The following is a 57671-nucleotide window of genomic DNA, read 5'->3' as shown; positions in this document are numbered from 1 at the left end:
TTTTGCGTATGATGAGAATGACCGGTTATGCGGATTGTATATTCATTTTATAGATATTGAATTAGAATTGTCAGAATATGATGAAGATGAGGAGGATGAAGATGATGAAATGCCAGGTTAACCGGATCGTTTCGTTTTTCTAAAATAAATTTACCTATGAATAAAACTTTTGCAGATCAGGTTATTGATTTTAACAAAAACTTATCCTATTCAGGAAGCCTTCAAGATGGCTTTGAAGTTTTGAATCCGTATCTGGATAATCCGGAGACGATGCAGGTAATGCAAAGGTTTTATCATAAATATTATAACGATTCCAACAAAAGAAAATTCCTGGTAGGGATCAATCCCAGCCGCCATGGAGCAGGGGTAACAGGTGTACCGTTTACCGATACAAAAAGATTAGAAAGCGTCTGCGGAATAAAAATGAAATCTGCCCATACCCACGAAGTTTCCTCAGTATTTATGTATGATATGATTGAAGACTATGGAGGCGCAGATTTGTTTTATAAAGATATTTACATCAACTCACCATTTCCTTTGGCCATCGTGAGAAAAACAAAAAATGGCTGGCTCAATGCCAATTATTATGATGATAAAGAACTTTTCCAAGATGTAAAGGATTTCATGATTGAGTCATTGAAAAAGCATATCAGCCTGAACCTGGATACCTCAGAAGTTTTTGTCCTAGGTAAAAAGAATGCAGAATTCATTTCAAAGCTTAATAAAGAAGCTCAACTTTTCAATACTATAACTGTTCTGGAACATCCACGGTATATTCAGCAATACAAATCAAAAGAGAAGCAGTTGTATATAGATAAATATATTGTAGCCCTCAAAGATAAATAACAAAAACCCTTAATAAAAATCAAGGGATTTTGTCTTCATGAATTAGAATCTTTATGGGAACAAGATCGGATGTGAAACTTATAAATATTAGTTTTTAACAACTTTAGCAGACTCTGTTGCTGTTTTGATAAAGTAAATTCCTTTCGGAAGTTCTGAAATATTAATATCATTAGAACCCTTTTGAGCCTGGACTGTTTTCAGTATTCTTCCGTCAGTACTGTAAATTTTTACCTCTGAGTTTTTTTCTAAATCGATAGAAAGAGGGCCATTAGTCGGATTAGGATAGATGCTTACTTCTTTTTTTGAAATCTTGTTTTCTGAAGTACCTAAGACAATATTGCTGTCTTTTACCCATGTGAAGGCATCAAATCCAACATATCTGAAGCCTCCGTTTGCAGTAATACGAAGCTCATCAATAACAATATTAGAGTAATTCTGACCATTCAGGTTAGTCATATCGATCAACGTATATCCGTTGGTAGCCCCTAAACTTGTTGCAAAACCGGTTGTTTTTGTTTGGGTAAATTTCGTTACTCCGCTCAGTTTTCCGGTTATAGTAATAGACCCTTGTACGTTGAGGTCAAGATTCAGCGAAGAAAGAAACATCCAGAATCTGTTTACTTTAAATAAATTAGAAGTTGTTCTGATACTGAAGGATGGTGGAGACTCAGTATTATTAGAGTTATCAATATAACGGTTGTCATTGGCTGTTCCGTTCCAGCCTGTTCCAGGAAAGTTTCCTTGAATATCAAAAACACTTACATGAGAGATGATGTTGAAAACAACCCCATTATCAGTGAAGCTTGTACTTCCATTTGATTCTGTCTCAAATTGCTCTGTACTGGTCTGCCCGAATGAAAAAATTGAAATGAGCAGACTACAAATTGTAAAAATAGTAGTGCTTTTCATGATTTTTATTTTTAAATGTTAGGTTATTGTATGTTTTTAATCCCTTGGAGGATAAATCCCTTCAATACAGATGATATAATTGAGCCCCAAATAAGGAGGCATATTATTCAGAGGTAAGTTTTGTCCTACAAAAGAGATACTCTGGCTATTGATAGCGGTATCAGGATTTACGTTATTAACAAAACTTGGAACCACATTGAAATCTCTTCCTACCTGTGTTCCGGTAATAGCGATAGATGTAGTGGCAGAAGGGGCAGATGTATCGGCATTTTTATTCGCTACTTTAAGCTGAAACCCTGCTCCAACACTTGGAAGGTTAGATGCCAGTAATGTATTTTGTGTAGTTCCGGAAACTACGCCCAGCGGATAGTTTTCACTTGTGTTTACGCTTCCCGCACCCAAAGCCATTTTTCCTTTTAAATTAGGAAGTGCAAATGTTGTTATTCCATCACCACCATAAGTTGTTCCTAAAATAGAAAATACTGCTGAATAGTTTGAGATACTAAGTAGCCTGCCGTCACAGAACATCCATCCTCTAGGTGCAAAATTTCCTGCAAATAACTTAATGATTCCAATGTATTCGTCCATAATAAATATTTTTTAGCCTTTAATTTTCTTACTCTGTTGATGGCTTTTCAGATTCCGCCGGTTATTGTCTTTATTTCCTAGTCAAAGGAACAACTAATAAACAGGCAGTACTAGCGTAGAAAATACCAAATTGAAAAATCCGTATTTCTACGTACAAGGAGTTTTATTGTGCACATTAATAGTAAAAACTTATACTGTATGCTGTGCCATCATTAATTAATTGTTCAATAGTAACTTTCAGCCTTTCCCTTCCTGATTTCAGTCTAAAAAATGTCTGTATTAAGTTTCTTCAAAAGCCTTGTATTTAGTATTTTTGTAAGAATCCAATAAAAATTAAAATGAACGAATTTGTAGCATCAGAAATTAAAAATAATATTGCCGAAATTACTTTCGGAACCCCAAAAAGCAATTCCCTTCCAGGAGCTATTTTAGAAAAACTGGCCCAGACTATTTTAGATGAAGGAGCTAAAGATGAGGTAAAGGCCATTTTAGTAAAAAGCGAAGGAGAAAAAGCCTTCTGTGCAGGAGCAAGCTTTGATGAACTTCTGGCTATTGAAGAACTTGAAGCCTCCACAAAATTCTTTGGAGGTTTTGCTAAAGTTTTGAATGCGATGAGAAACTGCGGAAAGATTGTTGTAGTAAGAGTTCAGGGAAAAACAACCGGTGGTGGAGTAGGTATTGCTTGCGGTGCTGATTACTGTTTTGCAACAAAAGACTCTGCATTAGCGCTTACAGAGATCAATTTAGGAATCGGACCTTTCGTAATTGGCCCTTACGTAGAAAGAAAGATCGGAAAATCACAATTTTCAGCAATGGCTATAGATGCCGATTTCAGATCTGCTGAATGGGCAGAACAGCATAATGTATATCATTCAGTTTCCGATAGCATCCAGGAAATGGATGAAAAACTGGAGAAGTTCTTACAGACTTTAGCATCAAGAAGCAGTGATGCTTTAGCATTAATTAAAAAAGTTTCATGGGAAGGAACCGATCATTTTAATGAACTGATGCCGGCAAGAATTCATATGAGCGCCAGCCTTATCTTAGAAGATTCTGCAAAGAAGAATATTGAAGCTATTAAAGAGCGATTGAGAGTAAAATAGCTTTTATTCCATACAAAATACCAAACCGTTGATTATTTCAGCGGTTTTTTTGTTTATTGGAATTGATAAAGTCTACTATTAAGAGAGAAATAGTAATAGATTTATAACATTTAATAAAAATATTTTTGCAAATTCAAAATAAATTATAACTTTGTAATTCAAAGTTCTTTTTATGGATAAGAAAAATTATCACGAAGATTTGTCTCATATCCGTTCCATGATGGAGCGGTCTTCCAGATTTATTTCTTTGAGCGGCCTCTCAGGAGTTGTGGCAGGTATAGTAGCACTTTTAGGTGCCGGTTATGCCTATTTTGCCATGGAAAGTAAAAAAATGGAATACATTAATGGAGGAAGGCTTAGCTTTACGCCGGAATTGGTTCAGGAGTTAATTATTACTGGATTAATCGTTCTGGTGATTGCTGTTTCCAGCGGATATATCTTTACGGCCAATAAAAGTAAAAAGAAAGGATTAAAGATCTGGGATGCCACTACAAAGCGACTTTTAACTACCTTTGCAGTCCCTTTAGCCGCTGGTGGAATCTTTTGTGCTGCCCTTATTGAACATCATTTGGTAGTTTGGGTTGCCCCTACCACTTTAGTCTTCTATGGGTTAGGTTTAATAAGTGCCGAAAGATACACTTTGCCAGACGTTAAATATCTTGGATACTGTGAAGTTATCCTCGGATTATTTTCTCTGTTCTTTCTGGGCTGGGGATTGTTTTTCTGGGCTGTTGGCTTTGGCGTTTTGCATATAGTTTATGGACTTATCATGCATAAAAAGTATAAATAAAAACTTAAATTTGCAGTTCCTTAGGTGCTATTCTTTACAGGCAGCGACCTGATAGCTGCAGCCTATTACCTATTATGATCAAAATTAGTCAACTCAATAAAGAATTTGAAAGTCGTGTAAGACTGGGTATTATGTCCGTTCTTATGGTAAACGACTGGGTTGATTTCTCTGAAATGAAGGGATTGTTGGAAATTACGGACGGAAATCTTGCCAGCCACAGCAATGCCCTTGAAAAAGTAGGATACATTGAGGTGAAAAAAGAGTTTGTAGGGAAGAAGCCTAAAACTTCTTACCGCGTTACCCAAAGTGGAAGACAGGCTTTTACAGATCATTTGGATGCTCTTGAAAAACTATTGGGACGCTAGTCTTATATTTTTTTGAATTTTAACTTTGTAATTCAAAGTTCTTTGTTTTAAAACAAATGAAAATGGATAGAAAAACATTTTTAAAAAAGATTTTACAAATTTCAGTTTTAGCTGCTTTTCCAGGATTATATTCCTGGCAGGTAGAACCATTTTGGGTTGAATTTGTCCAAAGAAAACTTCCTGTGAAAAACTTACCTAAAGCTCTGGATGGGAAAATACTGATGCAGATTTCCGATTTACATGTAGGAGCTAGGTTCGACTGGAATTTTTTAATTGATTCTTTTCAAAAAGCCAAACAATATAAACCGGATTTTGTAGTCTACACAGGAGATTTCGTTAATCATGGAATTCCCCAGGAGCAAGAAGATTTAAAAAAAGTAATGCAAAACTGTGTTCTGGGTGCTTCTGCAACCTTTGGGATTTTAGGAAACCATGACTACGGAGAAAACTGGAATGATACTGAATGTTCGGAAAGAGTATGCAATACACTCAGCAGTTTAGGAATTAAAATGCTCAGGAATAGCCAGGAGGAAAGTCATGGTTTAAATTTTATTGGATTTGAAGATTTATGGTCCACTCACTTTCGGCCTTCAAAAGTGATGGAAGAATATGATCCCTCAAAGGCCAATATTGTGCTTTGTCACAACCCCGATGCTTGTGATCTTGATATATGGAACGGATATCAAGGCTGGATTCTGAGTGGGCACACTCATGGAGGGCAATGCAGAATTCCGGGAGTGATAACACCCATACTTCCTGTAAAAAATAAACAATATATATCCGGAGAGATTGATCTGAAAGATGGAAGAATGTTATATGTCAATCGTGCCCTCGGGCATTCTTTTCAAATAAGATTTATGGTACGTCCGGAAATCACTGTCTTTACTTTAACTCAAGCTTAAAAAAATTAATTAAATGAAAAACAATGAAATCATCAACCTTGGAAAATCCATATTTGGAGTATTTTTTATACTGGGAACAATCTTCCTTTTAGGAGGAGTAATAACCAGAGATGAAGTATTTGCTGGGGCAGGCTATATGCTGATTTATTTCGGAGTGCCGGCAAATCTGTTGTGTGTATTATCTTTTTTGATTTACGGTATAGTATATCGTCCGAAATTTTTAAACTGTTTAAAGGCTATTGGTATACTCTCAATCAATATTCCCATTGCAATTCTATATACTGTAATAGGTAGCAAATTATTTAATTAAACTATTCAAACAATGTCAGAAAGAAATATTTTAAACTTAGGAAAAGCTGTATTTGGAGTGTTTTTCCTTACAGGAAACATCTGCCTTTTTGGGTATGTTTTAACTAAAGATTTCAACTTTGCAGACGTAGGTTTTTTGCTGGTTACTTACGGTGCAGTTTTTAACCTCCTTCTTTTAGCAGGTCTCATGCTGTATGGATTGACCAATAAGAAGAAACGTAAACCTTGTTTTCAGTCAGCAGGATATCTTATCATTAATATACCCTTTGCTATTCTTTATGCCATCATAGGATGGGATCTTGTTTTTTAAAATACATAGCACTATGAAAAAAATACGCGTTCAGTTTCTGCTTTTTGTGTACAATAAAACTCAAAAGCTCTACAGGAAATACTTTAAAAAGAAAAAAAGACAGTGGCAGTTCAATGAAAGACAGCTGTTGGAGTTCAGGGAAGATTCGCTGGGAAGAAAACTGGGGGAATTCTACCATAAGCACGGGTTTTCAATGATTCCCAAAATGGAAAACCACGATGTCCATCACCTGATTACCGATTTTGGAACCAATTTCGAAGATGAAATTGCGATGCAATATCTTCTGCTGGGAAACGGGAAACTTAATGCCCATCTTTTGGCAGCAATCGTATTAGGTACTCTCATCCTTCCGGAATATATGAAAACCTACCTTAACGCATACCGCAAAGGGCAGAATATGAGAGCTTTTTATGAGTGGGACTTTGAAGGATTATTATGGCAAAACTTTGAACACCTGAAAGACTTTATCCAGCAGAAAGAACCGGTTGTTTTACATTAAAAATTACGAATATGGAAAATATAAAATTCAGTACTGCCGGGAAATATACTTTTCTTATTTCATTGGGTGTGGGAACATTTCTGTTCTTATTATTTCTTATTACCGGAAATGATCTTTTACTGATTTATGGATTTATGTATGTCATCTTTGCAATACTTGTGAATGTAACAGTGCTTGTATGTGAATTGCTCGTTTTCTTGACGGATATTTCCGAAAGAAAAGACTCAGGAAACTCAGTTCTCCTTTTATTGGCCAATATTCCTATTGCTATACTCTATCTTCTGGTCATTTTCAATTTTTATTAACTCAACTTTTAAACTTAATGCTTTATGAAAACACATCACTATATATTTCTCACAACCGCTCTGTTTGTAGGCCTTTTTTATGATCAGGATATGGGGCTGAATCTTGGAATCCTTGGAATCATTTACACCATTCTGAATTTCTTCAAAACTCCTGAAAGAAATAAAACCAGAACATTTTATATCCTTACAGTGACAAGCATCCTCTCTGGGATTGCATTTGCATGGTATGGAGATTTCCCATCATTTCTGGCAGTAGCAACTTCACTTCTTTTGCTGGCCTATAAATCAAGGAACAGGAAAATGAAGATACTCTTTCTGATTCCTGTTTTTATAACAAATGTTCTTACCTCAATTTGCAGGATTTTTATGTTTGATAAATGGCTGCCTCAGAGAAATGTTCCGGGAATGTGGCAGAAGATTATGGCTTTTGTACTCATTCCATTCATTCTTATCTCCGCTTTCTTTGGAATTTATGCAGTTGGGAGCGACCATTTTGCCGCTCTTTTCACAGAGTATGAATTGGATCTCAATCTCTGGCAGATTTTCTGTCTCTCTATTTTAGGATTTTTTATCGCATTCAATTTTTGGAATTATGCCATTGAAAAACTGATTTACAAAAATCATTACTATTTGGATAACGACTTCCAGAAAAATGCTCAGGAACCTAAAGCAACTTATTCATTCCTTGATCTGGATGCTGAAAGAATGAGTGGAATAGTATCTTTCTTTTGCCTGAATATTTTGCTGGTCTTTTTCATAATTACTTACAATTATGAACAGTTTTATGAAGTCTCAAAAACACCTGTTCAGCTTTCGGAAGAAACCCATGAGCGTGTCAATGCTGTTATAATGTCTATTATTATGGCAATTCTGGTAATTATGTTTTACTTTAAATCAGGATTTAATTTTGATCCAAAAGCAAAGTTGCTGAAAATTTTAGCTAAAGTGTGGATTGTTTTGAATGCTGTTCTTATCCTGTCTGCAGCCGCCAAAAACTATGAATATATTGTCAGCTATGCCTTTACATACAAAAGATTGGGTGTTTTTGCTTTCCTTATTTTATCTCTCGTGGGCCTTGGTTTAACTTTTATTAAAATTCAAAGACAGAAAAGAAATGCCTTCCTGTTCAATAGCATGGTGTGGTACTTTTATGGAACAATTCTGATATGCAGCTATATCAACTGGGGAGGTTTTATTACTTCACAGAATATGAAACGTAAAGATTTTGCTGTTAATTATCATTTTGGCTCAATTAATTTTAGTGAGAAAAGTTTGATGAAATATGCAGATGAAAAGAACGATCAAAAGCTTAAAAGAGATCTTCAGAATAAAATTAAAGCAGAAAAGTCAAAAACTTTCCTTTCAAAGATTATCTATTACCAAACTATCAAATAATAATAAGGAAACACCATGAAAAAGTTGATGGAATCTCCAAGATTTAAAATGAATATATTATTGGTATTCATGACCTTATTTTGTATCAGTCTTTCTCTTTTCAGATATTATATCACTGAAACAAAAGTGTTTTTTTTCTTGAACTGGAATCTGTTTCTGGCCTGGGTTCCTTTATGGCTGAGCAGTATTATTATGGCATTCCATATTAAAAGTAAATTATCCATAGCCATGATTATGATTGTCTGGATTTTATTTTTTCCCAATTCACCTTACATCCTGACTGATCTTTTCCATTTAAAAGTAAGAAATACAATTCCTATCTGGTATGATCTGATTGTAATCCTTTCCTATGCATGGACTGGGCTGATCTGTGGCTTTTTAAGTCTTATTGATATTGAAAAACTTCTGTCTGGTTATAGTAATGAAAGAACTATTAATGGAATTGTGGTCCTCTTTCTTTTTATGAGCAGTTTCGGAGTGTATCTGGGGAGATTCCTGAGATGGAATAGCTGGGATATTCTGAACAATCCTTTTGGGTTATTCAATGATATTGTAGTACGGTTCATCTATCCTCTGGAATATACAAAAACCTGGGGCGTTACCCTTTTAATGGGAATTATGCTCAATTTTATGTATTTCACTTTTAAACTGATTAGAAATAACAATGAAAAGCATGTGCGGTCTGAAAATATAGATTATTAAAAAGAGTTGGAACAATTTTAGCATTTAAAAAGGACTGATTAACCAGGATGATGTTGAAAATGGAAGTTTAGCATTGATAACTTTTGATGAAACAAGGCTTTTATAAATATGGAAAACTACAAGAACTTCCATCTCCCAGCCTCCGGCTTCCATCTTTTTCACTTCCTCAAAATTAATTATTATGAAAAAAAGCTTATTGTTAATTCCTTTGATTATTATTTCATGTAAAAAAGATCCTGCTGTAACAGATGTATCTCAAAAGGATTCGGCTATTGTAACAGAAATGCCGGATTCTGTCTATAAAACAGATTCTGTTGCACTGAAAAAGAAAGATTCAATTATTAACAATGCCTCTGCTACTAAAGAAGTTTTGCGTAAAGGCGTAATGAGAAATGAAAAGGAAGGGCAGATTGTAAGAACAGCAGATGCTTCCCAGCTTCCTTTTACGATAGGAGAAGAATTCAAAAATGATGGTCAGGAACTGGTTTTAAAGCTTACCAATTTTGAGAAGTCTGATATCAAAGCAAAGATTTCAACTAAAGAGACAGATTTTAATATCAGATTCAATCAGATAAAACTTCCTAATGGAGACTATGATGGGCCTTTTGGCAGAGAACTTTCCTATAAGATTCCTGAAAATGGAGAAGTATGGCTGATTATCGGGAAAAGCAATATGGCATCAGGAAATACGAAAGGGCACTTTACAGTAAGTATTGAGTAATAGTAAATCAATTTGGTACAGTTTCTGCAAATTAAAATCTGAAAATTTAAATTTATAAATTATGAAAAATATCGTTCTAACAGCAATGGCCGCTTCAGCTGTACTTGTAAGTTGCGGAACCGTACAATCGCTGGTTCAGAATACATTTCCCTATACAACGAATGTTTTAGTTTCCACCGGAGTACCGGCTGATAAAGAAGTTTCTTCCACAGCAACGGCTACCAATGTACAAACCTGGTTTGGAGGTAATAATAATGCCCTGATTAAAGACGTAAGAATCTCTGATGCAAAAATTTCTGTTGCATCTCCTTCAGGAGGCAATTTGAGTGCGTTTAAAACTATTAAGATCTATGTTTCATCAAGCGGAACAGGGGAGAGGTTAATAGCATCCCGCTCCAATATCTCTACCAATTCATCAAGTATGAGTTTGGATCTGAATGATACAGGATTCCTTGACAATATTGTAAAAAGCTCCGGGCTTACTGTAAGAACAGTTTATGAATTGAAAAATCAGACTTCTTCAGATATGAATATTAAAGTAGCTCTTAATTTCAGCAGCGTTCCTGCAAAATAAATTTATAAAACTTAAAATAAAAACTCCTTTCATTTGCTGAAAGGAGTTTTTGTTTATTCTATAGCTTGGTGAATTTCTCCACAACCCTTCTTGATCCTTCATTGATATTGATGATATACTGACCAACCGGAAGGTCCGAAATATTAATTTTTTCGTCTGAAGAAACACCGGCTTTTATTACAGATCTTCCATTCATATTGATAACTTCAATATCCATTTTTTTATTTTCAGTATTTTGAATAGCAATATAATTATTGGACGGATTTGGGTAAACTTTCACCTCAAGTGCCGGTAACGCTTTAGCAGAAATTGTAGATTTACCTTCAAGCTGTAAAATAGCATTTCTCACATTCGGAAGCGGACCGATTTTTTTATTCACATCAGTACCTCCCTGTGGAATTCCTGTAGAGACCAAAAGATTTCTCATTGCAGCCGGAGTTAAATTCTGCCCTGTAGTCTGGCGGTAAAAAGACTGGATCAGTACTGCTGCAGAAGCTACAGTTGGGGTGGCCGAACTTGTTCCGCTGAAATAATTATAGGTCCTGTTATTATCATTATCATACTTTGCATATGATCCATATCCTGCAGCTAGAACACTGCTTCCCCATCCCTGTACATCCACTCTGCTTCCATACGTACTGAAGCTTTGTTTTGAATGAGTAGTATTGGGTGTTCCCGCACCTACGATAATTGCACCACTGTTTCCTCTGGCTCTGTAAGTTGCATAAAAAGGATCATCAAGATCCTGGTTGCCGTTTCCTGCCGCAGCGATGATGATAATTCCTGAATCTGTAGCAGCTTTTGTAAGGTCCCAGATCACACTGTCGTATTCAGCAGGGCAATATTGACCGTCTTTTCCACCGGTTTGCATTTCATATAAAATAATATCTCCGGCCTGTGAGGCATTGATGGATCTGCTTACTGCTGCTGCTCTGTTATATCCAACAGTCGTCCATTCCATGTATCCTTTGATCTCTGAAGCGCTATAAACAGCACCGGTAAGCCCGATATTATCTTTTACAGACCCTAAAATACTTACCACGGCTGTACCGTGATCTCTGTAATTATTATTGGCTAATCCTGAATTGGGAGAATAGCCTGGTTCCAATTGAATAGAATTCTGATTGGCTAACATTTCGTGTGTTTTATAGAAACCATATTCAACATCACGGATACGGATGTTTTGTCCGGTAATCCCTCTTGACCAGGCATATTTTGCATTAATTCCAGGGTTGTCATTAAGATAAGTCTGCACACTTTCCAGATCGGGAGTTGCTACAAACATATTAACCAAAGGTGGCTCAACCGGTGTACTGCTCATTACGGAAACATACTCTATTTCAGGAAATTTTTCAAGAGTTTGGGTAACTCTTTGAAAAGAATCACCGTCCTGTACAGGAACACTGGCTCTAAATATTCTTTTCAGCTTTAGAACAGATTCGCCGGAGTTTCCGTTTCGTTTGCTGCTGGCAATCATTTCATTAATTTTTTCATTGTTGAAACCCAGATCATAAGTGAATGAAATTCCATTTTCTCTGGTAAATCTTTCCAGTTCCGGATTTTTGCTGAGTGCATCTTTTTCTGAAGAAATTCCTTTTGAAAAACATACATAGATCAGGTCATTTTTGGGAGCACTGCGGTCCGATAGAGATTGTCCGAATGAAAGGAAGAAACAGAACACCAATAGAGGAAGGAGTTTGATTTTTGTTTTCATATTATTTTTGTTAAGTGGTTGTGAATTAGTTTGAATAATATCAAAAATAATAATAAAATGAAAACAAATCACGTTTTTGTGAGTTTATTTTTTAATTGCACTTTTTTTGTCTTGATATAAAGGGTTTGTAATCATTTTTATAAAAAAATCCCTCTCAGTTTGCTGAAAAGAATTTTTTGTTTTTAGATAGCCTGAATAGGTTCTTTTTGTTCATCACTTTGGATATCAATTGAAGGGCGTTTAAAACCATTAAAATATATGTTTCATTCTGCGGAACAGGAGAGAGGCTGATCGCATCCCGCTTTAACATTTCTACCAATTCATCCAGTATAAGTTTGGATTTGAATGATACAGGGTTCTTGGATAGCATTGTAAAAAGCTCAGGACTTACCGTAAGAACAGTGTATGAGTTGAAGAATCAGACTTCTTCAGATATGAATATTAAAGTAGCCCTTAATTTCAGCAGCGTTCCTGCAAAATAATTGTTCTAAAAAGATATTGAAAAAACGTCTTTCAGCTGAGGAGAAAGACGTTTTTAATTTTAATCAATATATTTCAATTGAAGCAGTATTCTTCTAATGTGTCCGGTAATGAATTGATTATTATTGGTAAGCCAGATAATGGATATGTTTTTATCAGGAATCATCAGCAAATGAGATTTAAAACCGCCTTGATCCCCTGCATGTTCTATTACTTTGACATGTTCCTCTGTTTTTATACCTGAATAAAAACCATTGTGAACAAACCATGTCCCGGTATGATCTGCTGGTTTCTCACTACTCCAGTTTATGGGATTATAAACTGTTTCAGATTCTTTAATAATGGTACAGCTTGTAAATTTACACTCCTGAATTGCTGAAATGTATTTTTTTAAATCCTCAACAGAGCTCCATACTCCTCCGTTACCAGCAGCTGCAAATGTCGGATATTCACCATAATCATATTCCTGATATACTTTATCTCTAAGGATATAACCATGAGCTACATTTTTATCAGGGAAATTACCATCTGTTATTATGCTGTTATTCATTCCGGAAGGCTTGAATATATTTTCTGCAATAAAATGCTGCCATTTCATATAGCTTGCTTTTTCAATAACCAATGCTAATCCGTTATAAGCAGGATTGGAATAATTAAATTTACTTCCTGGTTCAAACTCTAAGGAGTCAGTCTGTTTTAAAGGACTGAAATTTTCTTCATCTTTTGCCGTAAGATAATAAATACTATCTTTTTCAACATGTCTAAGATCTGGAAGACCTGAAGTATGTGTAAGAAGATGATGAAGCTTAACGGCATTCGCTATTTTTTTAACTTTAAAATCCGGAAAAAATTTCAACAGATTGTCATTGACGGAAAGTTTATTTATTTTTTGGAGTATTAAAATGCCGTAAGAAACAAAGGTCTTGGAAATAGAACCTAGGTTTGAAACCGTTTTGGTTGTAAACTTTTCCTTTGTTTTAAGATCTGCAAGACCAAATGAGTTTTCATATAGCGTTTTACTACCTTGCTGTATTAATATACTGCCTCCAGGCCCGTTTGCATTAAAAATATTTGAAAAAGCAGAGTCTAGTTTTGTCTTTAAAAGTTCATCACGGCTTTGGCCCAGACAAAATCCTGTACTAAAGAAGAATAAAAATAAAAATTTTAACGCACGGCTTGAGGAAAAAAATATTGTTCTGGGGATAATTTTTGTTTTCATTTCTTAGGTATTAGTACGGCTTACGATCAGGTAGATTCCCAATCCTATAAATATAATTCTTTAGTGTGTTAATAATCAGATTTTTGTAATGGAGTCCATAACGATGGTGACAGGCCCATCATTAATTAATGACACTTTCATATCTGCTCCGAAAATACCGCTTTCAGTTTTCAACCCGGATTTTGATATTTCTTCTTTAAAATAATCAAATAACGGAACGGCTTTATCGGGTTTGGCTGCTTTAATGAAAGAAGGACGGTTTCCTTTTTTATAATCTGCAATCAATGTAAATTGACTGATGCATAGGATTTCTCCGGAAATGTCCTTTACAGAAAGATTGAGCTTATCATCCTCATCTCCAAAGATTCTTAGGTTAAGTATTTTCTGAACCAACCAATCTGCATCTGTCTTTTCATCATTCTCATCAATGCCTACCAGCAGCATTAATCCTTTTCCTATTTCACCTACTGTTTTCCCATCTACTTTTACACTGGCTTCAGAGACTCTTTGTATAACGATCTTCATCTTTTTATTTTAATAGTAAATATTTAAAATTTTGCTTCCCGGATCATAATTATAAGAGGTATAAGTCTTAGGCGGAAGGGATGTTTTTGCTCCATCCAATGGCTGGCCGGTTCTTAACATCCATTTTGTGCCATCCTTCGGACATACAATGGCAATATTGTCTTTTACTTCAAGGGTTGTTTCATTATCCGGGCATAAATGAGGAGCATTCCGGTCATAAACCTTAAATGCATTTCCAACACGAACAATGATTAAGCCTCTGGTTCCGGACTGTTGTTCATTAACATATATCCAGCCGTCATCATAGTTTAAGGCATTATATGCAGGAAGGTTTAAATTTAAAGAAACATTGATAGGGACGTTAGGAAAGCAGTTCACCGTATCTTCTCTGCTTCCGCATGAGTTTATAGATAAATTGCTGAAAATCAATAAAATGAAAATAGATAATATCGAAAAAGTTTTTTTCATTTCAAATTAAATTTTTATATATTTGTAAAAATTAAACGATTATAACACGTAAAACATTGTCCGGCAAATGTCGGATTATTTTTTTATACTAAAACTAAATTTTGAAAATTATGGCAAGCTATGTAACAAAGGAGGGCCTTGAGAAAATGAAAGCTGAGCTGGAACAGTTGGAAACTGTGGAAAGACCAAAAATTACTCAGCAGATCGCAGAAGCTAGAGACAAAGGAGATTTGTCTGAAAATGCAGAATATGATGCGGCTAAAGAGGCTCAGGGTATGCTTGAAATGAGAATTTCCAAGCTGAAAGATGTTATCTCAACTTCTAAAATTATAGATGAAAGCCAATTAGATACTTCAAAAGTTTCTATCTTAACTACAGTGAAGCTTAAGAATAATGCAACTCAACAGGAGCAGGTATTTACATTGGTACCGGATAATGAAAGCGACCTTAAAACAGGAAAGATTTCTGTAAACACTCCAATTGCTAAAGGATTGCTTGGTAAAGCTAAAGGTGAAACCGCTGAAATTACTTTACCGAACGGAAACAAACTTTCTTTTGAAGTATTAGACATTTCGCTATAGTCTGATACACTCTTTTCATTTCTAAACTTCCAGTATTTAATCTCTAACTTTTATAAAAATGAGCACTATATTCACAAAAATCATCAATGGCGAAATTCCCTCTTATAAAATTGCAGAGGATGAAAACTTTATCGCATTCCTCGACGCAATGCCTTTGGTGAAAGGACATACTCTAGTAGTTCCGAAAAAAGAAGTGGATTTGATTTTTGATCTTGAAAGTGAAGAATACAAAAACCTTTGGGGATTTGCCCAAGAGGTAGCCAAGAAGATCAAAACTGCAATTCCATGTGTAAGAGTAGGAGTAGCGGTTGTAGGGCTTGAAGTTCCGCATGCTCATATTCATCTTATTCCTTTAAACAAGATGGAAGACATGAACTTCAGAAATGAAAGACTAAAATTAACGAACGAAGAATATACAGAGATTCAAAACTCAATTATTAATTCTTAAAACACAGAAAATCGTAAAAAAGTAATTTTTTACGATTTTCTTTAACATATACATATATATTATATAATATGAATCCAAACCAATGTTCTTTCTGCGGAAGAAAAAGAAATGAAGTACAAATGTTGATTTCTGGGCAGAACGGTTTTATTTGTGAAAATTGTATAGAGCAGGCACACACTATTGTGAAAGACAGTGCTTCCAAATCAGGGTATTCACCTGCAGACAATATGGAAGATCTTAAAAAGCCAAAAGAGATCAAAGAATTTCTGGATCAGTATGTGATCGGGCAGGATCAGGCCAAAAAGCAGCTTTCCATTGCAGTGTATAACCATTATAAGAGATTGCTTCATGCTCAGGATGAAAACAGAGAAGTAGAGCTTGAAAAATCCAATATCATCATGATTGGAGAGACTGGAACAGGGAAAACGCTATTGGCTAAAACCATTGCCAGAGAACTTAATGTTCCTTTCTGTATTGTGGACGCAACTATTTTAACAGAAGCAGGATACGTAGGGGAAGATGTTGAAAGTATTCTTTCAAGATTATTGATGGTAGCCGATTACGATGTTGAAAAAGCAGAAAAAGGAATTGTCTTTATTGATGAGATTGATAAGATTGCAAGAAAATCAGACAACCCAAGTATTACAAGAGATGTTTCCGGAGAAGGAGTACAGCAGGGATTACTGAAACTGTTGGAAGGAAGTATCGTAAACGTACCGCCACAGGGTGGAAGAAAGCATCCAGACCAAAAGTACATTCAGGTGAATACACAGAATATCCTGTTTATTGCCGGAGGAGCTTTTGACGGAATTAAGGAGATCATTGAAAGAAGAATGAATAAGCAGGCTATTGGTTTCAGCTCAGAAAAGATCAATAAAACTGATGAAGATGAGTATATATTAACAAATATTAATGCGATCGATTTGCGTTCTTTTGGATTAATTCCCGAACTTTTAGGAAGATTTCCGATCATCACTTACCTTGATAAACTTACAAAAGAAACCCTGGTAAGAATTATGAAAGAACCTAAAAATTCAATCGTGAACCAGTTTGTAGAACTTTTCAAAATGGATGGCACGAATTTGGTAATTACCGACGGGGCAATTGAAAAAATTGTTGAAGAAACCATTGAAAAAGGACTTGGGGCAAGAGGTCTCAGAGGTACCACTGAAAAGGTTCTTGAAGATTATATGTTTTCAATCGGAGAGGAAAAAGAGATTGTATTAACAGAAGATAATATTTTGATTAATAGATAAAAAGTTTTTTTTTTAAAGAAAAAAATAATACCTTTGCGGGTGAAGATTGTATTAACACACAAATAATTTATACAATGAGAAAAAGTTTATTTGCTATAGGTCTTTTAGCAATTAGTTACTCTGTTCAGGCGCAGATACTATGTCATGTTGACACTAATGCTAATATGTATGTGAGCGAAGGCACCCTAGTTTATAGTGGTGGAGGTGTACAGACAAAAGGCACGGGTCTTTTGGACGTACGTGGAAATGTAATGATCGTAGGATCAGGCGCAGACGCTTTTAAAACGATTGATGCTGCCGGTGCAGATAAAACCGATGGTGGAAATATCATTTTAAGACTGAATACACCTAACAGCTACGCTACATCTACGTATGGACAGTTGTACATCGATGGATTATCCCAATCCAATGTTACTGGTGTTGTAAACAAAGAATATAGAACTGATAAGCATGGTACTGGTAATTTTTACCAACAGATTGCTTTACCTTTCTATGACAAATTATTAGGTAGCCTTTCTTCGGAGCTTAATAAATCTTTCAACTCAACCAGATATTCCAAGAATGAAATTTTAAAGTGGAACAACTCTACTGTTGTAAGTGAGACACAAGCGCCTTGGAGCATGGCTACACAGGCTTTCGGGTACTATATGTTAGGGTCTAATAACAATAACCTTGATCTTAGTAATCCGCCTGCTGCTAATAATGGTGTTTATAATCTTTCAGGTAAAGCATTTACCAATCAGCCAATCGTTAATTTAGTTAATGCTGGTAATGGTGTTACTTTCGGACCAAATGGTACTAACCAGAACTCTTATGGTGAGGAATATCATACTTACTTATTTGATCAGTTTGAATCTACAACCAGTTCTTGGGCAGGTACATATGGTAAGAATATCTATGAATTTGGTAACCCTTTCTTAACAAACTTAGATTTATCAAAAATCGGATATGTTGAACCAGGTACAGTTACAGATGGAAATAACATCACCAATATCTGGGGTGTTCAATATTCACCAGGTGACGTGCAGTATGTAGACGGAGCGGGAAGTACATTTACTAATCCTCTGGTTATGACTTATGATAGTAATGGTAGACCACAAGGAGACATCAATAATGTTATGGTGAAACCAATGGGTGTTTTCATTATTAAATTAAGAGATAATACTCCTCAAACCTTAAACTTCAATACACTTAGAAGATTTAGTAATACAGCCAGAGTAGATGGTACTGATTATAGCGTTACTGCGAAGAAAGCTTTTAAGAACAGTAACGGAACCTTAAAGCAATTAGGAGTAATTGGTTTAGATGCTAATGGTAAAGAAATGGGTAGAACTTATTATGTTGTTTCTGCAAATGCTTTAACAGGGCATCAAGCATCTGCTGCTACTACAGGACAGGCTGCTGCTTCTGACAATATGTTTGTAACCTATGAAGAAAAGCCGACAGGTGGTATTGATCCTAATTATAACGCACAATATTCATTATATATTAATGAAGCTAATGAAAATGACTTCTTAGGTAAAGAGATTGTATTGCATAGCTTTGACTATAATGAGCCTAATCATAATCAGCAAATTGTTTCTTACAAATTTGAGGTGAGAGAAAATGCAGCAATGATTCCTGCTGGAGTTCACACTTTATCTTCAGGAACAGGGTTTTATTACAAGTCAGCTAACGGCAATGTAGAAGAAGTAAAGCAGGGGGCTATTATTCCTGTAAGTTCTAAGTCTTATAGCTTATATTATGGAGCACCTGATAAAGGTTCGTTAGCAACGAAAGAAGATAAGCCTATAACACTTTCCAGAACAATGGTTGTATATAACCCGGCAGTTAGCAACTATATTGTTAGATTTGATAAAAACTGGAAAAAAGCAGATATTGAAGTTTATGATATGAGTGGTAAACTTATCATCTCTAAGAAAGCAGTGGATGCATCTAAAGATTTCGTTATTGAACTTGATGGTTCAGTGAAGAGCTCTTATGTTGTAAAAGTGGTTTCTGATAAAGGAGTAGTAGTTAACACCAAAATCTTAAAATAAATAATATGAAAACTATAAATAAACTAGTATCCGCTCTTTTGCTTTTTGTGGTATCATTTGCTTACGCAGAAGAAAATAATGCAATTCCCCCGGCGCCAGATGCAGTATCAAAAGCAGGTACTGGAGGTGGTGGTCCAGGAGCACCAACATCGCCCATTGATATGTACGTATATTTGCTTGCTGTTGTAGCTATTGTATTTATTGCATTCTACACAAAAAAGTATAAAAGTATAAAAGCATAAAATTTTATTAAAATAATAGTAAACTCTCTGATTAGTCAGAGAGTTTTTTTATTTTTACTCTATGAAAAAGATTTATACACTATCTGCAGTTTTAGCTGCATTTACATTGCAGGCCCAGTTTACAGTTACAGTTCAGACACCTGCAGACTTTAAAGATCAAGATGCCATACTATATACATTAAACGGTTCAAAAGATATTGTTGTTACCAAAGAACAAAGTAAGAATAATACATGGACATTTAAATATCCAAATAATTATATGGGAATGATGAAAATCTATTTCCCTAATACTAATAATACTGTAAGCTTTATTTCTGAAAACAAAAATGTAAGTATCAAGCTTGATATTCAGAATAATAAAGTGAAGGATGTTGCTTATCTGGATGAAGCTAATGAGCTAATGAGCAGACAACAGGAAGGTTCACAGAAGAAAGAACTTATTCTTCCTGCTTTAACTCAGATCAAAGAATATTATAAAGATAATACAGACTTTGGAAAAGCTTTGAAAACAGAAATAGAAAGGCTTTCGGGTACATCCACTTCCATTGATGCTGCTAAACACCCGTTTATTGCTTATTATAATACCAACTATAGTAAATTTCTGGGAAATCCGGCAGATGGTGCTAAAAAAGCGGATCAGGACGAAATTATTAACTTCCTGGATAAGTCTAATGATATGCTTGAAAGTTCATCGCTATTAAGACCTGTATTAGTGGCTTATTTGAACTCCGGTGGTAATACCAATGTTACAGGCTCTGTAGATAAACTTTTAGACCGCTTAAAAGTGGAGACACCAAGAGGGCAGACTGTATTATCTGAACTTATCGATATCTTTGACGTTTACCAGATGGATGATTTTAAAACCAAATATCTTGGCCTGGCTAAAAATCTAAAATGTACCATTAATGATAGATTGGCGTCTACATTAAAATCGAATGCCAATGTAGAAATGGGGGCTGTATTCCCAAATTATAAGTTCCAGTCAGTTTCAAATACCACTGCGAAATCAATTCATGATGTGAAGGCTGATAAAAAAGTTATTGTATTCTGGTCATCTACATGCTCACATTGTGAAACTGAACTTCCGAAGTTACTGGAAAAATATAACGATTTAAAAACAAAGAATATTCAGGTTATAGCCTTGTCTTTAGACGTAGATAAAAATTCTTATTCTAAAAAAATTACTGCATTTCCATGGATCAATGACTCTGAATTGAGAGGATGGAACAGCAGCTATGTAGATACATATAATGTTCATGCAACTCCTACCTATTTTATTTTAGATGCTAACAATAAGATAATCAATAAGCCAGATCATGTAGGGGATGTTTTAGAATATTTTAAGCTAAAATAATTTTGGAGGTAAAAAATATTTTTCTATATTTGCACCACCAAAACGGCGAGGTAGCTCAGTTGGTTAGAGCGCAGGATTCATAACCCTGAGGTCACGGGTTCAATTCCCGTCTTCGCTACAAAAACCGCAAACATTAATTAATGTTTGCGGTTTTCTTTTTTTATACACTAGCTTTCATTTTTAGAATCGCTGCAGTCTATTATTGTTTGTTCCCCCTAGAAAATGTTATCCGAAACCATTAGCTTTTATTATAATTACGCTATATTTTATTCTGGATGTATCCTGTAAAAGATATTTAAATTTTATTCTCATAATAGGAATACAGATAAAAATATTTTTCTATATTTGCACCACCAAAACGGCGAGGTAGCTCAGTTGGTTAGAGCGCAGGATTCATAACCCTGAGGTCACGGGTTCAATTCCCGTCTTCGCTACAAAACCGCAATCATTAATTAATGGTTGCGGTTTCTTTTTTATATTAAAGATATGAGCAAAAAAAAACCGTTTCTTTAATTAGAGAAACGGCATGTTTTGTATGTTGTGAAGCTTTTGTTAAGCCTGATAGCCTAACAGTTTTCTGATCTGATAAAAGAATCTTTCAATAAGTCTTAAGTCTTCAGTTACAATTTCTGCACTTCCTCTAAGTTCTTTATCAAATCTCAGATTTTTATTATAGCTTGTTTTTAATCCTTTTGGTAAAACCACATCTACATAGTAATTCCCTTTATCATCAGGAATAAGCGATATGTTCTGAACTTTTCCTTCTACGATTCCATATTCCTGGAAACGGTAGTTATCCAGCTTGATCAATACTTTTTCTCCAGGGTGAATCTTTCCTGAGTTTACAGAAGGCACAGACATTCTGCCTACTAATTTCTCTTTATTTTTAGGAAGAATGGATACAATTGCTTCACCTGCTTTTACAAACTGATTTTCACCGAAAAACTGCTGAAAGCTGGCAACACCTTCTGTAGATGAAATAACAAGGTAATTTTGTTCCCAAAGTTTCAATGCTTTTCTAAGTTGTTCAAAAAGCTGCAGGGTTTGTGAAGAATAATTGATTTTATCCTTCTCTGTATTAATCACAGTTCCGCTTTTGGTTTTGTTAAGATTGGAAATTCCTTCTTCAGCCTGCGAAATAGAAATATTGATATTTTCAAGGTTCTGTTGAGCCTGAAGGTATTTGATCTTTTCATTCTCAAGTTCCATGGCAGAAATTACTCCCTGATTAAACAGTTCCTGAGATCGTTGGAAGTTTTTTCTGGTAAGGTCATATTTAGCTGATTCCAGGCTTTTTTGTTGTTTTAAAGTGGCAATTCTCGCTCTGGATTCAGATAGGCTTAGGCTGGTAGCCAGATTTTCCGGGGCATAAGGTTGCAGTCTTGTAAAAAGCTCTTCATCCTGGAAAGCTTTTGCGAAGCTGTTGTAGTCTCCCTGCAATTCACCTAATTTAAATCTTGAAGTCTGAGCAATAGGAAAAGAACTAAGCTGATTGGGAGACATAGAGTCTACCAGTTTTTTTAATGCTATAACATCTTTGTAATTGGCAGCAGAGAGCATTACCATCAGTAACTGATCTTTCTTTACTTCCTGATGATCTTTAATGAGTATTTTTTCAATCTTAGAATTGATCCTGGCTTCTAATTTTTCCGGTGGATTTTGAGAGGTTACTATAATAGGAGCCGGTACAAATTCCGGATATTTTATAATATAACTCATCACAAAAATGAGCAGAATAATTACAAATATAAGCGTGTTTCCCCAGCGGATCATCCAATTAGGTGGTTGGGTAAGGATATCCTGTACACTTTCTGAGCGGAGTTCAATATTGTCTAAAACGTCTTCTTTCATTGTTTTTTCTGAGCTAAAGTTTCCCCCAATATTTCAGGGGGAATATAATTTAAATACGTGGGCAAGTGCCGTCATACCATGATGGTGGTGAAGTGTCTGCATCCGGTGGACATGCAATATGATGTATACGGCATGGCATCCAGCTACCCAGGCACCATGATCCACAGCAGTTGTCATCCGGAATGATTACCCCTCCACTGACAAAAACTAAATCTTTTCTGGAAAGTTTTTTTAGATTTTTCATAATTAATAGATGTTTTTAATTTCCTACTCTATAAGCTTTTCGGATTCCGCTATATATTGATTCTCATGGGTTAACTTCCTAATTCCAGCTGGTTTCTTACCAATCGGTAATATTCACCACGCAGATCTACCAATTCGGCATGGCTGCCTTCTTCTACTACTTTTCCTTTATCCAGTACAATAATCTTATCGGCGTGTTTTACTGTGGAAAGTCTGTGGGCAATAACTACTGCGGTTTTACCTTTAAAGAACTGTTCAAGATTTTCCATAATGATTTTTTCATTATTGGCATCCAATGCAGAAGTAGCTTCATCAAATAGGATATATTCAGGAGATTTGTAAACAGCTCTTGCGATAAAAAGCCTTTGCTTTTGTCCGCCACTTACTCCAACTCCTTCATTTCCGATTTTTGTATTATAACTCAATGGAAGGCCTTCTACAAATTCTTTGATATTGGCTATTTCTACTGCCCGTCTTAGTTTCTTTTTATCAATATGATCTTCACCAACGGCTATATTATTGGCAATTGTATCATTAAATACATACCCTTCCTGCATAACAACCCCGCAGTGGTCTCTCCAGAATCGTGGAGAGATATTCTTTAATGCAGTATTGCCTATTTTGATTTCCCCTTGGTCAGGTTCATAAAACTTCATCAGGAGTTTCAGTAAGGTTGTTTTTCCACTTCCACTGGCTCCGACAATGGCTGTAGTTTTCTGATAGGGAATAGTAAGGCTTAGATTTTCAAATACCGGAACATCAGATCCAATGTACCTGAATGACATATCAGTAACTTCTATATCTCTTTTCGGTATTTCCATGGCATATTGCTCATCTTTATTTTCTTCATCTTCCTTATCATGAATCTCACCCAATCTTTCAAGGGATATTTTGGCATCTTGAGTTTGTTTAATGAAATCGATAAGTTGAAGAAGCGGACTGTTTAACTGTCCAATAATATATTGAACCGAAAGCATCATCCCCAAGGTCAGATTTCCGCTTAAAACCAATTTTGCAGACAGGAAACTTACCAGGATATCTTTCATCTGATTAATGAAATTTCCTCCTACAGACTGCCATTGTTCTAAAGACAGAGACTTTATTCTGATTTTAAATAATTTTACCTGAAGAAATTCCCAATCCCATCTTTTTTGCTTTTCAGCATTATGCATTTTGATTTCCTGCATTCCATTGATAAGCTCAATTACTTTACTCTGTTCCTGAGAAACCTGGGAGAATCTTTTATAATCAAGCTCTTTTCTCTTTTTCAGGAAGAAAGTAATCCATCCGATATAAGCAACTGCCCCTACAAGATAAACAATGAAAAGCCTGTAATCATAAAACAAAAGGACAATACTGAAGATAATCAGATTGACTAATGAAAACAGTGTGTTTAATGAAGAACTGGTAAGAAGCTGTTCTATTCTATGGTGGTCATTAATCCTTTGCATGATATCTCCGGTCATTCTGGTATCAAAGAAACTGATAGGGAGTTTCATAAGTTTGATAAAGAAATCGGATATAATTGAAATATTGATTCTGGCAGAAAGATGGAGAAGAATCCAGCTTCGGATGGTTTCAATACCCATTCTTCCGAAGAACAGCATAACCTGTGCAAGCAGCACAAGATAAATAAAGTTAATATCCTGATTCTGTATCCCGACGTCTACAATACTTTGAGTAAGAAAAGGGAAAACCAGGGATAGTAAACTTCCTGCTAGAAGTCCAACAGCTAGTTGGATAACAAGTGATTTGTACTTTAAAAGATATCTGGAAAGAAAAGAAAAGCTGGCTTTACTTTCTTCATTGTCAAATTCGGTTTGGAAGAATGCTGGTGTTGTTTCCAGGATAAGGGCTATTCCTTCCTCAGTGTTTTCGTTGGCATTTTCACCAATCCAGGCTTTGATAAATTCCTCCTGATTGTAGGTAATTAAGCCATAGCTGGGATCAGATATGTATATCTTGTTATTTTTATCAACTTTATAAACAACTACAAAGTGGTTTTTATTCCAGTGTACGACACATGGAAGCGGAACTTCTTCTACGAGGGTTTTAAAGTCAACCTGAACTCCCAGTGAACGGAAACCCAGATTCTCTGCAGCATCGCTTAATCCAAGAAGGCTGCTTCCTTCACGGGTGGTTTCAGAAAGGGCCCGGATTTGCTGCAGGGATATGCTTTTACCGTAATATTTACTTACAATTCTAAGACATGTTGGCCCACAGTCTTTAGTGTCTGGTTGTTTATAGAAAGGAAATTTTTTCAAAACTAATAATCATTATAAAATGTCGTCATATTCTGACGACATTTTTACTTTATTCAATATTATAATTCAATGAAATGGTAAACTAGTAGTAGCACCATTTGTTACAAGCATTTACTGCTCCTTCTTTAGGTGGGTTGATTTTGGATTCGCAGTAGCTCGCTTCATACTGGATTTTTGCGCATTCCTCAGTAATACCCCCTTTCAATGTTCTTAGGCTTTCTCTTGAAAGTTTAGTTAGATTTTTCATAATAAATAGTTTTTGGTTTTCCTACTCTTTTTAAAGCTTTTCGGATACCGCTTTTGTTTTCCTAAGATAGTGAATTTTGAATCACTTGTATGATTAAATTTCGTCGTCTTCTATTAATTCATCAATAAAGAATACAATGTCTTCCCTGTCATATTTTTCAGGGAACTGATAACCGTTAATCACCAGGATAGGGGTGAAGTTAAGCCCTGCATTACTGTTTTCTACAGTCATTTGGGTCAGTGGATTCAGATTTTCTGATGTAGGAACTCCTCCTGACAAAATATTGATTTTATTTTCATCTCTTGTCTCGAACCATTCTTCTACAGCATGTAGGAATTCTTTCTCTGGTTTATTGTTGTAGATATAGGTAAGATCAGAGATCAATGCATCGTATTTTTCATTGGATCTTTCAGGTGTATAGTTGAATCTCATTTGTAAAGAAACATCATCAGGATATTTCTTTAAAAGACTTTCTGCCAGTTTATGACCATCTTTACAAAAACCACAATAAGGGTTGGAAATAATAGAGATCCGAAGTCTTGCATCTTTTTTTCCTACTGAAAATGTCTCAGTATCCTGGAATTCTATTTTATCTCTTTCTAATAACTGGCTTTTGAACAGCTCATAATTTCTTTTGAATCTAAGATTTTTAGCATTGTTTTTCTGAAGCTCTTCTTTTTGTTCAAGCAGAGTATTGAAATACATCACTGCAGAAAAGATCATTACCCATAAAATAACAGTTAGCAAAAGAGCAGGAACTCCAAAGGTAAGGTTCTGGAAAAAGAAAGCACTGATCACTAATTGTCCAACCAGAATAGAGATTATTAAAAGACAAACTCTGCAAAATGTTTTTTCAACAAAAGCCTGAACATATAAAGAATAACCAATGGCTAGTAAAGAAACGAAAGTAAATCCTTTTACAATATAAGCCGTTGCCGGTAAAAATAATCCTAATATGGCAAGCCCGGTAAAGTAGATTAGTGAAAAATCGGAAAACTTTAATCCCAAAATGCTGGTTTTGTCCTGTTTGATGATTCTGTCACATGAATTAGCTGTTTGAGTGGCCGGAGCAGCTCCGCAAATACTTCCGATAACTGTAGATGTATTTCCAAATTTCTGATTGAATAGCTCCAATGAAATATAAACCCCAGCTAATGAGAGAAGATTAAAGATAGCTTCAAGAATTTCTTGGTAAACAAAAGAATAGATAAGGACTACGGCAAAAATAGCATATAAAACAGGCTTGAAATTGAAAGCTGTTTTATTTTCTACATTTTCAGTCTTTTCAAATAACAGAACAAAATCTGTAGAATTTTTGTAAAGCTCTTCTTTGTCTAGTGTCTTTGCCTTTTCAGAATACACTGCATAATTGCTTCCCGATTTTTTTACTAATGAGAATGCATTGTCAACAATTGCGATAAATTCTTCAGGAAGTTCATCCCAGTATTCTTTATCAAGCTGATAGGCATCATTTTTTACTCCCAAAAAGTTTAAAGTATCACTGAAAGCCAGTGCAGACGGATAGTTGGGATGAGAATTGAACTGGAAAATAAATTCCTGCTTATCAAGTTTTAGGTAGTTAATTAGTTTATCAAAAATCATATTAATATTTTCATCTAAAATACACAGATGTTTTAAATTAACAAAAATATTTTTCTTTTATTAGTGAGATATAACCTGTAGTTGGTGGATATAGTTTGAATTTCAATATTTTATTTTACACGATTTGGCTCGAAAAAATATTTTTATTCAGTATAATGAGAATCCGAAAGCACTAAAAGTATGGAATATTGGTTTGGGTTCCAATTTCCCACAGATGAATATATAAAAGTTTTCATGGTTAATTTTTACATTCATAATTAGCAGCACATCTGTGGGATTGGAATAATATACTTGTGTTTTATCTTCTTAATTAATATTTGGTCTGTTTGTCACATTATCCTTGATGAAGAATGATGAAAGCTGAACAGCTTATATTAAAATTTTGAATTTTACACATGCAAAAATCATTGTGCTTTTACCTGAGACAAAGATGCACAAGTACAAATGATAAAAAAAGTTTTGAGGTTTTAGATTTATAAATTTATAGATGTAAATTTATAAAAGAATGATGTTTAATTATCTGTTATATAATTAGTTGATTTTTTTTAAGTCGTTTAAACTATCAATTTCTTTAATGTACATAGAGAGTGTAGTGCCTGTTTTTTTCTTAAAAGCTAGAGAAAATGCCTGTTCATTATTATAGCCTAATTCCTCAGCAATGACAGATAATTTGTAAGAACGAAATTTTTTGTCTTTTACTAATCTGTTTAAAGCAAAATCAATTCTAAGATCATTAAGGTAGCTCGCAAAGTTTTTTCCTTTATGAGTATTAATTATTTCAGATAAATAAGCTGTATTTGTTTTTATGCTTTTTGCTAAGTTGGCTAATGTAATTCCCTTTTTTAAGAAAAGTTCCTTGGATTCAAATATCTTCAATTCTTGTAATATAAAGTCAGTAACTTCTTCGGAGATAGTTTTAGAAGTTTTATCATCTTGTTCAGCTGGCTCCGGAATAAGCATATTAATTATTTCAAGATCATTAGCTTTATCTTCTATATTATTTTCTTCATTATTTCTTTTTTCAACTAGGTTGATTAAATCCTGTGCAATTTTTCTATGCTGCCGTTCTGTTTTTTTAGTCTTATAGTAAAGATATGTAATGAAAATAAGTATTAAGAATAGTATGCTAATAGATAGATAGAGTATCTTTTTTCTCATTTTCAATTCTCCAATGATATTTTCTTTTTCTTGCAAAAGATTCGGAGTGTCATACTTTCTGGGTATTTCTGTTGAAAGGTATTTGAACTGCTCATCGAGTTTATGATCGACCTTTAAAAAGCGTTCAATGTAATAAAGCTGTTTTTCTTTATCATTATTTTCTTTATAGTAATCAATAAGAAAAGTATATACATCTCTTAATTCAGGAAATGTATAACCACTTTTTGAAATAATAGAGTCTAGCTTGGTATAGTTTTCAACTGCTTTTGTTTTATCTTTTAAACCTTCATAAGATTTACCAATATTTAAAAGACTATAGTTCATATTCTGATCTTGAATCCCGGAAAAATATTTATAAGCTGCTATAAAATTTTTAGCGGCAATATCATATTTTTTTAGTTTTAAATTATATGCCCCTACGTAGTAAATATATTGATGATGAACATATTTATTTGTGAAAGCTAATGGAGCTTTTAATCCTTCCTTGATTAGAATATTTGCAGAATCCAGTTTATTGAGCTCAATATAACAGTATATAAGGCTTATACGCATTTGATTATGCTGGGATTCATCTGTAATATCATTTCCATTATATAAATAGTACCTGAATGTTTTGGCTGCATCAGCATTTTTACCAATGTAGCTATTCAGATAGGCAATGTCCATATTAGCATACGCGATCTGTTGCGGATCTTTTTGAGCTTTTGCGTATTGTAGTCCTAAAATATAATTATCTAAAGCTTTTTTTAAATTATCATGTTTGTAATAAAGGTTTCCCTTCATTAAATAAGTCTGAGATGGATATTTTGTTCCCTTTAAATTTTTTGTAACTGTTGCTGTGCTGTCAAGATATTTTAGAGCATTTGAAAAATTTTCGTTAAAATGAATAAGCACATATCCGTCTGCTATTTGAAGGGCATTTTGTTCTTTTTTTGCTTTTTGGAGGTAATATTGGGCTATAACTTTAGATTGATCGGTCTTTATATTTTCATAATAGTTATAAAATTTATCTTTCAATTCTTTATAGCTAAATGTTTTTAAACTATCAATTTTGTTATTTTGTGCGCAATATAAATTACTCAGAAAAATAAATAAAAATAAGGCTTTCAATCTCATTATTTCATAAATACATTACAAATTTACATTTTTAATCTTCAAAAAAATTAACAATAAACAGGTGAAACTTGTCATAGTTTACCATATTGTTTTATTCTATTTGGACTTTGAATTTATAAATCTATAGTATAAAATTTTATTTGAATTTAAAAATATTACTTTCTTTGTGAAAAGTAATATTATACATCAGTCAAACTATGAAAAAGAAAATTAAAGAAGAAAAGAAGTTATCTTTAAAAAAGATACAATTGATGAAACCAAATCAAATGAAAATCATTAACGGAGGAGGTATTGCCCTTGCCGGTTTAAATGATGACAATGATGATCCTGTTCCTACACCTCTTCAAACTCCAAGTGGTAAATAATTTTTAGGAAGAATGAAAATAAAAATATTTGTTATTATCTGTTTATTACCTGTTCTCATTAACGCTCAAAAAACAAATTTTGCACCATCAAAACCTGTTACTGATAGGTATTTTGAAACTAATATTGTTGATGAATACAGAAACCTGGAAAATGTTGAAGATACCCAAACTCTTAATTGGATGAAGTCTCAGACTGCTTACGCCAATTCTGTTCTTAATCTCATTCCTAAAAAGAATTATTATTTAAAGAAAAGATTGGAGATTGATAAAAGGCAAGGCAATTCTGTATCTAATTTAAAAATAGCAGGTAATAATAAATATTTCTATTTAAAGAAAAACGGAGATGAAAAAGTAGATAAGTTGTACTATCGGGACGGATTTTCCGGTAAGGAAAAATTACTTTATGATCCGGCGAATTACAAAAGCTCAGAACTCAACCATAATTTTGTTATCAATCATATAAGTCCAAGTTGGGACGGTAGTAAAATTGCTATTTCAATGTCTGAGAAAGGAAATGAATTAGCAGATGTAATTATTATGGATGTTAAAACAAAAAATATTCATCCTGAAATTATTACTAATGGTGCTCCGGCTTCCTTTGATGGAATAAGATGGACAGATGATAACAGTGGTTTTTTCTATGTTGCATTTTCGGAGACTGATCCCAAGTCTAAGAATTTTTATAGAAATACAAGGACTGTTTTATACAAAATAGGAACAGATCCTAATTCTGTTCGTGAGGTTTTTTCTGCTAAAAATAATCCAGATCTACACATCACTGAAGATCAGTTTCCTATGATTTTGAATTTTGATCTGGATCAGGATTATTATATAGGAATGGTAGTAGATTATCAAACTTACAGAAAAACTTATCTTATTAAGAAAAAAGATTTACTGGAAGGTAAGAACAATTGGAAAGCACTATCCGACCCAAGTGATAAAGCAAAAAATTTAGATATACGAAAAGATCAGATTATTTTCCTGTCAAGTTATAATTCTCCTTTTGTTAAGCTTTGTAAAACCAATATTAAAAACCCTGACTTCAAAAATGCTGAGGTTTTAGTTCCAGAAAAAAAAGATGAGATCATTAAAAGTTATCGTGTAACTAAAGATGGTATTTATTATACTACTACCAGAAATGGAGTGGAGGCTAAATTATATCTATATAAAGATGGAAAAGACAATCTTATCCAACTTCCTTATCCATCTGGAAACATTGGGTTAGAAAACAAAGGTGAAAAATTCTCTGATATATGGATAACATGTTCTGGTTGGGCAAATGATGAACAACGGTTTAGTTATGATGTAAAAACAAATACTTTCAGACCGGAAAATCTTGCTCCTGTTGCAGAATATCCTGAATTTAAAAATATTGTAGTTAAAGAAATTACTATAAAAGCAAGGGATGGTGAAGAAGTTCCTGTCTCCTTAATTTATAATAAAGACATCATAAGAAATGGTCAAAATCCACTATTGATTGATAGTTATGGATCTTATGGAATATCCAGTACTCCTTTTTTTGCAAAAACTTATTTATTGTGGGTAAATGAAGGAGGGATAGTTGCTATTGCTCATGTAAGAGGAGGCGGTGAGAAGGGAGAACAATGGCGTTTAGCAGGCTTTAAAGAAACAAAACCTAATACATGGAGAGATTTAATAGACTGTACAGAATATTTAATCAGTGAAAAATATACCTCAAAAGATAAAGTTGCGATCTGGGGAGGCAGTGCTGGTGGAATTACTGTAGGCCGTGCAATGACTGAAAGGCCTGACCTTTTTAAAGCAGTGATTGCAGAAGTGGGAGCATTGAATATGCTTAGAGATGAAGCAGCGGTTAATAGTCAGCCAAAAGAATTTGGGTCTGTAAAAGATCCAGTAGAATTTAAAGGACTGTTAGAAATGGATGCTTACCAGCATATTAAAAAAGGAGTAAAATACCCTGCTACTTTTATAACAGCAGGAATGAACGATCAGAGAGTCACTCCATGGATGCCTACGAAATTTGCAGCTAAATTACTAGCAGATAATGCTTCTGATAATCCAATCTTATTGAAGATAGATTTTGAAGGAGGGCACGCTGGTAATGTACCTATTGCGCAGCGATATGCTAACATAGGAGATATATTTGAATTTGCCCTATGGCAATTAGGACATCCTGATTATCAACCAAAAGAAGAAACAAAAAAATAAATGTCCCGTTTCCCTTATCAATTTTTTGAAGAATATATTGTACGTATTCCTTTATTTTCAAATAAAAGATTTATTGAAGCAGTAGATAAAGATGAAATTTCAGAGGAAGAATTAAAAAATAAATTTGCTAACCATTCAGTTTTTTTGGAAGCACTTTATTTGGCTTCTCCTGATTTGTATGAGGAAATGGCCAAGTGGCTCCATACAGAAAAACCACTATCGCTAAAAGAGCACCAAAAACTTAAGCATACCTTATTAAAATATTATAGCCGAATGAGTACCCGCAGTACTCCATTCGGCTTATTTTCTGGAGTGGGGTTGGGGGAGTTTGATGAATATGGTAAAAGCAGGCAATTACATGAAGATAATCTATATACGGATTATTGGGTTAGGGATACAAAGTTGGATATGTATTTTCTTGTATCATTGTCTCAACATTTTGTAAAAACGCCGGAAATAAGAATTAAGCTTTTGTTTTATCCTAATAATACAATTTATAGAGTAGGAACGAAGATCCGTTATATAGAATATCAGTATTCAGGCGGGAAAAGAGATTATATTATCTCATCAGCACCACTTTCTGAAGAACTACAAAAAGTATTAAAATTTTCAGAACAAGGAAAGACGATACAGGAGCTTACAGAGATTCTGATTACGGAAGATATAACTCAGGAAGATGCATCTGAATTTATAAATGAATTAATAGATAATCAGGTTCTCACAAGCGAGATTGAACCTAGTGTTTCTGGAGGAGATTTTTTAGATATTTTAATTTCTGTTTTACAAAGACTTGAAGCAAATGAAGCAGATGTTTTAATTTCTATCAAAAATAAACTTCATGAATTAGATCAAAATATTGGTAACCCTATTTCAAACTATATTGAGATTGAGAAGCTCATTGCCTTCTTTGGGATAGAATATGAGCAAAAGTATTTATTCCAAACCGATTTGTATCATAAAGATACAGCAATCTTACCATCCTATTGGAAAAAGGAGCTTAAAACAACCTTTAGCTTTTTGAACAAAATAACTTTAGCTTCAAAAGATATTCGTCTGGAAAAATTCAAAAAGGCATTTATTGAACGATTTGATACACAGGAGGTCTCATTGCAGTATGTTCTTGATTCAGAGATAGGTCTTGGGTACAAACAAAGTGCTCCAGTAAAAGGAATTCATCCCTATTTAGATGACCTGATACTTCAAGATTCTGAGAAAAATAAGATTATAAATATTGAACTTAATCCGGTTCAGAAGATTCTTAATGAGAAAGTACAGGATGCCTTATTAGAAAACCAATATAAGATAGAGTTATTGTATGATGATTTTGAAGGATTAGATGAAAAGTGGGATGATCTACCTGATACAATTTCGTTCATGACAGAGATTATTTCAGACGATGATAAAGAAAAGTTATTTTTAAATGGGAGTACCGCAAGTAGTGCAGCCAATTTATTAGGGCGATTTTGTTCTGAAAAATCTGAGATCCATAAACTCACAAGAACTATTGCGCAGAAGGAAGAGGCTCTGAATCCCAGGTATATATTAGCAGAAGTAATCCATTTGCCTGAAGCGAGAATAGGAAATGTGGTGAGAAGACCTACCATAAGAAATTATGAGATTCCTTACATGGCGAAGTCTGTTTTGCCTGAAGAAAACCAAATAGCTGTAGATGATCTTCGTATTTCATTGCAAAATAACAGATTTGTTTTGCGATCCAAAAGATTGAACAAAGAAGTAAGGCCCTATTTGACAAATGCTCATAATTATTTTCATAATACCCTGCCGGTTTATCATTTTCTTTCCGATCTATATTTCCAGGAAATAAGAGGCGGATTGCATTTTGATTGGGGTGGGTTGAAGGATATTTACAGATTTCTTCCAAGAGTAGAATATAAAAATATAATCCTTTCAAAAGCTTGCTGGAAGATCTTTGATAAAGACGTTACTTTTTTGGAGCAGTTAATGACAGACAAAGATGAGTTTTTATCTGAATTGAACAATTGGAGAATTAAAAGAAAAATTCCTGCATGGATACAATGGGTACAAGCTGATAATACTTTACCGCTGAACCTTGAAAATTATGATATGGCTGTAATTTTTATTCTGGCCGTTCAAAAGAAAAAAACAATCATGGTAGAAGAATTTTTGTTTAATGAGAATGAAAATTTTAAGCATGAATTTGTTTTCCCTATGTATAAATTAAAATAGATATTGATGAAAAGAAAGTTTATTCCCGGAAGCGAATGGTTGTATGTCAAAATTTATACAGGGATAAAAACCGCAGATATTATTTTGGAAGAAGCTATCATCCCTTTATTACAACAACTTCAGGAGGAAAGCTTAATTAATAAATGGTTTTTTATTCGGTATAATGATCCGCGAATTCATATTCGGCTTCGTTTTGAGCTTTCTGACCTTAGTCATTTTAATAAGGTTCTTTCATTAGTAAATGATTATTTGGAGGGATATAGAGATTCCGGAGAAATATCAGAATTTATAATAGATACCTATCAGCGCGAAATTGAAAGATATGGAGATGTAACAATGGAAGACGCTGAGTTTTTATTTTGGAAGAGCAGCGAGAGTATACTTAATGAATTCCTTCATTTTGATGATGAGGAAAAGATAATGGTAACACTTTTCTATATTGATAAAGTATTAGAATATTTAGGTATTTCACTCTATGAAAGATTGGATTGGATAAAAGAGAGTTATCATGCATTTAAACAGGAGTTCAATGTAGATAAAAAGATGAACTATCAATTAGATAAAAAATATAGAGCATTTATTATTAAATACATTGATTTTATTGAATCTGTGGATTATATTCCTTTTAGGATTGCTATCCTAAATAATATCCATGAATCTAAAGAAGCCTTGCGACATATAAAAAATCAATCAAGTTCTCTTCAGAGTTTTTTTTCCAGTGTATTTCATATGCACATCAATCGAATGTTTGTTTCAAATCAACGATTGTTTGAAATGATAATCTATGATTATTTGTTCAGATACTATAAGAGCCTTATTTTTAAAAGTAGTAAAATGGTATAATATTAATGGTGGAGTAGTGTATCATTTTTGAACTGTTATTTTATACTCAGAATAAACTTTAACCTCTAAAAAATATCTTGAAAATTTAACGAGCGATAAGGTGCAGAATAGTAGAGATATTTTTACTTATAATAAAGATAACTCTAATTTTTCACTTGTCTGAAATAGAGAATAAATGGAATATTTTATGTTCAAATAAATATTTGATTTTGTAAATTTTTCACAGTTTAATTGTGATTTGGTTATTGTTTTAATGCTATATATAAACATTGACTGTAATTCATGTTAGTGCTTGTCAAACTCAAAAAAACTTAAAAAATCATAAAGTTTTCATAAAGTTTCAAAAAAGAAAAAAAATGTTTTTGTATTTATAAAATATGTCGTACTTTTACATCGCCTTGAATGAGGGAACAAGTCAAGGTAATAAATTTTTTTTCATCATTTGTGTTTTTAGAATCGTATCGCCTGATACGATTCTTTTTTTTGCCTATTTTTCATAGTTGAGAAGAAGGTCTATAAAATAAGAATAGGTCACTGAACCTTCCTGCTGATTGCTCTTAAGAAACAGATTGTTGGTGAATCCAAAGAGGTCATCAAGCCAACCCTGATGTCTGAATATGAAGCTTTTTTCATAAGCCCGATCTCTCTTCATTCCTGGAGAATAATTTTGGATAACAGATTTTACAAATTCAGGATCTTCCTCAACAATAAATCGGAGAAGGCTTTTTAAAGTGAAGTATTCTGTACTGTATCTTAAATCTATATTGCTGGAGTGAATGCCCATCAGATACCCAATAAAATTAGCTTCCTGTTCTCTGGCAAAACCAAGCTGATGAGAACTTTCGTGAGCTGTTGTGAAAGGGATGAAAGTATGTGGTAATTCAGCGTTATATTGTGCTTCTGCGGTAAAAGGGTTATAATATCCTAATATGCCGGTAAAGTTCATTACTTTTCTAAATAAGCTTGGTTTAATGGCAAGAACCTTAGTACCTTTTTTATCCGATATATATTGTGGAAGTTGTGTTTGCCGGAATAGGATTTCCTTTTGTACCGCTTTAAGATTGGTAACTACAAATATTCCATTGTGATCCTCGTGTACCAATGTGCGGGTAACTTTACATTTTTCCAGATATTGTAAAGCCAGCTTTTTCGCTTTATTTATTTCAGGGGCATTTTGGCTGGAAAGTTTTTTAATGATTGGAGTCTGGAAATACAGCATTCCCCAGAATATCTGATAGATAAAATAAAAGACATTTACTGCAATAAGAATTTTTAATAGGGAAGTATTTCTGCTTTTTTTTCTGCATAAAGCAATGAAACTGTATATGAGAGCAGCTCCCAAAGCAATATAGATGAGATCTCCCATCGAAAAAGGAAGCCAGCTGAAGAGTATCTGATGAAACTCTTTCTGTAACTCAAAGAATTGTTCAAAAAAAGAAATCATCAGTAAAGATTTCGAGAACCCATAGAACAAAAGAAATTGGGCAAGTAATACACCTGCCCAAAATCTTTTCTTTTTATATATTGTCTTTGTTATATTAATGACCATTACCTTTAGATATTTTATCCAGATCAATGCCTTGAGATTTCAGGATGCCAGTTACACGGATTGCATAGAATGCAAGGTAAGCAAAACAAATAACCCCTACGATATAACTGAAGTGGATATTTGTAATATCTGCAATATACCCCTGTAGCATACTTACAATTCCACCTCCCATAATCATCATGATAAGGAATCCTGACCCCTGGTTAGTATGCTTTCCAAGTCCGTTGATTGCCAATGCAAAGATACATGGCCATAAAGTTGAGCAGAAAAGCCCTACGCTGGTAAATGCATACACAGATACCATTCCTGTAGTAAACATACCAATTAGCAATGCAGCAATTCCTGCTACGGAGAAAATTAAAAGCATTCTTGCAGGGTTTCCTTTGCTTAAGATATCACAGATGATCATTGCAATAATGATGAATCCGTATACATAGAACGGAGAAAGGTCGTGGTTTGCAATGGCATTTACGAATAAAAATACACCGAATGCCAAATAAGGAGCTAAAAATCTTAAGATCTTTTTGAATCCGGCATTTACGTCAAATGCTTCCACAGCACCTGTCCAACGGCCAATCATTAATGATGCCCAGTATAATGAAATATAAGGAGCTACTTCTTTGGTTGCAAACCCAAGGTTCTTTTCCATATAAGCAGGAAGGTTACTTGCCGTAGAAACTTCTACTCCTACATAAACGAAGATGGCAATCATTCCCATAACCAATTGAGGATACTGGAATGCAGAAGTTCTATGCTCTCCCGGAGTTGTATCATCAGTATTTTCGGTGTTTGTTGGAGTTATCGCAGGAAGCGAAGAAAATTTAAGCATTAAAGCTACAAGAGCAAAAGCTGCTCCTAATATAAGATAAGGAATTTTTACGCTTTCAACACTCGCTTCCGTATTGGCTGCACTTGCAGATCCAAAAATGGCAAATGAAACAATAAGCGGTCCAATAGTAGTTCCCAGGTTATTGATTCCTCCAGCCATCGTTAGTCTTTGAGACCCGGTTTCTGTAGGGCCTACCTCAATAGCTAAGGGGTTGGCAACAATCTGCTGTAGAGAGAATCCTAAACCTACAATAAATAATCCGGAGATCATTAACGGGAAAGAATGCAGGTTGGCTGCGGGGTAGAACAATAGGGTTCCCAATGCAGAAATTAAAAGTCCCACAATAAGACCGTTTTTATACCCGATTTTGTTGATCAAATCCTGTTTCAGGCTCTTTGATACAATCATATAAATTAAGGAGCCTACAGTATATGCTACATAGAAGCATATCTGGACCAGCATGCTTTCAGTTTGAGACAAGTTGAAGGCTTTTTGAAAAACTGGGATAAGAATATCATTACTGGCTGCTACAAATCCCCAAAAGAAGAATACAGTAACCAACGGAATGAATTGGGCCCAATTGGTTTGTTTAGAATAATTTGACATATTTATTATAGGTTTCGCAAACAAATATAACTATTTACTTTCAACGGAATACCTGATTAAGGTTTTTTTTATTTCCTCATAAGCCTCTGCCTTTAGGTTCTTGGGCGAATCAGTAGGTTCTATAATTCCATTAAAATACACCTTTACTCTTCCAGGATAGCCTTTAGAGTTGTCAAAAGGAAACATTTCCTTAAGACCGATAAAGGTATAAACAGCAATTGGTGAGTTGTGTTTTGAGGATAATATAAATGCCCCATCCTTAAAGTCATCAAGAATGATAGAGGTGTCATCCGGTACACCTCCTTCCGGGAAAATGGCAATGCTGTTGCCTTCTTCCATTTTTTCAGCACATCTGCGATAAACATCAGCGCGGCTTTTTGCACTTGATCTGTCTACCATTACACATATCCTTTGATAAATAGTTCCGAAAATAGGAATTTTAACAAGCTCTTTTTTTCCAACAAAACAAATTGGATGATGTGGGAAAAGAATGCATGTCAGCATGATATCCATGATTGAAGTATGATTCGAGATGAAAACATACTCTTTGCTTCTGTCTTTTTTCTGTTCAGAAAGTTGAATAAGGTCATACCGGAAGCCCATACCATAAAACATACCGAAACACCATAGACGGACAAATTTATAGGCATACTTATAATGTTTCTTACTAAAAGATAAAATATAAACGGGGATTCCAAGAGTGGTTGTTAGAATAAACGCTAATAGCAACAGCCAAAACCTCCAGAGATAATTTAAAATTTTTGTCACAGTTTAACCGTTAAAAATTACTTTCTTCTTTACCGAATAATTAAGAATGGAGACCAACAGAATTGCAGCAATTTTACTGATCATTTCCGGGCTCAAGGTATAAAAAATTAAATTGATATTATCTTTAAATATAACACTGTAAAATATCTGGAAGAAACCAAGGCTTAATAATGTGGAGATAAATGAGACTGCCATAAAATAAGCAAATTCTTTTTTCTTGGAATGCTTTCCTCTTTCAAAAACAAACCAGATACTTAAAAAGTAGTTGCTGATGATTCCGCAGCTGGTAGAGAATATATTGCTTAAAGGATAATGTACACCATGAAAGTTAGTTTCTTTTACAAAGAAGTGTGGTAGGTAAGTGCTAAATATTTTGAAGCTGCCAATCTCAACAATGGCGCTTAGTCCTCCGGCAATAATGAAGAACAAAACTTGTTTCTGGCGTATGAGTATTTCTTTCATTTAATTAATATAAAAACTGAAAATATATCTTTTATTGTATTGGATATTAGAATGTTTTATAACAGAAACAATCATTATCCTGGCGGTCCTGTGTATTCATAATGGTTTTCAATTATTTCAAATCAAGACTATTTACAATATGGATATGCAAATTTATAACTATATGTTAAACACTGAAAAAAGTTGTTAAAATATTTTTTTAAATAAAAATTATTTCTAATTTTAATAAGCAGAATGATGTTACTATAACCTGATAATAAATTCATTTTCAAATCCTTGTGATAATGGTTTTTTCTATCTTGTAATGCGCGGTTGAAAGCATACTACTCTAATTTTTTATGACCCAATTGATAATAATATTTGTATGAAACGTCAAAACAAATACAGAAAATTCCAGCTTCAACAGAAAAATATTGAAGCTCTTGAGAAAGAAAACTCCCGCTTCAAACGAGTGTATTCTGAATATGAAAATATGTCTAATGAACTTTGGAATCTTGAGAACTCTAATGGTGAACCCGTTCCCGATGATTTTATCAATGCTATGGTACTGCAGGCATCTTATCTGGAAGATGAAATTGAAGACTGGCTTCTTCAGTTCAACGAAAAAAAAACGAAGATTAGACATTAATGATTTTAGACAGCTTCCATATTGTTTTTAAATGCTATTTGAAGATAAATTCATAATTTAGCACCCTTAAATTAAAATCTAAAATATGGTTGCTATTGTAGATAGTGGTTCTACTAAATCGGATTGGGTAATTCTTGATGACTTCAAAAAGGTTTTTCTTAAAACCGAAACTATTGGGTTTAATCCAAATTTTATCAACAGAGAACTTATCACTCCTGAAATACAGAAGAACAGCAACCTGATGTTGGTAAAGAATTCAATCACCAAAGTCTTTTTTTATGGCTCCGGATGTGGGGTGAAGAAAAACTGTGAAACCATCGAAACTGAGCTTAAGAAAGTATTTGACAAGGCTGAAATCATTGTTAAAGAAGATTTGATGGCTGCTGCATATGCCGCCTATAAAGGAAAACCTGCGATTGTGTGCATTTTAGGCACAGGATCTAACTCCTGTTATTTTGATGGAGAAAATCTTAAGATTGAATTACCATCCCTTGGATTCCTGATAGGAGACGAGGGCAGCGGAAGTGCGATCGGAAAACAACTGGTACGCAGATATTTCATGAAAAAACTTCCTGCCGATCTGCATAATGAATTTGAGACAGATTATAAACTTACCATAGAAGATGCATTGAAACATATGTATCATGCTCCAAGACCAAATGCTTATTTAGCTGATTTCAATAAATTTGTTGTGGAAAGAAAGGATCATCCTTACTTTGTGAACATGGTTTCCGAAGAAATGAAAAGCTTCTTCGAATACCAGGTTATGCCTTATCAGGAGGTTCATAATGCTGAAATCAACTTTATTGGCTCCATTGCTTATTATTATGAAAATATTTTACGCTCTGTAGCGGAAGACCTTAATTTAAATGTGGGACATGTAGTTCAGAAACCAATTGAAAGCTTAGTAGATTACCACATTAAATATATACTCTAACAAAAAATAAAACGTATGTCAAGTAACAACAATCGCGACGAAAAGAACTTTAGTCAGGCCGCGTTAGATTATCATAAAGCAGAACCCAAAGGGAAAATTGAAGTTATACCATCCAAGCCACACTCTTCTCAAAGAGATTTATCATTGGCTTATTCTCCCGGAGTAGCGGTTCCTTGTATGGAAATCCACGATAAGCCGGAAACAGTATATGATTACACAGGAAAAGGAAACCTTGTAGCTGTAATTTCTAATGGTACAGCTGTACTTGGATTAGGAGATATTGGTGCTGAAGCATCAAAGCCGGTAATGGAAGGGAAAGGGCTTTTGTTCAAAATTTTCGCTGATATCAACGTTTTTGATATTGAGATTGATGAAAAAGATCCGGATAAATTCATTGAAATCGTAAAAGGAATTGCTCCTACATTTGGAGGAATCAATCTTGAAGATATTAAAGCTCCTGAGGCTTTTTATATAGAGCAAAGATTGAAAGAGGAATTGAACATCCCTTTGATGCACGACGATCAGCACGGAACAGCAATTATTTCTGCTGCTGCATTAATCAACTCTTTACAGATCGCCAATAAAAATATTGAAGATGTAAAAATGGTAGTGAACGGAGCAGGAGCTGCGGCAATTGCTTGTACCAAACTTTACATTTCATTAGGATTGAAAAAAGAAAATGTTCTGATGTGCGACAGTAAAGGAGTTATCAACCACAAAAGAGAAAATCTTACTCCTGAAAAATTAGACTTCATTGCTCAGACAGATATTGAAACATTAGAAGATGCTGTAAAAGGTTCTGATGTTTTTGTAGGATTATCTAAAGGAAATGTGATGACTCCGGAAATGCTGTTAAGCATGAACGAAAATCCTATTGTATTTGCTTTAGCTAACCCTGATCCTGAAATTGCCTATGACCTTGCTCTTGCAACCCGTAAAGATGTGATCATGGCAACAGGAAGAAGTGATTTTCCTAATCAGGTGAACAACGTATTAGGATTCCCTTATATTTTCCGTGGTGCATTAGACGTTCAGGCTACAGGAATTAATGAAGAAATGAAGCTTGCAGCAGTACATGCAATTGCTGATCTTGCAAAAGAACCGGTACCGGAAGCCGTAATTCTTGCTTATAACGTACAGAATTTACAGTTCGGAAGAGAATATTTCATTCCAAAACCATTCGATAACAGGTTGATTACAAAAGTATCAAGTGCTGTTGCTAAAGCGGCTATTGAAAGCGGGGTGGCAAGAAAAGAAATCACTGATTTTGAAGAATATGAGCACCAGCTGTTAGACAGAATGGGTAGAGATGAAAGATTGGTAAGAATGATGCAGAGCCGTGCAAAATCCAATCCGAAGAGAATTACCCTTGGAAATGCTGAAGAATACAATGTATTAAAAGCAGCTCAGATTCTTTACGAAGAAGGAATTGCTTACCCAAGCCTTTTAGGAGATAAAAAATACATCAAGGAGCAGATGGAACGTTACGGGATCAACCTGGATATTCCAATCATTGACCCAAGTGATGATGATCAGAAAGAAAACAGAAAAAAATACAGAGAAACACTTTGGAAACTTCGTCAGAGAAAAGGAATGAACGAGTACAAAGCGAAGAGATATGTTCGTCAGAGAGACTATTTCGGACCTTTAATGCTGAAGCATGGAGATACGGATGGTCTTATCGTAGGATTCTCTAAGAACTACACTTCTGTATTACGTCCTGTTCTAGAAGTTATTGAAAAAGATAAAGGCGTAGATAAAGTAGCGGCAATGATGATGATCCTGTCTGAAAAGAAACCTATTTTCTTTGCAGATACATCCATCAACCAAAACCCTACAGCAGAAGACCTTGTGAATATTGCTAAAATGGCAGAATTTACAGTGAAATCTTTTGCTATTGAGCCTAGAATTGCAATGCTTGGATTTGAAAACTTTGCTGCCATTTCAGATACTTCTAAAAAAGTAGCAAAAGCAGTAAGCATCCTTCATGAGAAATATCCTAAGATGATTGTTGATGGTGAAATTCAGCCGGATTTTGCAATGAATGCAGATCATTTAAGCGATTATCCATTCTCAAAATTAGGAACTACTCCAGCCAATACATTCATCTTCCCGAATCTTGAAAGTGCCAACCTTTCTTACAAAATTCTAAGAGGAATGAAAGTAGCACAAGTTATCGGGCCAATCCTGATGGGATTAAAGCAGCCGGTACACGTTCTTCAGATGCGTTCAAGCGTAGATGAGATCGTAAACCTTGCAACCATTGCCGTTCTTGACGCACAGAGAAGAGAGAAAAAGTAGTTTACTTACTATAAAAATCATAAAAAAGCATCTTACTATAAGATGCTTTTTTATTCAGTCTACTTTTTGTTCTTTTTTAACTTATTATTTTCTTCTAAAAGTTTTTCGTTTTCCTTCTCTAATCTTTCAATATATTTTTTCTGGGTTTCTAAAATGAAATCCGGAATTTGAGAGTAGGTAATACTACATGTTTGTAAGCTGTTTTCAGATGAAAGAGGATGTTTTATACCATTACTTTTAATACTTTCCAGAGATACTTCCAATGCTTTCGCAAGCTTTTTCCATTCATCGTCATAAATTTTAACTTCGCCCCGTTCTTTTCTCGAATAATTAGAGGCGTCTGTTCCTATGATTTTCCCCATTTGTACCTGAGATAATCCCTTTTGTCTTCTCAGGCTTTTTAATTTTTCATGCGTCTCCATTGTCTTTATGTTTTTTACAAATGTGCATAATTTGTAAATTATTTGCAAGGAAATTGCAGGAAAAATGCATATTATTTCTTTATTTGGTGATTTTGTTATTTGTATCTTCACCAATGTCAATGGTGACAAAACAAACTAAAATTTAACCTATGAAAAAACTAGAAAACCTTAAGGGGAAAAAATTAGGCAACATGAAAAGTATTATGGCCGGTCAAAAATCAATGTCATCAGATTTAGGATTAGCTGGTCCATGTGGAGGAACAGGTACAATGGATGATCCGCATGTATTGGAAACACTTACTATTACAAAAGGCGGAGGCGGTACTAATGATGGATGTGACTAGTCCACTGATCTTTTAAAAAAAACTGAAGACTCTTTATCCTATAAAGAGTCTTCCTTTATCTATTATCTAGTAATTTGTAAATATGATTCTAATTTTATCAACGCCAAATGACGATGATACCAATATTGTGATGGAGCATTTGGCTGTCTTGGGTGAAAAATGTTTAAGAATAAATGATCTTGATTTGTTTAATGGCAAAATAAAAATGCATTATGAACTGTCACCGGAGCCTAAACTGTTTGTAGAGAGTATCTATTTTGAAAAGACAGATTTATCTAACGTAAAATGTGTTTGGTTCAGAAAATTTGGATTCTTCGATAAATTTAAACCTAATTTTCAGGGCGAAACCAATATTGAAATGTTAGAGTACTTAAAGTTGGAATATACTACTACTTTAGATCTTTTTTTTGATTTTTTGAAAGAAAAAAAATGGCTCAACCATTATTTAAATATCAAAAAAATAAATAAAATCAGTGCTCTCATAGCATCTCAGAAACTTGGACTTAATATTCCGAAGACCACCATTACTAATACCACAGGATCATTAAATCCAAATGAATCATACATTACAAAATCCATAAAAGATGGAACTGTGGTTAATGTTAAAGATAAAATATTTTTCTTTCTAACAAAAGAAGTTAACCATAAGACAATGGCCCGGTACAAAATTTTTTTTCCAAGTCTATTTCAGGAGAAGATAGAGAAGGAATATGAGCTTAGGATCTTTCATTTAAACGGAGTAAATTATCCTATGGCTATTTTTTCACAGCGGGATGCCCAGACAGGTGTGGATTACAGACACTATAATTATAGTAAACCCAACAGAATGATTCCTTACGCTCTACCTCAGGAAATTGACGTAAAGATCTGTGAGCTAATGAAAGCTTTAGGGCTTGATACGGGCTCATTGGATATTATAAAAGGAAAAGACGGGCAATATTATTTCCTGGAGGTAAATCCTTCAGGGCAATTCAGAATGACATCGCTGCCATGTAATTATAATCTTCATTATGAAGTTGCCATCTGCTTAAAAGAAATGAATACATGAAAAAAACATTATTAAAAGAACTTGGATATGAGAAAAAGAAAGAACTGCTTCCTGCTATTTTTTCACATATAACTCCTATGGATGTCTCTAAAATAAAAAGAGACCGCCCCTTCAGACTAGCTCATACTAATATTCACCAGTCAGAAATCTATTGTTTAAGAATATATAAAGATGGAATTAACATATCTACAGAATAATAAAGAAAAATATATCCATGTATTTTCATGCTGTATCCCTGTTAAAGGCCATGAAAGAGGCGCAATATATGATCTTCAGAGAGAAGATATTGAATTTGTACCCAATACGATGATCGATTTTTTAAACTATATAAAAAATAAAAAGCTAAACTATGTTCTTAAGGAATTTGAAGCAGATGAAATGGTATTAACATACCTGGATTTCTTAGAAAAGAATGAATTTATTTTTTATTCTGATAAAGAATTTTTTCCGGAATTATCAGCCCAAAGTATCAATGAGGATACTTCTGCTATACAGTTTGTCACAATAACTCATTCAAATCTGATTAAAGATAATTGGAACCAGGTGGTTAAGAATGTTAATGAACTTGGAGTGAAAAGACTACATGTCCATATTAATGATCCTGATTGTATGGAAGAAATAAATCATATTCTGTATTCATTAGATTATTCAAGAGTAACGAATATTTCGTTTTCAATGCCTTATCAGAAAGTTGATAAAAAATTATATAAGAATAACCGGCTAAAGACCTTATACCTTTTTAACTCACCCAAAGCAAAGGTAACTGTTAATAATGAAGTGACCAGTGTTTTTATAACAGCAGGAGATGATAAGATATTTTTACCTAAATTTAGTATTAATACTGTTGATATTAACATGACAGCTTACAATATTGCAAGGAATTACAATTTATCATTATATAAAACGGTATTTGTAGATGAATACGGGAATATTAAATTTAATATAACCGATACATTAAGTTATGGTAATATCACGAATTCATTCGAAGAAATAACAAGAAAAACTATTCCTGAGCTGGCAAAAGTCTGGAATATCAAAAAGGAGCATATTGCCCCCTGTAATATCTGTGAATTCAGATTATGCTGTACAGTGGTTCAGGTTCCTTTCAAAACCGAGAATGGCTACGTTATGAAATGTAATTATGATCCATATAATGCTGAACTAAATTAGAAAACCATGAGTAAAAAATTAATTGGATGTTGGATATTATTCTTTTTTTGCCTTATGATGCAAAGCTGTAAAAATTATTATTATCTGAAACATACTCCTGCAATAAAAAATGAAGACGGAAATAATACCCATACCTTAAAGTTTGCTCATGAAACTATACCATTTACTACTTATGCAGACTATCATTACAATACAGTAAATAAAAAATACATTTTCTTTACTACAAAAGAAGTAAGCCGTATTCTTAATTCAAAATTTAAGAAGCCATTCAATGAACAGTTTCTGTTTATGTATACTAACATGAGTATTTATAATAATTTGTTAGGCTTTTATTATGAAGGGATTTCATTAGAGGATGTTAAAAAAAGCTATGATAGAATGCCGGATGTTGATTTAGGAAACGGAGCTTTGTATACATATCGTTCAGAAAAGTTTAATGTTGTAGATATTTACAGAAAATCTGAAGGTGGGGTCATAAGGTTTGTTAATCTGAACAATCCGGATGAAGAAGACTCTCAGAACAAAAAATTTCATCGTGAAGTCAATACCCTGTTTTTTAATCTCAACAGTAATTTGTGGGATAAAAGTGCAGTAGACTTTCAATAAACTGTAGAAATATGGTTGAAAGTATATCCAATATTTTAAAGTATCTTGAGAAAAAAGATATTTACTTAGACAAAAAAGAATTTTCATTTCAGGTCAATTCTCATCCTGCATTTCCAAGCTTACTGTCAATAGTAAGTGCTTTGAATGTTAATAAAATTTCTAATTACGCAATTGAAATAGATAATTCTGAGATCAATGAACTTCCTGAAGATTTTATGACATTTATAGAATTTACAGATCATAAGCAGGAGTTTACATTTGTTGAGAAAATAAGTGAAGGATATCTCGTTAGTGGAAAGCATAAAATGTCAGAAAAAGATTTTCTTTTGAAGTGGAATAATATTGTTGTTCTGCTTGATGAACCAGAGCCTTTTTCAGTAGAGAAAAAAAAGGGAGGATACAGAATGCTTTTTGTAAGCATTATTATAGTAGCTTTACTAATATACAGCTATTATCAGATGAATATATTCCATTTTATTTATTTTTTTTTATCACTGTGTGGTTTTCTGTTATCTGTACTTTCGTTAAGAAAAGTATTTGGAATTGAAAGTCCTGTAATGAATAAAGTATGTTCCGGAACTTATACAGACTGTTCATTTTCGGAAGAAGAAAAGAACAGAAATTTTATTTCCGGTTTCGGAGATTACAGCCTTGTATATTTCTTTACCAATATCATTAGTGTTTTATATCTGGATACGATTACTTTTATTACTATACAGAAAATCTTACTAATTATTATTGTTCCTATCATAGGATATTCTCTTTTTTATCAGTTTTTCAGAATAAAGAAGGTTTGCCCCATGTGTATTGGAATAATTATTCTTCTTCTTTTGCAAACCTATATTTTATTCCTCTGATATGAATTTAGTTCTCTTGGTTCATCTGTTTATATATGGTCTTTTCTATTTGCTTATTTTTATTGTATGGTTATGGATCAGAAATTATTTAAAAGAAAATGAAAAAGTTAAAAACCAGCTTGTCATAAAAACCAGAACTGTCAGAAACTATGATGTTTTTGTGAATACCTTATATAAGCAGGAAAAGAAAGTATTACCTGAACCGTTAATTGTTTTGGGCAATAAGGAGAGCTCTTTAGAATTAACAATATTTACAAGCCTTTACTGTAAAATGTGCAAAGATATCTGTGAAATAATTGATAGGATATTATTTGCTTATGGAGATGAGATAAGGATAAATATATTTTTTAAAAAACAATCTTTGGAAGATAAAAATGCCTTCCTGTATGTTCTACATCATATTTTTTTACAAAAAGGAGAACAAGAGTTTTTGAAGGCATTAAACTTTTGGTTTGAAAATAAAAATCTTGATCCGTGGAAAATCCGGGAACAGTATGATCAGAAAGAAGATCGTGAAAATGTCACAATTTCAAATGAGTGGTTTTTTCATAATGAAATTATTTCTACACCCTCTGTTTTTATCAATGGGTTTATGTATCCTCCTGAATTTGAAAAACAAGATTTATATTATCATATAGAAGGAATTATAGAAAATAATAGATAATGAATTGTAAATTACTGATAACTTTTGTGTTATTGTCATTCGCTCAAAATTTTTATTCTCAGGATATAAGAATAGACTATAATCTTGTCTATAAAGAAGACACTTTAAGTTCTGAAACAGTATCCAAAAAAATGGTACTTCTCGTTCAGGATGGGGAATCCAGATTTTGTACGGAAAAACAATACCAGGTAGATTCTCTGAGAAGTATTGGCTTTAAAGGTTTTGCCATGGGAGATCATGTTTTTGATGCAGTAAAGGATAAGCAGAATAGAAGCTCAAAGTATTACTATATATTAGCTGATGTATATAAACTGACAGAACCAATACAGCTGGATTGGAAAATAGAAAAAGAGGTTGCTGAAAAATATGGTTATAACTGCCAGAAAGCAACATTAAGCTACAAAGGAAGGGATTGGGAAGCCTGGTTTACACAAGATATTCCCTTGCAGGAAGGGCCTTATGTTTTCAAAGGATTACCAGGCCTGATTGTGGAGATGGAAGATAAAAGTCATTCCTATAAATTCTCCTTTTCAGGATTGAAAAAAGGCTTTCACAAAATGGATTTTGAGGGTTTTAGCGCTAAGCCAATGGACATCTCAAGGAGTAATCTTAAAAAGGCAATGCTGGATTATTATAATGATCCGTTCCGGGAAATGAGAACCGGAAACGTGAAAGCAAAATTTAAAGATGAAAAAGGAAATGATGTAGAACCTGATTTTAGGGAAATGACAAAGAAAACACAATCTTTCCTGAAAAAAAACAATAATCCGATAGAATTATCAGAAGCCATTAAATATCCATAGTGGGTAAAAACAATTTATTTTAACCTTTAATGCTGTATTTGGAGGTTAAATTTTTATATTTGGGGAGTTTCAAAAATTAATAATGATATTTTCTTTACAAGGTACTGTTCAAGAACTTACACCTACCTATGCAGTAATCAATGTACAAGGCGTTGGCTACTATGTGGGGATCAGCTTAATGACCTCACAAACACTTACTGTAAATCAACAAACTGTTTTATTTATCCAGCAGATTATCCGTGAAGATGCTCATCTTTTGTTCGGCTTTAACACTCGTTCGGAAAAAGAGATGTTCAATCTGTTAATAAGCGTTAATGGAGTAGGAGCTGTTTCAGCACTTATTCTCCTGTCTACATTAAGCCTTGATGAGATTGCTTCCGGAATACTTTCAGGAAACAGTGCACTGATTCAGAAGGCCAAGGGAATCGGGGCTAAAACGGCTGAAAGAATTATTGTTGATCTTAAAGATAAAGTACAGAAATTCAGTGGTCCAGCGGAGAATATTTCCTCGCTGGTGAATAATAAAATCAAGGATGAAGCGTTATCTGCATTAGAAGTTTTAGGGATTCCTAAAAGAACAAGTGAGAAGATGGCGGATAAGATCTTAAAACAAAATCCAGATCTCTCGGTTGAAGAATTGGTTAAACAAATTTTAAAAAACATTTAACATTTGGTGGCGAATAATAAGCATTTTAAAATATTTTTGTTCCTATCGTTCCTTTTTATGTCTGTAAGTGCTTTTGCACAACAGGCAAAAGATACAACGATTATACGAAAACAATATGAAATAGCAGACCCCACGAGGTATGAAGCCTATTTCGACATAAAAACGGGGATGTACTATGTATACCCCAAAATTGGAAATACCATTACCGGTCCTCCTACTGCCATGTCTCCGGAAGAGTATAAGGAATATGTACTTGCCCTCCAGACCAGAGCATACTATAAGGAGAAATCGGAAAAATATAATCTCCTTTTCAGAAAAGACAAAAGTGATGCCAGAAAGAAGGGGCTCATCCCTTCTGTAATGATCAACAACAAATTGTTTGAAACCCTGTTTGGAGGGAATAAAATTGAGATCATTCCTTCCGGATATGCATCCATTGACTTTGCAGGACTTTACCAGAAAATAGATAACCCGCTGATCCTACCACAGAACAGGACCAGCTTTACTTTTGATATAGACCAGAGAATTCAGCTAGGATTATTGGGGAAAGTAGGGGAGAACCTTCAGCTAAAAGCTAATTATGACACTCAAAGTGGTTTTGCATTTGAAAACAGAATGAACCTCGTATGGCAGGCTAAAGGAAGCTGGAAAGATCTTCAGAGTAAAGGTCTTGGAAATGTGGATAAACCTAATGAAGGGGGTGAAGATAAAATCATTAAAAGAGTAGAATTCGGTAATGTAAATATGCCGCTTTCAACAAGCTTAATCCGAGGTTCACAATCATTGTTTGGGGTAAAAACAGAATTCCAGTTAGGAAAAACATTTGGAACCGTTGTGCTTTCACAGCAACAGGGTGAAGCCAGAAATATTGTAGTACAGGGTGGTGGGGTAATGAATAACTTTAAAGTTAACGTTACCGACTATGAAGAGAACCAGCACTACTTTTTGGGGCATTATTTCCTTGATAAATATGACAATGCTTTAATTAATTACCCACAGATCAATTCCACCATTAATATTACCAGGCTTGAAGTTTGGGTATTAGACCAAGGAAACAGCAATTTGGCTTATCAGAAAGGAATCATCGGGATCAGGGATCTTGGTGAAGGTGGTGGTACGTTGCCGGATAACTCGGTAAATAATTTATATAACGATATTTCAGCAAAAGCAGGAACAAGAGAAGCTGGTAAAGACTATAACGGCGTGTATCAGGGACAATCATTCTCAGGATCGGCTCCTTATGTAAATGGTGAACATTTTATCTTTAATAGCAAAGCAAGAAAGCTGAATGCCAATGAATTTACATTCCAGCCACAATTGGGATATATTTCATTGAACCAGAAACTTAATGATCAGCAGCTTCTGGCAGTATCCTATTCATATACAGTAAATGGAAGCAATAAAGTATATAAAGTAGGAGAATTTTCGGAAGAAAGTCCTGTTTTGATTACTAAAGTATTGAAAGTAAACAACAGTGTAGACGTATCTTCTCCAATGTGGAAGCTGATGATGAAGAACGTTTATTCTCTAGATGCAGGCCAGGTTTCTCCGGATGGATTTATCCTTAATGTATACTATAAAGACCAGAAAACCGGAGGTAAGGTAAATTATCTTCCTGATACAAATGTTAAAGATTTAAATCTATTAAAATTACTAAACTGGGATCGTCTTAACATGAATGGTGATATCCAGGGTAATAAAGACGGAACTAAAGGAGACGGAATCTTCGATTTTGTACCTGGAATTACAATTAAACCGGAGACCGGGAGAATTATATTTACCAAAGTACAGCCTTTCGGGGATTATATGCAACAGGTACTAGGTTCTAATGATCCTCAATATGTTTTCCATGATCTGTACGATCAGGTTAAACCTACGGGAGGGCAATCCATAGTTCCGCAGCGATATACCATTGAAGGTCGTTACAAAGGTGTTCAGGGACAGGGGATTTCCCTTGGAGCTGTAAACGTACCTCAGGGCTCTGTAAAAGTTTCGGCAAATGGAGTACAGCTTTCCGAAGGGGTAGACTATACCGTAGACTATATGCTTGGTACGGTTACCATCATTAATGAGAATGTAAAACAATCCGGGCAGGCTATTAATATTTCATTGGAAAATCAGCTTACATTCAATACCCAAAGAAAGAGATTCCTGGGATTAAATTTAGAAAGAAGATTCAATGAACACTTTATTTTAGGAGGAACGGTTATCAATTACTCAGAATCTCCGCTTACCCAAAAGGTAAACTTTGGACAGGAAGCTGTTAATAATACAATGGCGGGGATTAATATGATGTATAATAATCAGGCGCCTTATCTTACAAGATTTACGGATAAACTACCATTGATAAAGACTGAAGCTCCTTCCAATATTAACTTCAAAATGGAGGCAGCATACCTCCTTCCAGGACTGAATAATGCAACCAATAATCAGTCTTATATTGACGATTTTGAGCAGACAACCTCTAAAATATCATTAAAAGAACCTGCGGCCTGGAGTTTAGCATCAAGACCGGAAAAAAATACAGAACCACCTTTCAATATTCCGCCAACAAGTGATGATATTACAAGTGGTTATGGAAGAGGACTATTGTCATGGTATTATATTGACCCAAGATTCTGGGGTGTTGGAGGTAAAGCTCCCGGAGGAATTACACCACAGTCAGTGTCTAATCACGCATCAAGAAGGGTAATGCTTTCTGAAATTTATAATAGCAGGGATTTTGTGGCGGGAGATCAAACCTTTACCAATACTTTAGATATCTCTTTTTACCCTAAAGAAAAAGGACCTTACAATGTCAATCCGGGAACAGAACCGGCTGTCAGCAGATGGGGTGGTATTATGAGACCAATCAGTGTACCTAATTTTGTAAGTTCAAATATTGAATATGTTGAGTTTTGGATGATGGATCCATATGCCGACGGTAATAAACTTGGGGATAATCCAAAATTATTATTACACTTAGGGAACGTGTCTGAGGATATCCTTAAAGATGGGAAAATGTTGTATGAAAATGGTCTTCCTGCACCTGGAACAGTATCTGCTACAACAACTTCCAATTGGGGAGTACAGCCCAAACAACCACCTATTCTATATGCATTCTCTACTGAAGGAGATGGAAGAAAGGCACAGGATGTAGGATATGATGGTTTGAGCTCAGATCAGGAAGCAATGAGATTTGGGAATACCTTTGTAAACCCGGTAACCAACATTGTTGACCCTGCTGTGGATGATTTTGTATTCTATATGTCAGACAAATTTACGGGTAACCAGGCTGCCTCGTTGGTTGAGCGTTATAAATATTTCAGAAACCCGGATGGAAACTCTGAAGCTAACTCATTAAGTGTGGCTTCTCAGACTCCGGATGCAGAAGATATTAACCGGGATTATAACCTGGATCAGATTGAAAGCTATAATGAATATCCTATAAAATTAGATCAGGCCAGTCTTTCATTAGGATCTGAGAATAATATCGTTGATGTGAAAACTGTTAAAGCTGTTTTCCAGAACGGACAGTCGGCTGATGTGAAATGGTACCTTTTCAGAATTCCGGTTGCTAAATTTGATAAAACTCAGGGAACTCATAGTGAAACAGTACTTAATAATGTAAGATTTGCAAGATTAATGCTTACAGGATTTGAAAACACATCTACTTTGAGATTCGGGACAATGGATCTTGTAAGATCAGACTGGAGAAAGTACCCTAAAACTCTTGCGCCTTATTCAGACAAAGAATTAGAGCCGGTTGTGGATGAAGGAGTAACAGCGGATTCAGAGATTGAAAAACTAGACGTGGGTAGTGTGAATATTGAAGAGAATGCTCTTAATCAGCCGCCTTATGTATTGCCTCCGGGAATTGACAGACAGGTTTTAAGCGGAAATGCTGGTGCGCAAAGACAGAATGAAGCATCATTATATATGAAAGCTAACGAACTGAGACCAGGTAAAGCACAAGGGGTATTCAAAAATACAAGTCTGGATATGAGAAGATATAAAAAGCTTAAGCTTTTTGTTCATGCCCATGAGCCTAAAGGAACCTTAACAGGAATGGATAATAATACCAAATTCTTTATTCGTTTCGGAAATGATGCTACAGATAACTATTATGAATATGAAGCGTCTTTGAAGTTGACTCCAATTACTGCTACAGCTCCAATGGAAATCTGGCCAATGGAAAATGAAGTAAACCTTGAAATTCAGAATTTTGTTGATGCTAAGATCAGAAGAGATAAAGTGTATGCTGATAAAATTATGCAGAGATTCCTTGATCCTACTTTTGGAGGAGGTGATAACCAGAAAAGAATCTTTATCAAAGGACGTCCAAGTTTAGGAAATGTAACTACTATTATGATTGGTGTTAGGAATGCAGGTTCATCAAGGGTTCCTATAGACAGAATTTTGTGGGTTAACGAAATCCGTCTTTCTGAGATAGAAAATGATGGCGGGTATGCGGGTAACGCAAGCTTGAATTTCAACCTGGGAGATTTTGCAACGGTTAATACCAATGCATCATATACTTCAGTAGGATTTGGAAATATTGATTCTAAACCGGCAGAAAGAAACCAGTCTACTCAATCGGCATTCAGTATCAATACAGCCATTAACGTCGATAAGCTTTTACCGGAAAAAACAGGGATAAAAATTCCATTGAACTATTCTTACTCACAAACCATCGAAGATCCTAAGTATAATCCTTTGGACACGGATGTTGAGTTCAGCAAAGCTCCAAACAGAGAACAGCTTAAAAAAGTGGCAAGAACATATACTCAGCAAAGGAGTATCGGAGTAGTTAATATGCGTAAGGAAAGAGTAAATCAGAATAAAAAGCCTAAGTTTTATGATATCGAAAACGTTTCAGTAACGGCGGTCTATAATGATGATTATTTCAGAGATATTTATACCAAGAGAAATTACAGACAGTATCTGAGAGGATATGTTGATTACAACTATACTTTCAAACCATGGGTGATAAAACCTTTCAACAAAATGATTAGTGATACTGCAAAATCTACTAAATATCTGAGATGGGTAAAAGAATTTAATATCAACCCAATTCCAACAAGATTGTCTTTCAGAACAGAAATTGACAGAAATTATAATGAACTTGAGTTTAGAAATATTGAGGCTATTTTAGGAGGAAATACTAACGGAGATATAAATGCAATCAGAAATAGAAACTTCTACTTCGGATGGCAGTATGGTTTAGGGTTCAACTTTACAAAATCATTAAAACTGGAGATTAATTCTGCAACCAGAACACTTAATGATAATATTGATGTAAACACGATGGACAATAAATCCATCTTCGGAAATGTATTCAGAGCAGGTAGACCGGTATTGTATAATCACAGGGCACAGTTGAATTATAAACTGCCATTCCAGTATTTACCTTATCTGGACTTTATTGATGCGGAAGTTGGGTATGGATTTACCTATAACTGGAATGCAAGATCTACAGCTTTGCTTTCAAGCCCTGAAGGAAGCTTAGGTTCTATTGGGCAAAACACCAATACGATTCAGGCAACGGCAACAGCAGACATTCCTAAGTTCTTTGGACAGTTTAATTATTTTAAAAATATTAATGCCAAGCTTCAGAAACGTAAGCAGGAAATGGATTCCCTAAACAATGTATATACAAAACAATGGGAAAAGAACAGATACAGATATAAAAAGTATAAATTCAAAAATAGGCTTACTCCACTTCAAAGTGCAGCGTTCTTCCTTACTTCATTTAAGCAATTGGATGTAAGTTATACAGAGAACAACGGTACCGTACTTCCTGGTTTATTATCAGCTCCAAATTGGTATGGTTACGGACAGACATTGGGTGGGCCTACTATCGGATTCCTGTTAGGATCTCAGGCAGATATCAGAAGAACCGTAATGGAAAATGGTTGGGTAAGTGACTCTAGGTTTATGACTGATGCCTATGTAAGAATGTCAACAAAAGAATTGCGGGCTAATCTACAGATGATGCCAATGAATGATTTCAGAATTGATTTGAATGTATTGCACAACTTCAGCAGCAACTTCTCCCATTCCGGATTTAACTATGTGAATGATGCTGGAATTTCTGATCCTAACTTTACATTTGCAACCGATATGATCACCTACTCAAACTCAACTATGCTGCTTAATTCATCCTTTAAAGATGGTACGGCAGTGTATCAGGCGATCAGAGAAAATGCAATAAAACTTTCACAACAGCTAGGTGGTCCTAATGCAGAGATTGGAAGTGATGGATTTGCTAAACATTATAGTATAGCCAATGCTTATGTATTGATCCCTGCATTCAGAGCAGCTCTTGAAGGAAAATCTGTTTCTCCGATGGGGAATCCTAAAAAAGCAGGAATGCCATTGCCGAACTGGAGAATTACCTATTCAGGATTGAAGAATATTCCAATAATTAGCGGGCAGTTCACGAAGTTTGATATCTTACACGGTTACACTGCAACGTACACTGCAACAGGAATTCAAAGTAATATTGATTATCATAGTAATCCTGGAGGATATTATCAGACAGTAGATAACGCAGGTGTTATTAAACCGAATGATGGCGACAAGATTAACCCTTATACTTTTGCTCAGGTAGGTTATGTAGAATCCTTCTCACCACTTCTTGGAATAGACGTTACGATGAGAAACAATATGCAGTTCGGATTACAGTATAATAAAAACCGAATGATGGTATTAGGACTGGTAAACCATACGCTTACTGAAGATTCCAATACAGAATATGTAGTAAGACTTGGATATATTGTTCGTAACTTCAGATTAGGTACAGCCAACATAAGAGGAAGAGGAACCAGAGGAAAGGGAAGTGACCTTAATATCAGAGGTGATATTTCATTAAGAGATAGCAGAACTTCTATCATGAATATCTTATTGAACGATTCACAGATTACAGGAGGACAGAGACTTCTCAACATCAAGCTTTCAGCAGACTACAATGTCTCTGAAAACCTGAACCTGAGACTTTTCTACGAACAGATGACCTCGAAGTATAAGATCTCTACAGCCTTCCCGCTGTCTACAATCAGAGCAGGAATTTCTGCAACATTTACGTTCGGAGATTCCGGTGGCGGATTCTAGGAATAACATAAACAAAAAAGTCCTTCTCTTTTGAAGGACTTTTTTTATATCCAATATTTGAAGCTACTATAATTTTGAATACATTTGTAAAAAATAAAAATTTAAAAATGAACACACCATCAGAATTAAAGTACACTAAAGATCACGAATGGATCAAGATTGAGGGTAATGTAGCTACAATCGGTATTACAGATTTCGCTCAGGGAGAGCTTGGAGATATCGTTTATGTAGACGTAGATACTGTAGATGATGATCTAAATGGCGGAGACGTTTTCGGAAGTGTAGAAGCAGTAAAAACTGTTTCAGACTTATTCTTACCTATTTCAGGAAAGGTTATCGAATTCAACTCAGAATTGGAAGACCAGCCGGAGCTGTTAAATACAGACCCTTATGGAAACGGATGGATCATCAAATTAGAAGTTGCTGATGGAGCAGATCAGTCTGAATTGCTTTCTGCAGAAGATTATAAAGCTATCATTGGATAAAATTTCAAAAATATTTAGTAAGATATTGCCCATTTATTGGGCATTTCTTACTTATATGCTCCTTAAACCGGGAGAAGAGAACCGCGAGTATTGGTTCATGTTCAGCGGTATCGATAAAGTATTGCATGTAAGCATATTTGCCGCTTTAGCATTCTCTTTCATTGCCGCATTTCCCAAAATTAAATTCTCTTACTTTTTTCAGATCATTCTTATTTATGCCTTCCTTACTGAAATCATGCAGGCAGAAATGGGGCTTGGGAGATCCATGGAAACATTGGATATTGTTGCCGATACGGTTGGTTGTCTCATCGGTTATTGGACTTATAAGCTTTTAATCAAGCGATATTTCTAATTCTATTTAGGAGTATCTTTCCGGATGAGGTTTTTAATACTCCATCTCACACTTTCTTTAAAAATATTTTCCGTTTAAGTTTCTTTTTTTTTCTTCGGGAGCTATTTCCCGCTATCCACTCATACTCCTCACGCCTTACACTCCTTGGCTCAAACCCTCCGGCACTCCAACTCCCTGTTGCGGGGTAACCGTTCCTATCGGGGCTAGAGAAGGAGGGTGAATGATAGGTAATAGGTAATAGGTAATAGAGTGGTATCAATAATGATATTAACTTCTCTATAAAGAGTAGCCTTCATTTTTCCATCCTTTGGAGGGGTGTCGAAAATTCAAAGAATTTTTGATGGGGTGAA

General features: G+C 34.5%; 58 protein-coding genes and 2 tRNA genes (1 of these 60 running past the window's edge). 42 read left to right on the top strand and 18 right to left on the bottom strand.

The features are described 5' to 3' along the window. Both BBH99_RS05145 and BBH99_RS05140 read left to right on the top strand, forming a co-directional pair. On the top strand, positions 1 to 121 hold the final stretch of the coding sequence (locus BBH99_RS05145) for a DUF4241 domain-containing protein (RefSeq protein WP_066692892.1). 632 nt of this gene lie to the left of the window's left edge; only the last 121 of its 753 coding nucleotides appear in the window; its start codon lies beyond the left edge, outside the window; its stop codon occupies positions 119 to 121. 35 nt (positions 122 to 156) lie between these two features. Beyond that, positions 157 to 846, top strand: a complete 690-nt coding sequence (locus BBH99_RS05140; RefSeq protein WP_066692890.1) for an SMUG2 DNA glycosylase family protein — start codon at positions 157 to 159, stop codon at positions 844 to 846. An 87-nt stretch (positions 847 to 933) separates the two neighbouring features. Here the strand turns inward: BBH99_RS05140 and BBH99_RS05135 are convergent, their stop codons facing one another. Continuing rightward, positions 934 to 1755: a T9SS type A sorting domain-containing protein gene (locus tag BBH99_RS05135; protein WP_066692883.1), complete on the bottom strand. Its 822-nt coding sequence runs from the start codon at positions 1753 to 1755 to the stop codon at positions 934 to 936. A gap of 36 nt (positions 1756 to 1791) precedes the next feature. Next, complete coding sequence (locus BBH99_RS05130) at positions 1792 to 2343, bottom strand: phage tail protein (RefSeq protein WP_066692880.1); 552 nt, start codon at positions 2341 to 2343, stop codon at positions 1792 to 1794. Between the two features lie 338 nt (positions 2344 to 2681). On the opposite strand from BBH99_RS05130, the gene BBH99_RS05125 reads away from it, so the two are divergent. The 10 genes from BBH99_RS05125 (at position 2682) to BBH99_RS05080 (ending at position 9023) form a co-directional block, all read left to right on the top strand. Beyond that, positions 2682 to 3446, top strand: a complete 765-nt coding sequence (locus BBH99_RS05125; protein ID WP_066692872.1) for an enoyl-CoA hydratase/isomerase family protein — start codon at positions 2682 to 2684, stop codon at positions 3444 to 3446. Positions 3447 to 3618: 172 nt separating this feature from the next. After that, positions 3619 to 4236 carry a hypothetical protein gene (locus BBH99_RS05120; protein WP_066692870.1) on the top strand — a complete coding sequence of 206 codons (618 nt, stop codon included), beginning with the start codon at positions 3619 to 3621 and terminating at the stop codon, positions 4234 to 4236. A 74-nt stretch (positions 4237 to 4310) separates the two neighbouring features. After that, positions 4311 to 4601: a winged helix-turn-helix domain-containing protein gene (locus BBH99_RS05115; RefSeq protein WP_045492574.1), complete on the top strand. Its 291-nt coding sequence runs from the start codon at positions 4311 to 4313 to the stop codon at positions 4599 to 4601. A 62-nt stretch (positions 4602 to 4663) separates the two neighbouring features. After that, positions 4664 to 5503 (top strand): metallophosphoesterase, encoded by an 840-nt coding sequence (locus BBH99_RS05110; RefSeq protein WP_066692913.1) that lies wholly within the window; start codon positions 4664 to 4666, stop codon positions 5501 to 5503. Positions 5504 to 5516: 13 nt separating this feature from the next. Continuing rightward, positions 5517 to 5813 carry a hypothetical protein gene (locus BBH99_RS05105; protein ID WP_066692868.1) on the top strand — a complete coding sequence of 99 codons (297 nt, stop codon included), beginning with the start codon at positions 5517 to 5519 and terminating at the stop codon, positions 5811 to 5813. A 12-nt stretch (positions 5814 to 5825) separates the two neighbouring features. Then, a complete protein-coding gene (locus tag BBH99_RS05100; RefSeq protein ID WP_066692863.1) occupies positions 5826 to 6122 on the top strand; it encodes a hypothetical protein in 297 nt (98 codons plus the stop codon). Between the two features lie 13 nt (positions 6123 to 6135). Further along, the gene (locus BBH99_RS05095; RefSeq protein WP_066692860.1) at positions 6136 to 6621 is read left to right on the top strand and encodes a Coq4 family protein; all 486 of its coding nucleotides are present in this window, start codon (positions 6136 to 6138) and stop codon (positions 6619 to 6621) included. An 11-nt stretch (positions 6622 to 6632) separates the two neighbouring features. Further along, positions 6633 to 6926 (top strand): hypothetical protein, encoded by a 294-nt coding sequence (locus BBH99_RS05090; protein ID WP_066692855.1) that lies wholly within the window; start codon positions 6633 to 6635, stop codon positions 6924 to 6926. Between the two features lie 24 nt (positions 6927 to 6950). Beyond that, on the top strand, positions 6951 to 8321 hold the full coding sequence (locus BBH99_RS05085) for a DUF4153 domain-containing protein (RefSeq protein ID WP_066692851.1): 1371 nt from the start codon (positions 6951 to 6953) through the stop codon (positions 8319 to 8321). A 15-nt stretch (positions 8322 to 8336) separates the two neighbouring features. Next, entirely contained in the window at positions 8337 to 9023 is a 687-nt protein-coding gene (locus BBH99_RS05080) for a DUF1361 domain-containing protein (protein ID WP_066692849.1), read from the top strand. A gap of 24 nt (positions 9024 to 9047) precedes the next feature. Here the strand turns inward: BBH99_RS05080 and BBH99_RS22305 are convergent, their stop codons facing one another. Continuing rightward, positions 9048 to 9185, bottom strand: coding sequence for a hypothetical protein (locus BBH99_RS22305; RefSeq protein WP_165601886.1), 138 nt, complete (start codon positions 9183 to 9185; stop codon positions 9048 to 9050). Between the two features lie 19 nt (positions 9186 to 9204). Between BBH99_RS22305 and BBH99_RS05075 the strand changes: the two genes are divergently transcribed. After that, the gene (locus tag BBH99_RS05075) at positions 9205 to 9744 is read left to right on the top strand and encodes a hypothetical protein (protein WP_066692845.1); all 540 of its coding nucleotides are present in this window, start codon (positions 9205 to 9207) and stop codon (positions 9742 to 9744) included. Positions 9745 to 9805: 61 nt separating this feature from the next. Further along, complete coding sequence (locus BBH99_RS05070; protein WP_066692843.1) at positions 9806 to 10318, top strand: hypothetical protein; 513 nt, start codon at positions 9806 to 9808, stop codon at positions 10316 to 10318. Positions 10319 to 10376: 58 nt separating this feature from the next. Here the strand turns inward: BBH99_RS05070 and BBH99_RS05065 are convergent, their stop codons facing one another. Continuing rightward, a complete protein-coding gene (locus BBH99_RS05065) occupies positions 10377 to 12032 on the bottom strand; it encodes a S8/S53 family peptidase (RefSeq protein WP_066692838.1) in 1656 nt (551 codons plus the stop codon). Between the two features lie 359 nt (positions 12033 to 12391). Here BBH99_RS05065 and BBH99_RS22905 point away from each other — a divergent pair, with 359 nt between their 5' ends. Further along, the gene (locus BBH99_RS22905) at positions 12392 to 12514 is read left to right on the top strand and encodes a hypothetical protein (RefSeq protein ID WP_262487189.1); all 123 of its coding nucleotides are present in this window, start codon (positions 12392 to 12394) and stop codon (positions 12512 to 12514) included. 59 nt (positions 12515 to 12573) lie between these two features. On the opposite strand, the gene BBH99_RS05055 is transcribed toward BBH99_RS22905, so the two are convergent. From BBH99_RS05055 to BBH99_RS05045, 3 genes are all read right to left on the bottom strand, one after another. Beyond that, a complete protein-coding gene (locus BBH99_RS05055; RefSeq protein WP_083188751.1) occupies positions 12574 to 13731 on the bottom strand; it encodes a serine hydrolase domain-containing protein in 1158 nt (385 codons plus the stop codon). Between the two features lie 75 nt (positions 13732 to 13806). After that, positions 13807 to 14256 (bottom strand): D-aminoacyl-tRNA deacylase, encoded by a 450-nt coding sequence (gene dtd / locus BBH99_RS05050; RefSeq protein ID WP_066692836.1) that lies wholly within the window; start codon positions 14254 to 14256, stop codon positions 13807 to 13809. Positions 14257 to 14265: 9 nt separating this feature from the next. After that, complete coding sequence (locus BBH99_RS05045; protein WP_066692833.1) at positions 14266 to 14724, bottom strand: Rieske (2Fe-2S) protein; 459 nt, start codon at positions 14722 to 14724, stop codon at positions 14266 to 14268. A 110-nt stretch (positions 14725 to 14834) separates the two neighbouring features. Between BBH99_RS05045 and greA the strand changes: the two genes are divergently transcribed. The 8 genes from greA (at position 14835) to BBH99_RS05005 (ending at position 21078) form a co-directional block, all read left to right on the top strand. After that, positions 14835 to 15305, top strand: coding sequence for a transcription elongation factor GreA (gene greA / locus BBH99_RS05040; RefSeq protein WP_066692830.1), 471 nt, complete (start codon positions 14835 to 14837; stop codon positions 15303 to 15305). A 58-nt stretch (positions 15306 to 15363) separates the two neighbouring features. After that, entirely contained in the window at positions 15364 to 15753 is a 390-nt protein-coding gene (locus BBH99_RS05035; RefSeq protein WP_045492597.1) for an HIT family protein, read from the top strand. Positions 15754 to 15821: 68 nt separating this feature from the next. Beyond that, entirely contained in the window at positions 15822 to 17009 is a 1188-nt protein-coding gene (clpX, locus tag BBH99_RS05030; RefSeq protein ID WP_066692829.1) for an ATP-dependent Clp protease ATP-binding subunit ClpX, read from the top strand. A 74-nt stretch (positions 17010 to 17083) separates the two neighbouring features. Further along, on the top strand, positions 17084 to 19048 hold the full coding sequence (locus BBH99_RS05025; protein ID WP_083188750.1) for a T9SS type A sorting domain-containing protein: 1965 nt from the start codon (positions 17084 to 17086) through the stop codon (positions 19046 to 19048). A 5-nt stretch (positions 19049 to 19053) separates the two neighbouring features. Next, a complete protein-coding gene (locus tag BBH99_RS05020) occupies positions 19054 to 19290 on the top strand; it encodes a signal peptidase (RefSeq protein WP_066692826.1) in 237 nt (78 codons plus the stop codon). Positions 19291 to 19351: 61 nt separating this feature from the next. Then, positions 19352 to 20644 (top strand): TlpA family protein disulfide reductase, encoded by a 1293-nt coding sequence (locus tag BBH99_RS05015; RefSeq protein WP_066692824.1) that lies wholly within the window; start codon positions 19352 to 19354, stop codon positions 20642 to 20644. Between the two features lie 44 nt (positions 20645 to 20688). Next, positions 20689 to 20762 (top strand) — tRNA-Met (locus BBH99_RS05010). A 242-nt stretch (positions 20763 to 21004) separates the two neighbouring features. Next, positions 21005 to 21078, top strand: a tRNA-Met gene (locus BBH99_RS05005). 118 nt (positions 21079 to 21196) lie between these two features. Here the strand turns inward: BBH99_RS05005 and BBH99_RS05000 are convergent. The 6 genes from BBH99_RS05000 to BBH99_RS04985 all read right to left on the bottom strand — a co-directional run bounded on the left by BBH99_RS05000 (position 21197) and on the right by BBH99_RS04985 (position 29119). Then, positions 21197 to 22495 carry an HlyD family secretion protein gene (locus BBH99_RS05000; RefSeq protein WP_066692821.1) on the bottom strand — a complete coding sequence of 433 codons (1299 nt, stop codon included), beginning with the start codon at positions 22493 to 22495 and terminating at the stop codon, positions 21197 to 21199. A gap of 49 nt (positions 22496 to 22544) precedes the next feature. Then, complete coding sequence (locus tag BBH99_RS21830) at positions 22545 to 22739, bottom strand: bacteriocin-like protein (RefSeq protein WP_073300578.1); 195 nt, start codon at positions 22737 to 22739, stop codon at positions 22545 to 22547. Positions 22740 to 22809: 70 nt separating this feature from the next. After that, positions 22810 to 25002, bottom strand: coding sequence for a peptidase domain-containing ABC transporter (locus BBH99_RS04995; protein ID WP_066692816.1), 2193 nt, complete (start codon positions 25000 to 25002; stop codon positions 22810 to 22812). Between the two features lie 82 nt (positions 25003 to 25084). Continuing rightward, a complete protein-coding gene (locus tag BBH99_RS22300; protein WP_165601885.1) occupies positions 25085 to 25249 on the bottom strand; it encodes a bacteriocin-like protein in 165 nt (54 codons plus the stop codon). A gap of 93 nt (positions 25250 to 25342) precedes the next feature. Then, positions 25343 to 26851, bottom strand: coding sequence for a vitamin K epoxide reductase family protein (locus BBH99_RS04990; RefSeq protein ID WP_066692813.1), 1509 nt, complete (start codon positions 26849 to 26851; stop codon positions 25343 to 25345). A 531-nt stretch (positions 26852 to 27382) separates the two neighbouring features. Continuing rightward, positions 27383 to 29119: a helix-turn-helix domain-containing protein gene (locus tag BBH99_RS04985; protein ID WP_165601884.1), complete on the bottom strand. Its 1737-nt coding sequence runs from the start codon at positions 29117 to 29119 to the stop codon at positions 27383 to 27385. Positions 29120 to 29322: 203 nt separating this feature from the next. Between BBH99_RS04985 and BBH99_RS22295 the strand changes: the two genes are divergently transcribed. The 4 genes from BBH99_RS22295 to BBH99_RS04970 are packed head-to-tail and all read left to right on the top strand — an operon-like array spanning position 29323 to position 34731. After that, positions 29323 to 29490, top strand: a complete 168-nt coding sequence (locus tag BBH99_RS22295) for a hypothetical protein (RefSeq protein WP_165601883.1) — start codon at positions 29323 to 29325, stop codon at positions 29488 to 29490. A 12-nt stretch (positions 29491 to 29502) separates the two neighbouring features. Next, positions 29503 to 31680, top strand: a complete 2178-nt coding sequence (locus BBH99_RS04980; RefSeq protein ID WP_066692811.1) for a prolyl oligopeptidase family serine peptidase — start codon at positions 29503 to 29505, stop codon at positions 31678 to 31680. Beyond that, positions 31681 to 33888 carry a lantibiotic dehydratase family protein gene (locus tag BBH99_RS04975; protein WP_066692809.1) on the top strand — a complete coding sequence of 736 codons (2208 nt, stop codon included), beginning with the start codon at positions 31681 to 31683 and terminating at the stop codon, positions 33886 to 33888. A 6-nt stretch (positions 33889 to 33894) separates the two neighbouring features. Next, the gene (locus tag BBH99_RS04970; protein WP_228390741.1) at positions 33895 to 34731 is read left to right on the top strand and encodes a thiopeptide-type bacteriocin biosynthesis protein; all 837 of its coding nucleotides are present in this window, start codon (positions 33895 to 33897) and stop codon (positions 34729 to 34731) included. A 487-nt stretch (positions 34732 to 35218) separates the two neighbouring features. Here BBH99_RS04970 and BBH99_RS04965 read toward each other — a convergent pair whose 3' ends face one another. The 4 genes from BBH99_RS04965 to BBH99_RS04950 all read right to left on the bottom strand — a co-directional run bounded on the left by BBH99_RS04965 (position 35219) and on the right by BBH99_RS04950 (position 38945). Further along, positions 35219 to 36175 (bottom strand): DUF3810 domain-containing protein, encoded by a 957-nt coding sequence (locus BBH99_RS04965; RefSeq protein WP_317041484.1) that lies wholly within the window; start codon positions 36173 to 36175, stop codon positions 35219 to 35221. Between the two features lie 94 nt (positions 36176 to 36269). Further along, positions 36270 to 37715, bottom strand: coding sequence for an MFS transporter (locus BBH99_RS04960; protein ID WP_066692805.1), 1446 nt, complete (start codon positions 37713 to 37715; stop codon positions 36270 to 36272). Positions 37716 to 37745: 30 nt separating this feature from the next. Next, a complete protein-coding gene (locus BBH99_RS04955; protein ID WP_123873014.1) occupies positions 37746 to 38483 on the bottom strand; it encodes a lysophospholipid acyltransferase family protein in 738 nt (245 codons plus the stop codon). 3 nt (positions 38484 to 38486) lie between these two features. After that, complete coding sequence (locus BBH99_RS04950) at positions 38487 to 38945, bottom strand: GtrA family protein (RefSeq protein ID WP_066692803.1); 459 nt, start codon at positions 38943 to 38945, stop codon at positions 38487 to 38489. 364 nt (positions 38946 to 39309) lie between these two features. Between BBH99_RS04950 and BBH99_RS04945 the strand changes: the two genes are divergently transcribed. The 3 genes from BBH99_RS04945 to BBH99_RS04935 all read left to right on the top strand — a co-directional run bounded on the left by BBH99_RS04945 (position 39310) and on the right by BBH99_RS04935 (position 42811). After that, on the top strand, positions 39310 to 39573 hold the full coding sequence (locus tag BBH99_RS04945) for a hypothetical protein (RefSeq protein WP_066692800.1): 264 nt from the start codon (positions 39310 to 39312) through the stop codon (positions 39571 to 39573). A gap of 85 nt (positions 39574 to 39658) precedes the next feature. Next, positions 39659 to 40510: a BadF/BadG/BcrA/BcrD ATPase family protein gene (locus tag BBH99_RS04940; RefSeq protein ID WP_066692797.1), complete on the top strand. Its 852-nt coding sequence runs from the start codon at positions 39659 to 39661 to the stop codon at positions 40508 to 40510. A 15-nt stretch (positions 40511 to 40525) separates the two neighbouring features. Further along, complete coding sequence (locus BBH99_RS04935) at positions 40526 to 42811, top strand: NADP-dependent malic enzyme (RefSeq protein WP_066692794.1); 2286 nt, start codon at positions 40526 to 40528, stop codon at positions 42809 to 42811. 59 nt (positions 42812 to 42870) lie between these two features. Here BBH99_RS04935 and BBH99_RS04930 read toward each other — a convergent pair whose 3' ends face one another. Continuing rightward, positions 42871 to 43233 carry a helix-turn-helix domain-containing protein gene (locus BBH99_RS04930; RefSeq protein WP_066692792.1) on the bottom strand — a complete coding sequence of 121 codons (363 nt, stop codon included), beginning with the start codon at positions 43231 to 43233 and terminating at the stop codon, positions 42871 to 42873. 191 nt (positions 43234 to 43424) lie between these two features. On the opposite strand from BBH99_RS04930, the gene BBH99_RS22290 reads away from it, so the two are divergent. The 12 genes from BBH99_RS22290 to BBH99_RS04870 all read left to right on the top strand — a co-directional run bounded on the left by BBH99_RS22290 (position 43425) and on the right by BBH99_RS04870 (position 57321). Further along, positions 43425 to 43577: a hypothetical protein gene (locus tag BBH99_RS22290; protein WP_165601882.1), complete on the top strand. Its 153-nt coding sequence runs from the start codon at positions 43425 to 43427 to the stop codon at positions 43575 to 43577. 82 nt (positions 43578 to 43659) lie between these two features. After that, positions 43660 to 44625, top strand: a complete 966-nt coding sequence (gene gwsG, locus BBH99_RS04920) for a grasp-with-spasm system ATP-grasp peptide maturase (protein ID WP_066692789.1) — start codon at positions 43660 to 43662, stop codon at positions 44623 to 44625. Continuing rightward, positions 44622 to 44822, top strand: coding sequence for a hypothetical protein (locus BBH99_RS04915; RefSeq protein WP_066692788.1), 201 nt, complete (start codon positions 44622 to 44624; stop codon positions 44820 to 44822). The genes gwsG and BBH99_RS04915 overlap by 4 nt, the downstream gene beginning before the upstream one ends. Further along, positions 44797 to 45795 (top strand): hypothetical protein, encoded by a 999-nt coding sequence (locus tag BBH99_RS04910; protein ID WP_066692785.1) that lies wholly within the window; start codon positions 44797 to 44799, stop codon positions 45793 to 45795. The genes BBH99_RS04915 and BBH99_RS04910 overlap by 26 nt, the downstream gene beginning before the upstream one ends. 6 nt (positions 45796 to 45801) lie before the next feature. Next, positions 45802 to 46401: a hypothetical protein gene (locus BBH99_RS04905; protein ID WP_123873012.1), complete on the top strand. Its 600-nt coding sequence runs from the start codon at positions 45802 to 45804 to the stop codon at positions 46399 to 46401. A gap of 11 nt (positions 46402 to 46412) precedes the next feature. After that, positions 46413 to 47258: a vitamin K epoxide reductase family protein gene (locus tag BBH99_RS04900; RefSeq protein WP_066692779.1), complete on the top strand. Its 846-nt coding sequence runs from the start codon at positions 46413 to 46415 to the stop codon at positions 47256 to 47258. 1 nt (position 47259) lies between these two features. Beyond that, positions 47260 to 47922, top strand: a complete 663-nt coding sequence (locus BBH99_RS04895) for a DsbA family protein (RefSeq protein WP_066692774.1) — start codon at positions 47260 to 47262, stop codon at positions 47920 to 47922. Further along, positions 47922 to 48725, top strand: coding sequence for a GLPGLI family protein (locus BBH99_RS04890; RefSeq protein WP_066692767.1), 804 nt, complete (start codon positions 47922 to 47924; stop codon positions 48723 to 48725). Before BBH99_RS04895 ends, BBH99_RS04890 begins: the two co-directional genes overlap by 1 nt. An 82-nt stretch (positions 48726 to 48807) precedes the next feature. Then, complete coding sequence (gene ruvA, locus BBH99_RS04885; protein WP_066692760.1) at positions 48808 to 49392, top strand: Holliday junction branch migration protein RuvA; 585 nt, start codon at positions 48808 to 48810, stop codon at positions 49390 to 49392. A 57-nt stretch (positions 49393 to 49449) separates the two neighbouring features. Next, entirely contained in the window at positions 49450 to 56484 is a 7035-nt protein-coding gene (sov, locus tag BBH99_RS04880) for a T9SS outer membrane translocon Sov/SprA (RefSeq protein WP_066692758.1), read from the top strand. Between the two features lie 107 nt (positions 56485 to 56591). After that, positions 56592 to 56969: a glycine cleavage system protein GcvH gene (gcvH, locus tag BBH99_RS04875; protein ID WP_066692756.1), complete on the top strand. Its 378-nt coding sequence runs from the start codon at positions 56592 to 56594 to the stop codon at positions 56967 to 56969. A 25-nt stretch (positions 56970 to 56994) separates the two neighbouring features. After that, on the top strand, positions 56995 to 57321 hold the full coding sequence (locus tag BBH99_RS04870) for a VanZ family protein (RefSeq protein ID WP_066692899.1): 327 nt from the start codon (positions 56995 to 56997) through the stop codon (positions 57319 to 57321). Positions 57322 to 57671: the final 350 nt, after the last annotated feature.

This window comes from Chryseobacterium contaminans, from assembly GCF_001684955.1.
GTDB classification, from domain to species: domain Bacteria; phylum Bacteroidota; class Bacteroidia; order Flavobacteriales; family Weeksellaceae; genus Chryseobacterium; species Chryseobacterium contaminans.
This window is presented reverse-complemented; position numbering and strand designations above follow the sequence as displayed.

What these genes read in the sequence shown, in the direction of transcription:
- BBH99_RS05140 (WP_066692890.1), top strand. Translation starts at nt 157, where the DNA reads ATGAATAAAACTTTTGCAGATCAGGTTATTGATTTTAACAAAAACTTA.
- BBH99_RS05135 (WP_066692883.1), bottom strand. Translation starts at nt 1,755, where the DNA reads ATGAAAAGCACTACTATTTTTACAATTTGTAGTCTGCTCATTTCAATT.
- BBH99_RS05130 (WP_066692880.1), bottom strand. Translation starts at nt 2,343, where the DNA reads ATGGACGAATACATTGGAATCATTAAGTTATTTGCAGGAAATTTTGCA.
- BBH99_RS05125 (WP_066692872.1), top strand. Translation starts at nt 2,682, where the DNA reads ATGAACGAATTTGTAGCATCAGAAATTAAAAATAATATTGCCGAAATT.
- BBH99_RS05120 (WP_066692870.1), top strand. Translation starts at nt 3,619, where the DNA reads ATGGATAAGAAAAATTATCACGAAGATTTGTCTCATATCCGTTCCATG.
- BBH99_RS05115 (WP_045492574.1), top strand. Translation starts at nt 4,311, where the DNA reads ATGATCAAAATTAGTCAACTCAATAAAGAATTTGAAAGTCGTGTAAGA.
- BBH99_RS05110 (WP_066692913.1), top strand. Translation starts at nt 4,664, where the DNA reads ATGGATAGAAAAACATTTTTAAAAAAGATTTTACAAATTTCAGTTTTA.
- BBH99_RS05105 (WP_066692868.1), top strand. Translation starts at nt 5,517, where the DNA reads ATGAAAAACAATGAAATCATCAACCTTGGAAAATCCATATTTGGAGTA.
- BBH99_RS05100 (WP_066692863.1), top strand. Translation starts at nt 5,826, where the DNA reads ATGTCAGAAAGAAATATTTTAAACTTAGGAAAAGCTGTATTTGGAGTG.
- BBH99_RS05095 (WP_066692860.1), top strand. Translation starts at nt 6,136, where the DNA reads ATGAAAAAAATACGCGTTCAGTTTCTGCTTTTTGTGTACAATAAAACT.
- BBH99_RS05090 (WP_066692855.1), top strand. Translation starts at nt 6,633, where the DNA reads ATGGAAAATATAAAATTCAGTACTGCCGGGAAATATACTTTTCTTATT.
- BBH99_RS05085 (WP_066692851.1), top strand. Translation starts at nt 6,951, where the DNA reads ATGAAAACACATCACTATATATTTCTCACAACCGCTCTGTTTGTAGGC.
- BBH99_RS05080 (WP_066692849.1), top strand. Translation starts at nt 8,337, where the DNA reads ATGAAAAAGTTGATGGAATCTCCAAGATTTAAAATGAATATATTATTG.
- BBH99_RS05075 (WP_066692845.1), top strand. Translation starts at nt 9,205, where the DNA reads ATGAAAAAAAGCTTATTGTTAATTCCTTTGATTATTATTTCATGTAAA.
- BBH99_RS05070 (WP_066692843.1), top strand. Translation starts at nt 9,806, where the DNA reads ATGAAAAATATCGTTCTAACAGCAATGGCCGCTTCAGCTGTACTTGTA.
- BBH99_RS05065 (WP_066692838.1), bottom strand. Translation starts at nt 12,032, where the DNA reads ATGAAAACAAAAATCAAACTCCTTCCTCTATTGGTGTTCTGTTTCTTC.
- BBH99_RS05055 (WP_083188751.1), bottom strand. Translation starts at nt 13,731, where the DNA reads ATGAAAACAAAAATTATCCCCAGAACAATATTTTTTTCCTCAAGCCGT.
- dtd (WP_066692836.1), bottom strand. Translation starts at nt 14,256, where the DNA reads ATGAAGATCGTTATACAAAGAGTCTCTGAAGCCAGTGTAAAAGTAGAT.
- BBH99_RS05045 (WP_066692833.1), bottom strand. Translation starts at nt 14,724, where the DNA reads ATGAAAAAAACTTTTTCGATATTATCTATTTTCATTTTATTGATTTTC.
- greA (WP_066692830.1), top strand. Translation starts at nt 14,835, where the DNA reads ATGGCAAGCTATGTAACAAAGGAGGGCCTTGAGAAAATGAAAGCTGAG.
- BBH99_RS05035 (WP_045492597.1), top strand. Translation starts at nt 15,364, where the DNA reads ATGAGCACTATATTCACAAAAATCATCAATGGCGAAATTCCCTCTTAT.
- clpX (WP_066692829.1), top strand. Translation starts at nt 15,822, where the DNA reads ATGAATCCAAACCAATGTTCTTTCTGCGGAAGAAAAAGAAATGAAGTA.
- BBH99_RS05025 (WP_083188750.1), top strand. Translation starts at nt 17,084, where the DNA reads ATGAGAAAAAGTTTATTTGCTATAGGTCTTTTAGCAATTAGTTACTCT.
- BBH99_RS05020 (WP_066692826.1), top strand. Translation starts at nt 19,054, where the DNA reads ATGAAAACTATAAATAAACTAGTATCCGCTCTTTTGCTTTTTGTGGTA.
- BBH99_RS05015 (WP_066692824.1), top strand. Translation starts at nt 19,352, where the DNA reads ATGAAAAAGATTTATACACTATCTGCAGTTTTAGCTGCATTTACATTG.
- BBH99_RS05000 (WP_066692821.1), bottom strand. Translation starts at nt 22,495, where the DNA reads ATGAAAGAAGACGTTTTAGACAATATTGAACTCCGCTCAGAAAGTGTA.
- BBH99_RS21830 (WP_073300578.1), bottom strand. Translation starts at nt 22,739, where the DNA reads ATGAAAAATCTAAAAAAACTTTCCAGAAAAGATTTAGTTTTTGTCAGT.
- BBH99_RS22300 (WP_165601885.1), bottom strand. Translation starts at nt 25,249, where the DNA reads ATGAAAAATCTAACTAAACTTTCAAGAGAAAGCCTAAGAACATTGAAA.
- BBH99_RS04990 (WP_066692813.1), bottom strand. Translation starts at nt 26,851, where the DNA reads ATGATTTTTGATAAACTAATTAACTACCTAAAACTTGATAAGCAGGAA.
- BBH99_RS22295 (WP_165601883.1), top strand. Translation starts at nt 29,323, where the DNA reads ATGAAAAAGAAAATTAAAGAAGAAAAGAAGTTATCTTTAAAAAAGATA.
- BBH99_RS04980 (WP_066692811.1), top strand. Translation starts at nt 29,503, where the DNA reads ATGAAAATAAAAATATTTGTTATTATCTGTTTATTACCTGTTCTCATT.
- BBH99_RS04975 (WP_066692809.1), top strand. Translation starts at nt 31,681, where the DNA reads ATGTCCCGTTTCCCTTATCAATTTTTTGAAGAATATATTGTACGTATT.
- BBH99_RS04970 (WP_228390741.1), top strand. Translation starts at nt 33,895, where the DNA reads ATGAAAAGAAAGTTTATTCCCGGAAGCGAATGGTTGTATGTCAAAATT.
- BBH99_RS04965 (WP_317041484.1), bottom strand. Translation starts at nt 36,175, where the DNA reads ATGATTTCTTTTTTTGAACAATTCTTTGAGTTACAGAAAGAGTTTCAT.
- BBH99_RS04960 (WP_066692805.1), bottom strand. Translation starts at nt 37,715, where the DNA reads ATGTCAAATTATTCTAAACAAACCAATTGGGCCCAATTCATTCCGTTG.
- BBH99_RS04950 (WP_066692803.1), bottom strand. Translation starts at nt 38,945, where the DNA reads ATGAAAGAAATACTCATACGCCAGAAACAAGTTTTGTTCTTCATTATT.
- BBH99_RS04945 (WP_066692800.1), top strand. Translation starts at nt 39,310, where the DNA reads ATGAAACGTCAAAACAAATACAGAAAATTCCAGCTTCAACAGAAAAAT.
- BBH99_RS04940 (WP_066692797.1), top strand. Translation starts at nt 39,659, where the DNA reads ATGGTTGCTATTGTAGATAGTGGTTCTACTAAATCGGATTGGGTAATT.
- BBH99_RS04935 (WP_066692794.1), top strand. Translation starts at nt 40,526, where the DNA reads ATGTCAAGTAACAACAATCGCGACGAAAAGAACTTTAGTCAGGCCGCG.
- BBH99_RS04930 (WP_066692792.1), bottom strand. Translation starts at nt 43,233, where the DNA reads ATGGAGACGCATGAAAAATTAAAAAGCCTGAGAAGACAAAAGGGATTA.
- BBH99_RS22290 (WP_165601882.1), top strand. Translation starts at nt 43,425, where the DNA reads ATGAAAAGTATTATGGCCGGTCAAAAATCAATGTCATCAGATTTAGGA.
- gwsG (WP_066692789.1), top strand. Translation starts at nt 43,660, where the DNA reads ATGATTCTAATTTTATCAACGCCAAATGACGATGATACCAATATTGTG.
- BBH99_RS04915 (WP_066692788.1), top strand. Translation starts at nt 44,622, where the DNA reads ATGAAAAAAACATTATTAAAAGAACTTGGATATGAGAAAAAGAAAGAA.
- BBH99_RS04910 (WP_066692785.1), top strand. Translation starts at nt 44,797, where the DNA reads ATGGAATTAACATATCTACAGAATAATAAAGAAAAATATATCCATGTA.
- BBH99_RS04905 (WP_123873012.1), top strand. Translation starts at nt 45,802, where the DNA reads ATGAGTAAAAAATTAATTGGATGTTGGATATTATTCTTTTTTTGCCTT.
- BBH99_RS04900 (WP_066692779.1), top strand. Translation starts at nt 46,413, where the DNA reads ATGGTTGAAAGTATATCCAATATTTTAAAGTATCTTGAGAAAAAAGAT.
- BBH99_RS04895 (WP_066692774.1), top strand. Translation starts at nt 47,260, where the DNA reads ATGAATTTAGTTCTCTTGGTTCATCTGTTTATATATGGTCTTTTCTAT.
- BBH99_RS04890 (WP_066692767.1), top strand. Translation starts at nt 47,922, where the DNA reads ATGAATTGTAAATTACTGATAACTTTTGTGTTATTGTCATTCGCTCAA.
- ruvA (WP_066692760.1), top strand. Translation starts at nt 48,808, where the DNA reads ATGATATTTTCTTTACAAGGTACTGTTCAAGAACTTACACCTACCTAT.
- sov (WP_066692758.1), top strand. Translation starts at nt 49,450, where the DNA reads ATGTCTGTAAGTGCTTTTGCACAACAGGCAAAAGATACAACGATTATA.
- gcvH (WP_066692756.1), top strand. Translation starts at nt 56,592, where the DNA reads ATGAACACACCATCAGAATTAAAGTACACTAAAGATCACGAATGGATC.